Origin of the sequence: Mesorhizobium australafricanum, assembly GCF_033977265.1 — a bacterium.
GTDB classification, from domain to species: Bacteria; Pseudomonadota; Alphaproteobacteria; order Rhizobiales; family Rhizobiaceae; genus Mesorhizobium; species Mesorhizobium australafricanum.
In genome coordinates, this window is sequence record NZ_JAVIIT010000006.1 from 55,820 (window position 1) to 113,490 (window position 57,671).

Annotated in this window: 45 protein-coding genes and 1 pseudogene (1 of these 46 cut by a window edge); 20 read left to right on the forward strand and 26 right to left on the reverse strand. The window is 64.0% G+C overall.

What is annotated here, in order from left to right; all coding sequences use genetic code 11:
* The 5 genes in view from RFM98_RS13520 to RFM98_RS13540 are tightly spaced (at most 50 nt apart) and all read left to right on the forward strand, a layout consistent with a single transcriptional unit that may run on beyond the window.
* On the forward strand, positions 1–681 hold the 3' portion of the coding sequence (locus RFM98_RS13520) for a Gfo/Idh/MocA family protein (protein ID WP_320309344.1). It extends 408 nt beyond the left edge of the window; the window shows 681 of its 1,089 coding nt (coding positions 409–1,089); its start codon lies off the left edge, out of view; it ends in the stop codon at positions 679–681.
* Between the two features lie 50 nt (positions 682–731).
* Positions 732–1,646, forward strand: a complete 915-nt coding sequence (locus RFM98_RS13525; protein WP_320309345.1) for a sugar phosphate isomerase/epimerase family protein — start codon at positions 732–734, stop codon at positions 1,644–1,646.
* Positions 1,647–1,664: 18 nt separating this feature from the next.
* Positions 1,665–2,762, forward strand: coding sequence for a fatty acid desaturase family protein (locus RFM98_RS13530; RefSeq protein ID WP_320309346.1), 1,098 nt, complete (start codon positions 1,665–1,667; stop codon positions 2,760–2,762).
* Between the two features lie 28 nt (positions 2,763–2,790).
* Positions 2,791–3,105 carry a MocE family 2Fe-2S type ferredoxin gene (locus tag RFM98_RS13535; protein WP_320309347.1) on the forward strand — a complete coding sequence of 105 codons (315 nt, stop codon included), beginning with the start codon at positions 2,791–2,793 and terminating at the stop codon, positions 3,103–3,105.
* A gap of 34 nt (positions 3,106–3,139) precedes the next feature.
* A complete protein-coding gene (locus tag RFM98_RS13540; RefSeq protein ID WP_320309348.1) occupies positions 3,140–3,943 on the forward strand; it encodes a 3-methyl-2-oxobutanoate hydroxymethyltransferase in 804 nt (267 codons plus the stop codon).
* A gap of 18 nt (positions 3,944–3,961) precedes the next feature.
* On the opposite strand, the gene RFM98_RS13545 is transcribed toward RFM98_RS13540, so the two are convergent.
* Together RFM98_RS13545 and RFM98_RS13550 are read right to left on the reverse strand one after the other, a co-directional pair.
* On the reverse strand, positions 3,962–5,458 hold the full coding sequence (locus tag RFM98_RS13545) for an HAL/PAL/TAL family ammonia-lyase (RefSeq protein WP_320309349.1): 1,497 nt from the start codon (positions 5,456–5,458) through the stop codon (positions 3,962–3,964).
* The gene (locus RFM98_RS13550; RefSeq protein WP_320309350.1) at positions 5,455–6,456 is read right to left on the reverse strand and encodes an ornithine cyclodeaminase family protein; all 1,002 of its coding nucleotides are present in this window, start codon (positions 6,454–6,456) and stop codon (positions 5,455–5,457) included. Before RFM98_RS13550 ends, RFM98_RS13545 begins: the two co-directional genes overlap by 4 nt.
* A 659-nt stretch (positions 6,457–7,115) precedes the next feature.
* Here RFM98_RS13550 and RFM98_RS13555 point away from each other — a divergent pair.
* Together RFM98_RS13555 and RFM98_RS13560 are read left to right on the forward strand one after the other, a co-directional pair.
* Positions 7,116–7,523 carry a carboxymuconolactone decarboxylase family protein gene (locus RFM98_RS13555; protein ID WP_320309351.1) on the forward strand — a complete coding sequence of 136 codons (408 nt, stop codon included), beginning with the start codon at positions 7,116–7,118 and terminating at the stop codon, positions 7,521–7,523.
* Positions 7,524–7,550: 27 nt separating this feature from the next.
* Complete coding sequence (locus tag RFM98_RS13560) at positions 7,551–8,081, forward strand: GNAT family N-acetyltransferase (protein WP_320309352.1); 531 nt, start codon at positions 7,551–7,553, stop codon at positions 8,079–8,081.
* 4 nt (positions 8,082–8,085) lie between these two features.
* Here the strand turns inward: RFM98_RS13560 and RFM98_RS13565 are convergent, their stop codons facing one another.
* From RFM98_RS13565 to RFM98_RS13615, 11 genes are all read right to left on the reverse strand, one after another.
* Positions 8,086–8,973 (reverse strand): amidohydrolase family protein, encoded by an 888-nt coding sequence (locus tag RFM98_RS13565; RefSeq protein ID WP_320309596.1) that lies wholly within the window; start codon positions 8,971–8,973, stop codon positions 8,086–8,088.
* Positions 8,973–10,091, reverse strand: coding sequence for a vWA domain-containing protein (locus RFM98_RS13570; protein WP_502572760.1), 1,119 nt, complete (start codon positions 10,089–10,091; stop codon positions 8,973–8,975). Before RFM98_RS13570 ends, RFM98_RS13565 begins: the two co-directional genes overlap by 1 nt.
* 149 nt (positions 10,092–10,240) lie before the next feature.
* A complete protein-coding gene (locus RFM98_RS13575; protein ID WP_320309354.1) occupies positions 10,241–11,122 on the reverse strand; it encodes an AAA family ATPase in 882 nt (293 codons plus the stop codon).
* Positions 11,123–11,128: 6 nt separating this feature from the next.
* A complete protein-coding gene (locus RFM98_RS13580; RefSeq protein WP_320309355.1) occupies positions 11,129–12,133 on the reverse strand; it encodes a xanthine dehydrogenase family protein molybdopterin-binding subunit in 1,005 nt (334 codons plus the stop codon).
* Between the two features lies 1 nt (position 12,134).
* Positions 12,135–13,502: a xanthine dehydrogenase family protein molybdopterin-binding subunit gene (locus RFM98_RS13585; protein WP_320309356.1), complete on the reverse strand. Its 1,368-nt coding sequence runs from the start codon at positions 13,500–13,502 to the stop codon at positions 12,135–12,137.
* A gap of 11 nt (positions 13,503–13,513) precedes the next feature.
* The gene (locus RFM98_RS13590) at positions 13,514–13,996 is read right to left on the reverse strand and encodes a (2Fe-2S)-binding protein (RefSeq protein ID WP_320309357.1); all 483 of its coding nucleotides are present in this window, start codon (positions 13,994–13,996) and stop codon (positions 13,514–13,516) included.
* 60 nt (positions 13,997–14,056) lie between these two features.
* On the reverse strand, positions 14,057–14,851 hold the full coding sequence (locus tag RFM98_RS13595; RefSeq protein ID WP_320309358.1) for an FAD binding domain-containing protein: 795 nt from the start codon (positions 14,849–14,851) through the stop codon (positions 14,057–14,059).
* 12 nt (positions 14,852–14,863) lie between these two features.
* Positions 14,864–15,307, reverse strand: a complete 444-nt coding sequence (locus tag RFM98_RS13600) for an SRPBCC family protein (RefSeq protein WP_320309359.1) — start codon at positions 15,305–15,307, stop codon at positions 14,864–14,866.
* A 123-nt stretch (positions 15,308–15,430) separates the two neighbouring features.
* Positions 15,431–16,258, reverse strand: coding sequence for a helix-turn-helix domain-containing protein (locus RFM98_RS13605; protein ID WP_320309360.1), 828 nt, complete (start codon positions 16,256–16,258; stop codon positions 15,431–15,433).
* Positions 16,259–16,457: 199 nt separating this feature from the next.
* Entirely contained in the window at positions 16,458–17,456 is a 999-nt protein-coding gene (locus tag RFM98_RS13610) for an ABC transporter permease (protein WP_320217609.1), read from the reverse strand.
* A gap of 42 nt (positions 17,457–17,498) precedes the next feature.
* Complete coding sequence (locus tag RFM98_RS13615) at positions 17,499–18,242, reverse strand: ATP-binding cassette domain-containing protein (RefSeq protein ID WP_320309597.1); 744 nt, start codon at positions 18,240–18,242, stop codon at positions 17,499–17,501.
* A gap of 451 nt (positions 18,243–18,693) precedes the next feature.
* Here RFM98_RS13615 and RFM98_RS13620 point away from each other — a divergent pair, with 451 nt between their 5' ends.
* Positions 18,694–19,683: a sugar-binding protein gene (locus RFM98_RS13620; protein ID WP_320309361.1), complete on the forward strand. Its 990-nt coding sequence runs from the start codon at positions 18,694–18,696 to the stop codon at positions 19,681–19,683.
* Between the two features lie 102 nt (positions 19,684–19,785).
* On the opposite strand, the pseudogene RFM98_RS13625 reads toward RFM98_RS13620, so the two are convergent.
* A pseudogene (locus RFM98_RS13625) lies at positions 19,786–20,727 on the reverse strand (NAD(P)-dependent oxidoreductase); the annotation flags it as partial.
* A 146-nt stretch (positions 20,728–20,873) separates the two neighbouring features.
* Here RFM98_RS13625 and RFM98_RS13630 point away from each other — a divergent pair.
* Both RFM98_RS13630 and RFM98_RS13635 read left to right on the forward strand, forming a co-directional pair.
* Positions 20,874–21,770, forward strand: coding sequence for an NAD-dependent epimerase/dehydratase family protein (locus RFM98_RS13630; protein ID WP_320309362.1), 897 nt, complete (start codon positions 20,874–20,876; stop codon positions 21,768–21,770).
* A gap of 101 nt (positions 21,771–21,871) precedes the next feature.
* On the forward strand, positions 21,872–22,648 hold the full coding sequence (locus RFM98_RS13635; RefSeq protein WP_320217605.1) for a FadR/GntR family transcriptional regulator: 777 nt from the start codon (positions 21,872–21,874) through the stop codon (positions 22,646–22,648).
* Between the two features lie 34 nt (positions 22,649–22,682).
* Here the strand turns inward: RFM98_RS13635 and RFM98_RS13640 are convergent, their stop codons facing one another.
* A complete protein-coding gene (locus RFM98_RS13640; protein WP_320309363.1) occupies positions 22,683–22,970 on the reverse strand; it encodes a DUF3175 domain-containing protein in 288 nt (95 codons plus the stop codon).
* 152 nt (positions 22,971–23,122) lie between these two features.
* On the opposite strand from RFM98_RS13640, the gene RFM98_RS13645 reads away from it, so the two are divergent.
* The 6 genes from RFM98_RS13645 to RFM98_RS13670 all read left to right on the forward strand — a co-directional run bounded on the left by RFM98_RS13645 (position 23,123) and on the right by RFM98_RS13670 (position 30,046).
* Complete coding sequence (locus RFM98_RS13645) at positions 23,123–24,355, forward strand: MFS transporter (protein WP_320309364.1); 1,233 nt, start codon at positions 23,123–23,125, stop codon at positions 24,353–24,355.
* Between the two features lie 424 nt (positions 24,356–24,779).
* On the forward strand, positions 24,780–25,904 hold the full coding sequence (locus tag RFM98_RS13650) for a sugar ABC transporter substrate-binding protein (RefSeq protein WP_320309365.1): 1,125 nt from the start codon (positions 24,780–24,782) through the stop codon (positions 25,902–25,904).
* Positions 25,905–25,981: 77 nt separating this feature from the next.
* Complete coding sequence (locus RFM98_RS13655) at positions 25,982–27,529, forward strand: sugar ABC transporter ATP-binding protein (protein WP_320309366.1); 1,548 nt, start codon at positions 25,982–25,984, stop codon at positions 27,527–27,529.
* Positions 27,526–28,506, forward strand: a complete 981-nt coding sequence (locus RFM98_RS13660; RefSeq protein ID WP_320309367.1) for an ABC transporter permease — start codon at positions 27,526–27,528, stop codon at positions 28,504–28,506. The genes RFM98_RS13655 and RFM98_RS13660 overlap by 4 nt, the downstream gene beginning before the upstream one ends.
* Positions 28,503–29,489, forward strand: coding sequence for an ABC transporter permease (locus RFM98_RS13665; protein WP_320309368.1), 987 nt, complete (start codon positions 28,503–28,505; stop codon positions 29,487–29,489). Before RFM98_RS13660 ends, RFM98_RS13665 begins: the two co-directional genes overlap by 4 nt.
* Positions 29,490–29,533: 44 nt before the next feature.
* Positions 29,534–30,046: a gluconokinase gene (locus RFM98_RS13670; RefSeq protein ID WP_320309369.1), complete on the forward strand. Its 513-nt coding sequence runs from the start codon at positions 29,534–29,536 to the stop codon at positions 30,044–30,046.
* Positions 30,047–30,072: 26 nt separating this feature from the next.
* On the opposite strand, the gene RFM98_RS13675 is transcribed toward RFM98_RS13670, so the two are convergent.
* The 11 genes from RFM98_RS13675 to RFM98_RS13725 all read right to left on the reverse strand — a co-directional run bounded on the left by RFM98_RS13675 (position 30,073) and on the right by RFM98_RS13725 (position 46,224).
* Positions 30,073–31,218 (reverse strand): hypothetical protein, encoded by a 1,146-nt coding sequence (locus RFM98_RS13675; RefSeq protein ID WP_320309370.1) that lies wholly within the window; start codon positions 31,216–31,218, stop codon positions 30,073–30,075.
* Positions 31,219–31,487: 269 nt separating this feature from the next.
* Entirely contained in the window at positions 31,488–31,937 is a 450-nt protein-coding gene (locus RFM98_RS13680; RefSeq protein ID WP_027167615.1) for an RrF2 family transcriptional regulator, read from the reverse strand.
* 7 nt (positions 31,938–31,944) lie between these two features.
* Positions 31,945–32,199, reverse strand: a complete 255-nt coding sequence (locus RFM98_RS13685; protein WP_320309371.1) for a hypothetical protein — start codon at positions 32,197–32,199, stop codon at positions 31,945–31,947.
* Positions 32,186–33,172, reverse strand: coding sequence for a sulfate ABC transporter substrate-binding protein (locus tag RFM98_RS13690; protein WP_320309372.1), 987 nt, complete (start codon positions 33,170–33,172; stop codon positions 32,186–32,188). The genes RFM98_RS13685 and RFM98_RS13690 overlap by 14 nt, the downstream gene beginning before the upstream one ends.
* Before the next feature lie 206 nt (positions 33,173–33,378).
* Complete coding sequence (locus RFM98_RS13695; protein ID WP_320309373.1) at positions 33,379–34,419, reverse strand: sulfate/molybdate ABC transporter ATP-binding protein; 1,041 nt, start codon at positions 34,417–34,419, stop codon at positions 33,379–33,381.
* Between the two features lie 68 nt (positions 34,420–34,487).
* Positions 34,488–35,372 carry a sulfate ABC transporter permease subunit CysW gene (gene cysW, locus RFM98_RS13700; RefSeq protein WP_320217599.1) on the reverse strand — a complete coding sequence of 295 codons (885 nt, stop codon included), beginning with the start codon at positions 35,370–35,372 and terminating at the stop codon, positions 34,488–34,490.
* Positions 35,365–36,216: a sulfate ABC transporter permease subunit CysT gene (cysT, locus tag RFM98_RS13705; RefSeq protein WP_320309374.1), complete on the reverse strand. Its 852-nt coding sequence runs from the start codon at positions 36,214–36,216 to the stop codon at positions 35,365–35,367. Before cysT ends, cysW begins: the two co-directional genes overlap by 8 nt.
* Positions 36,217–36,277: 61 nt before the next feature.
* Positions 36,278–37,303: a sulfate ABC transporter substrate-binding protein gene (locus RFM98_RS13710; protein WP_320309375.1), complete on the reverse strand. Its 1,026-nt coding sequence runs from the start codon at positions 37,301–37,303 to the stop codon at positions 36,278–36,280.
* 302 nt (positions 37,304–37,605) lie between these two features.
* The gene (locus RFM98_RS13715) at positions 37,606–38,295 is read right to left on the reverse strand and encodes a M15 family metallopeptidase (RefSeq protein ID WP_430682301.1); all 690 of its coding nucleotides are present in this window, start codon (positions 38,293–38,295) and stop codon (positions 37,606–37,608) included.
* A 247-nt stretch (positions 38,296–38,542) separates the two neighbouring features.
* On the reverse strand, positions 38,543–40,645 hold the full coding sequence (gene pbpC / locus RFM98_RS13720) for a penicillin-binding protein 1C (RefSeq protein ID WP_502572759.1): 2,103 nt from the start codon (positions 40,643–40,645) through the stop codon (positions 38,543–38,545).
* 98 nt (positions 40,646–40,743) lie between these two features.
* Positions 40,744–46,224: an alpha-2-macroglobulin family protein gene (locus RFM98_RS13725; protein WP_320309377.1), complete on the reverse strand. Its 5,481-nt coding sequence runs from the start codon at positions 46,222–46,224 to the stop codon at positions 40,744–40,746.
* 277 nt (positions 46,225–46,501) lie between these two features.
* Between RFM98_RS13725 and RFM98_RS13730 the strand changes: the two genes are divergently transcribed.
* The 4 genes from RFM98_RS13730 to RFM98_RS13745 all read left to right on the forward strand — a co-directional run bounded on the left by RFM98_RS13730 (position 46,502) and on the right by RFM98_RS13745 (position 57,666).
* Positions 46,502–48,430 carry an autotransporter assembly complex protein TamA gene (locus RFM98_RS13730; RefSeq protein WP_320309378.1) on the forward strand — a complete coding sequence of 643 codons (1,929 nt, stop codon included), beginning with the start codon at positions 46,502–46,504 and terminating at the stop codon, positions 48,428–48,430.
* A gap of 2 nt (positions 48,431–48,432) precedes the next feature.
* Positions 48,433–54,483, forward strand: coding sequence for a translocation/assembly module TamB domain-containing protein (locus RFM98_RS13735; RefSeq protein ID WP_320309379.1), 6,051 nt, complete (start codon positions 48,433–48,435; stop codon positions 54,481–54,483).
* A 276-nt stretch (positions 54,484–54,759) separates the two neighbouring features.
* Positions 54,760–56,412, forward strand: a complete 1,653-nt coding sequence (locus tag RFM98_RS13740) for an ABC transporter substrate-binding protein (RefSeq protein WP_320309380.1) — start codon at positions 54,760–54,762, stop codon at positions 56,410–56,412.
* Positions 56,413–56,631: 219 nt separating this feature from the next.
* On the forward strand, positions 56,632–57,666 hold the full coding sequence (locus RFM98_RS13745) for an ABC transporter permease (RefSeq protein WP_320212534.1): 1,035 nt from the start codon (positions 56,632–56,634) through the stop codon (positions 57,664–57,666).
* The last annotated feature ends 5 nt before the right edge of the window (positions 57,667–57,671 follow it).

A 57,671-nucleotide genomic window follows, 5' to 3' on the forward strand; every position in this document is an offset into this window, starting at 1 on the left:
AACCAGAACATGCGCTATGACCAGTCGATGCGCGTCTTGAAGCAGATCATGGACAGCGGCGCGCTGGGCGAGATCGTGTTTGCCGAGATCGACATGCATGCGATCCCGCACTGGCAGACCTTCCTTGCCGGTTACGACCGGCTGACGCTCGCCAATATGAGCGTGCACCATCTCGACGTGCTGCGCTTCCTGTTCGGCGATCCGGACGACATCACCACGCTTGCGCGCAAGGACCCGCGCACCAGGTTCGAGCATTCCGACGGCATCACGGTGTCGACACTCCGCTTCCCTTCCGGCGTGTTTGCGGTGTCGCTGGAGGACGTCTGGTCCGGTCCGCGCCAAGAGGGCTATCAGGACGACCAGCACATCGCCTGGCGCGTCGATGGCACCATGGGCGTCGCCAAGGGCACGATTGGCTGGCCGAAGGGCGTCTCCTCGACGCTGACCTATGCCTCGGCCGAGACGACGGGCGGTGAATGGGTTAGTCCAAGCTGGGAGACGATGTGGTTCCCGCACGCCTTCATCGGCGTGATGGAACAGCTTCAGCATGCACTGAAGGCCGGTACGCCGCCGGCGCTCTCCGTTGCCGACAACGTCAAGACGATGGCGCTGGTCGAGGCCGGCTACCGGTCGATGGCCGAAGGCCGCACCGTCAAGCTTTCCGAAATCCGCATCGACTGAGGCGGTCAAAGGCAAGACAACAGAATCGCTTACCGGGAGGACTTCACCTCATGATGCAGGCAGGTATCTTCACAGGCTATTTCCCCTACGAGCTCGAGGAGGTCGCCAGGCGTATCCGCGCGCTCGGGTTCAACACGGTGCAGCTCGACCTGCATTTCAAGGATATCGATTTCTCGGCCGGTCAGATCACCAGGGACAAGGCAAGGAAGGTCCGCGACACGTTCCGAGACCACAACCTGCCGATCTGCTGCGTATCCGGCTACACGAACATCATCCACCCCGACAAGGTTGAGCGCGAAAAGCGGCTTGCCTATCTCAAGGAGATCATCCGCAACGCGCGCGAATTCGGCTCGCCCTATGTGATCTCGGAGACCGGTACCTACAACACCGAATCCGACTGGGTGCATCATCCGAAGAACAAGACCGAGGAAGGCTTCGCGGAGTGCCGCAAGGTGATCTCCGACCTCGCACAGACGGCATACGACCACGGCGCGGTGTTCTTGCTCGAGACCTATGTCAACAACGTCGTCGGTTCGGTCGAGGAGACGGTGAAGATGTTCGCCCAGGTCGACCATCCCGGCCTCGGCCTTCTGATGGATCCGACCAACTACTTCGAGGCGCACAATATCGACCGCATGGAGCAAGTGCTGAACCAGGTGTTCGACACGCTGACCGACAAGATCAAAATAGCCCATGCCAAGGACGTGAAGCGCTCGGGCTCGGACAAGGCCGAGAAGCATGCCGACATCGGCGACGTGGACGCGCATGAAGGGCTGACGTTCCGTGGCGTCGGGGAAATCGAGCTGCCGGCTCCGGGGCTCGGCTCGCTCAACTACGATCTCTATCTGAAGCGGCTCAGCGAGAAGCATCCGAACATCCCGGTGATCATCGAGCATCTGTCCGAAGACGACGTGCCGCGCGCCAAGAAATTCCTCGACGGAAAATTCCGCGCCAACGGGCTCTGACGCCCCGGGGAGGTGATGATGGCGACGACCGCCGGAACGAAGCGCGATTACAGCCTTGTCGGCGAAAGCACGCGCCGGGCGATCGAGACCGGGCTCGCCTCGGCCGAGTGGTATCACACGGACGTGGCGCGCAAGACCATGAAGGAGTTGATGCAGCGCTCGGACGGGCCGGCGATCCGCGATACCATCATCTGGATCGCCGCGATCCTGGGCTCTGCGGCCGGTATCGTCTGGTTCTGGGGCAGTTGGTGGGTCGTGCCGTTCCTGTTCGTCTATGGCGTGCTCTATGGCTCGTCGAGCGACTCGCGCTGGCACGAATGCGGCCACGGCACCGCCTTCCGCACGCGCTGGATGAACGATATCGTCTACCACATCGCCTCGTTCATGCTGATGCGCAATCCGGTGCAGTGGCGCTGGAGCCATGCGCGCCACCACACCGACACCATCATCGTCGGCCGCGATGCCGAGATCGCGGTGATGCGGCCGCCCGACCTTATCAAGGCGGCGCTGGCCTTCACCGGCATCCTCGATTTCCGCTATTCGCTGCCGACGCTGGTGCGCCAGGCTTTTGGAAAACTGTCGGACGACGAGAAGAGCTATATCCCGGAGATGGAGCAAAGGAAGGCGGTTGTCGCGGCGCGCTGGCACATGGTCGTGTATGCCGCGACGATCGCTGTCGCGATCGCGCTTAAGTCATGGATACCGCTGGTGCTGATCGGCCTGCCGCGCCTCTACGGCACCTGGCACATGGTGACGACCGGCTTGCTGCAGCATATCGGGCTGGCCGACAACGTCATCGACCACCGGCTCAACACGCGCACCGTCTACATGAACCCGGTCAGCCGGTTCATCTACTGGAACATGAACTACCATGTGGAGCATCACATGTTTCCGATGGTGCCCTATCACGCGCTGCCGAAGCTGCATGGACTGATCAAGCACGATTTGCCGGTGCCGAACCCGTCGATGTGGCACGCCTATCGCGAGGTGTGGCCGGTGCTGCTCAAGCAGCTGAAATACGAGGACTACTATCTCAAGCGCGAATTGCCGCCGACGGCCAAGCCCTATCGCGGCGAGTTCCACGATCTAGACATAACGGCTGCCGCCGCCGAATAGGCGTCGCGCGGCAATTTGGAGGCAGACGATGGCGGAGTGGGTCGAAGCGTGCGCGGTGGGCGACGTGGATGAGGAGGATGTGATCCGCTTCGACCATGGCGGCCGCACATTCGCGATCTACCGCTCGCCGGACAACGCGTTCTTCGCGACCGACGGTTTTTGCACGCATGAAAAGGCCCATCTCGCGGACGGGCTGGTGATGGACGACATCATCGAATGCCCCAAGCACAATGGCCGCTTCAACTACAAGACCGGCGAGGCCAAGGGCGCGCCGGTCTGCGTCAACCTCAAGACCTATCCGGTCCGGATCGAAGCTGGCAAGGTGATGATTGAGATCGGCTGAGCAGCCACTATCCACAACCAGGGAAAAGAGTTCGATGAGCCGAAAGAGACCGACCGTCGCCGATCTGCGCGCCATGAAGGGCAAGCGGCAATTGACCATGCTGCGCGTGCTGACGCTGGAAGAAGCCGAAGCCGCCGAACGGGCAGGGGTCGACATCGTCTCGGTGCCGCCGGAGCTGGTGCTCAATCCGCAATACCGCGACGCCGCGCCCAGCCTCTTCACCATGCCCGGCGAAAACTTCTTCGAGATCGGCACGGCCGACGATTTCGTCCGCTGGTCGTTCCGCCTCTACAAGGCCGGTGCCGACGCCGTCTATTGCAGCGCCGGCTATGCCACGATCAAGCGCATGGCCGACGATGCCATTCCCGTCATCGGCCATGTCGGGTTGATCCCCTCGCGCGCCACCTGGACAGGCGGTTTCAAGGCCGTCGGCAAGACCGCGGACACCGCCATGCAGGTGTTCGAGGCGGTCAAGCAGTTGGAGGCCGCCGGAGCCATCGGCGCCGAGATCGAAGTGGTTCCTGTGGAAGTGGCGAAGGCGATCTCCGAGCGCACGCCGCTGATCATGCTGTCGATGGGCGCGGGCACGGGCTGCGACGCGCAATATCTGTTCGCCGAGGATATTCTCGGCGCCAATCGCGGTCACATGCCGCGCCATTCGAAGGTCTACCGCAATTTCGCCGCCGAGTATGACCGGCTGCAGCAAGAGCGCATCGCGGCATTTTCCGAATATGTCGCCGACGTCAACAGTGGCGCCTATCCGGAAGACAGGCATATCGTGCACATGGATCCGGATCAGCTCACCCTCTTCATGAAGAAGGTGGACGCAAAGTCCTGAACCAAAAGTCCGAGAGCTTCAGCCTGCAGCCGGCGGACCTTGCCATGCTCCGCCGGCAAGGGCGGCATAAAGCGCTTCGGCGTCAGTACCGAGCGGCCTGTCTTCCTTGAGCATCGCCACATGCGCGCGTACGGCCGTGTGAACTGCGCCGGTCGCCGGCGCGAGCGTGGCCCCCTCGCGCAAGTCGACGGCCTGCGCCGCCGCCATCAGCTCGAACGCGATCAGCCGCCGCCACAGCACGATCATTTCCGCGCATTTGGCGACGGAGAGGGGCGTCTGTGCGGCGTGATCCTCGACGCCCTCGGATACAGGCAGGAAATCGAGCATCACCGGATTGGCCTTGTGACGGATGGCGGCCAGGATCGCCGTCACCGTTTTCTGCAGCGGGACGAAGCCCGCCGAGGCGCCACCGATCGGCGACAGGTATTTGGGCAGGCCATTGCGGCCGGAGCCAGTGAGCTGGATGAAGCGCGCGGCTGATGCTGCTGCGCATTGTGCGATTGCCAGGCCAAGCGTTTCGAAGGCGAGCGACAGCGATGCGGTGTGGAAATTGCCGGTCGACATGACCAGCGCATCCTCGGCAAGCACCAGCGGATTGTCGGCGGCGGCGTTCAGCTCGATCTCGGCGGCAAGCCGCGCATGGTCGATCGCCTGGATCAGCGCGCCGTTGATCGACGGCATGCAGCGGATCGACAGCGGATCCTGGATGGTGGTCGGCGCCGGCGCTTCATCGCGCGCCAGGAGGTCGCGCAGCGCCTTCGCCGCTAGCTGCTGGCATGCGCCCGGGCGCGCCAGATGCTGGCGCGGATCGAGGATCGTGCGGTTGGCGCCGATGCCTTCCATCGTCAGCGCGCCGGCCTGCTGCTGTTGTTCGAGCGCCGAGAGCGCATCGGCCAGCGCCAGCGCCGCGGAGCCGGTAGAAACTGCGGAGGCGTTGATCAGCGACAGCCCGTCCTTGGGCGAGAGATTGACCGGCGCGAGGCGCGCCATCATCAGCGCCTTGGCGGCAGGCATGCGACGGCCCTGGTATTCCGCTTCGCCTTCGCCGATCAGCACGCGCGCTATCGCCGTCATCAGCAGAAGATCACCGGCGCCGATCGAGCCCAGCGACGGCATCACCGGATGCACGCCGGCATTGAGCGCCTCGACTAGCGCCGTAAACACGCGCGGCGACAGGCCCGAGCCGCCGGAAGCGAGCATCGCAATGCGGGCAAACATCGCCGCCCGCACCGTCGGCACCGGCAGGGCCTCGCCGACGGCGGCGCTGCGGCCTTCGATCAATTGGCGCTGGAAGGCGCCGGCGTCGCCGTCGACCGCGGTGACGAGATTGGCGCCCAGCCCGGTGTTCAGCCCGTAGATCTGCTGGCCGCCGGCCGCGGCGGCATCGAGGATCTGGCGCGCCTTGGTCAGCTTTTCGATGACGGAAGGTGTGACCTCGACCTTGCAGGCGTTGCGCGCGGCGGCAACCACATCCTCGATGCTGACGCCGGCGCCGGTGAGAACGAGCGGGCTCATGCGAAGCGCAGCCTCTGGCCGATACCGCTTTCGCCGGCCTTGGCCAACATGGCCTTGCCAAGCGCGATATCGGAAAGCGAGAGGCCGCGATGCCAGAACAGGATCGTCTCGTCATCGCTTTCGCGCCCGGCTTTCAGGCCGGCGGCGATCTGGCCAAGCTCGGCATGGAGCGTCGCCTCGCTCAGCTTTCCGGCCTCGACATGGGCGCGCAGCGAGCCGAACTTGCCGCCTTTGCACTGGCCCCAGTCGTCGACGACGATCTTTTGCATGATGTCGGTGAGCGACAGCTCCACAGCGCTCATCGTGCCATAGGGCACCACCAGCGCGCCGGGCTTGATCCATTCGGTCTTGAGCAGAGGTTGCGGCTCGTCGAGGCGCGAGGCCTCGACGACGATATCGGCGCCGTCGACGCAGCTTCGCCAGTCGGCGACGGCGGTCACTGTCTTGCCGAGATCGGCCGACAATTTAGCGGCAAAGCCGTCGCGGCTCTCCGGCCGGCGCGAATGGACGCGGATCTCGTCGAAGTCGAAGATATGGTCGAGCAGCCGCACATTCCAATAGGCGGTGCCGCGCGCGCCGATATGGCCGAGCACTTTCGAATTCTTCTTCGCCAGGTGCTTGGCACCGATGGCAGTGACGGCGCCGGTGCGCATGTCGGTGATGACGGTGGCGTCGAGGATGGCGCGCGGCGTGCCGGTGCGCGGATCGAAAAGATTGAGGATGCCGAATTCCGACGGCAGGCCATGCTTGTAGTTGTCGACATAGTCGCCGACGATCTTGACGCCGGCGGCGTCGAGCGGCGCCACATAGCCACGCAGCACGTTGAAATGGCCGTGGAAGGACGGGTCGGGTTCAAGATGGACGCGTGGCTCGATCACCGTCAGGCCGTTACCTTGCGCGACGAGCCCGGCTTCGACGGCGCCGATGATCTCTGCATCGCTCATGGCCAGCGCTTCGATGTCGAGCGCATTGAGGTAGTCGATATAGATGGGCTTCATGCATTTTCCTCGGCCACCCCCACGCTCATCCATAACAGGCGATCGGCCGGCACGGAAGTTGGTCGGATAAGCTCTGGGCGGGACCGGCGTCAGGGCGAGGTGATGCATGATCCTGCCGGCCAATGCCGGGGTCGAGGTTTCAGGGCATTCGACGAGCGATTGATGTCGCTCCGGACGCATTTTGCGGACTCACGCACTGCTCGGCGAGAACGCCGCCGGCAAGTCGACGCTGACCAAGATCATCGCCGGTGTCGGCGACGGAGGAGAAGATCATGTATGCGGCGGTTCACTAGGGTGTTGGATGGTGCGCACTTCGACAATTGGCCGAATCGTCCGTCCTTCGTCATCCACGGGCGGAGCAAGGAGCGAAGCGACGCGCGCAGACCCGAGGATCCATTCCGTTACTTTCAGGCGCCGCTACGGTCCAGAATTCTGCTTCGCTGCGCCCTTCGCGCGAGGTCACGGCATGGATTCTAGGGTCTGCGCGCGTCGCTACGCTCCTTGCTCCGCCCTAGAATGACGATGCTGATGTGCTTCGGCCAACCTCCGCGGCAGTGTGTTGTTTCGAGCTAAAACTGAATCGGACAAACAGGTTAGCCGTCTATGCGCAACACTTGGTTCAACGAGCGGCACCATCAATTCACTGAAAGGAAAATGCCATGGCCACCACAAAGCTTCTCAGCGATGCCGAGGTCGAAAAAATCGCGGCGGTGAAGGCTGTGTTCGACGATATCCGCGCGACGCGCAAATCCGACTTCGTCAACAATTTCTGGCGCGGGCTGGCCAATGATCCGGTCTCGCTGAAGCGTGTGTGGGAACAACTGAAGGCGGTGATGATCGCCGACGGCGCCATCGATCCGCTGACCAAGGAAATGATCTATATCGCTGTATCGACCGCCAATGGCTGCTCCTACTGCGTCCACTCGCACACCGCGGCGGCGCGAGCCAAGGGTATGACCGACGCGCAGCATGGCGAGCTGGTGTCGATCATCGGCCTGGCCGGGCAGACCAACCATCTGGTGACTGCAATGCAGATTCCGGTCGATCCGCAGTTCGAGGTGAATTAAGGGCGACCCTTTCGGGGCAAGAGTCTCATGGATAAGACCACCAGATTTCCAATTTCGCTCTCCGGCTACGAGATCGAAGGGCTGCTCGGAAGCGATGCGCCACGACTGGTGCGGCTCTATCAGGCTTGCGCGGACTATGTCGCGCTGGAACGCGGCGAGGAGCCCAGCGCCGCCATTGCGCGGGAGGAGTTCGAAAGCTTCCCGCCAAACCGGACTGAGGCCGACAAGTTCGTGTTCGGATTGAAAGCTGTCGATGGCGAAATCGTTGGCTTGCTGGCCTGCGACCGCGGCTATCCGCAACCGGGCTGTTGGTGGATTGCCTTGCTGGTGATCGACAAGTCCCTTCGTGGACAAGGGGTTGGACGGGCTCTATGCCACGACTTTTTCAGGTGGCTGAAATTGCGGAATGTCGAACGCGTGGAACTTGGCGTGATCGAGGAAAACAAACAGGCGCTTCGCTTCTGGCGGGGCCTAGGTTTCGAACTGGTGCGGACGGCGGGGCCCGTCAGCTTCGGGGTCAAACAGCACATGGTCCAGGTTTTGGGGCGTGCCTTGTGAGCGACTAGACTGGCCTGTAGACGTGCTCTGCCGTGTTCCAGAAAACATCTGCCTCGGCCGCCACGCCGTGCTTCGCCACGGCATCGCGGTGCGCCTTGATCAGTTCGGCGTGGCTGGTCCAGAGCTTCTCGATCGGGAAGTTCGAGCCGAACATCAGATGGTCGGCCCCCAGAATGTCGATGGCATTGTCGATGATGTAGGCGATCAGCGCAGGGTCGTTGCGGTGGACGAAGGTTCCGAGGCCGGACAGCTTGGCGTAGAAGTTCGGCGCTGCTGAGAGCGTGCGCAATCCGGCCTTCCAGGCTTCAGTGGTTTCCGGCTCCGTGCCGGTCAGCATGCCGGCATGGGTGAGGATGAAATTGGTTTGCGGGTTCTCGCCGACCAGCGTCAGCCCATCCTTCATCTGCGCCGGAAAGAGCTGCAGATCGAAGGAGAGGTCGTAGTCCTTCAGCCTCGCCACGTTCTTCCGCACCTTGGGATCGATCACCTGGTCGGCCGAGGCGGCGACGCGGAAGGCGGGCGTCGCGTGCCAGTGGAGCTGCATGCGCACGCCGCGCAGCAGCGAATATTTTTTCAGTCGGTCAATCTGCGGGCGGACGTCGTCGACCGTCATGTCGGCATAGCCGACGATGGCGTGCGGCCAGCCGGTTTCCTCGGCGGTTTTCTGCAGAAAGGCGACCTCCTTCTCGAAATCCTCCTTGGCCCAGTTGGTCTGGACATAGACGGCCTTCTCGACGCCCGAGCCTTTCTGGTCTTCGAGGAATTCCGCGATCGGATAGTCGCGGCGGATAGGCTCGTAGGGGCCGAAAATGCGCGGCACCATCGGCCCGACCAGCCAGGGCTGGTCCTGCTGCCGCCAGATGTGGAAATGCGCGTCGATGGCTTTCTGCATCACGAAACCCTTTTCCAGATGGTCTCGGCCGCCGGAGCCGGGCGGGCGAGCGCCAGGATGAAATCGGCCAGGCCTTTGACCGACGAGCCGTCGACCAGATCGTCAAGCAGCGGCAGGATGGCGCGCAGCGCTGACGTCGCCGGGCGAAAGCGCGGATCGCCGGCCAGCGGCGTCGCCAGCGACAGCCGGAAGGCGCGGGTGCTGAACCGCCGCATCGCCATCTCCAATTCGGCATGACTGCCGCGCTCCAGGCCATCGGACAGGATTACGACGCAGGCGCCGCGCGCGAAGGCGGAGAAACGCGGCACCGACAGGAAGGCGAGCAATGTCGGACCCATGCGGGTGCCGCCGTCCCAATCGTCGACGAGTGCTGCGGCGCGGGCGAGCGCCTGCTCGCGATCGCGGATGCGCAGCGCCGAAGTGACGCGGGTGAGGCGCGTGCCGAAGGTGAAGACCTCCGCGCGGTCCGCGCCCTGCACCGCGGCGTGGGCCAGCTTGAGATAATCGGCGGTGTGCAATTTCATCGAGCCGGAGACATCGACGAGCAGAAGCAGTTTTCGCGATACGGCCTGCCGGCGGCGCAACAGCGGCGAGGGGATGTCGCCATCGGCGCTGACGATTTCGCTGAGCGAGCGTCGGAGGTCGAGCGTGCCGCGCGAGCGGGTGCGCGCCGTGCGGAAGGAGCGGCGGACGGGCAGGGCCGAAGCAAGGTTCCGGCGGAACTGGCCAAGACCATCGGTGTCGCGCTGGAAGTCGCGGCTGCTCAGCTGTTCGAGTGCCGAGGACTGCTCGCCACCCTTCTCCTGGCGAGCGACCTGGTTCTCTTCCTCGCGGGTGCCGCGATCGTCCTTGACGCGGGTTTCGTCGTCCTCCTCCCCCTCGATCGAAGGCTTGGCGTCGTCGTAGAAATAGGCGCGGAAATGCGCTTCGAATTCGCCGCGGCGGTCGGGTGGGGGCGCCAGGGTCGCAAGCGCTGCCTCGCGGATGTCATTCATCGAGCGCGGTCCGAGCAGGGTGACTGCTTGCATGAAGCTGGTCACTTGTTCCGGTGCGATGGCGAAGGCGTGGCGGCGTAATAGGCGGGCGAAGCCGAGGAAGGGTGCGGCGGAGGGGGGCAGGCTTTCCTCTCCCCGTTCACGGGGAGAGGATGCCGGCAGGCAGGTGAGGGGCGGCGCCGACTTCTTCCCAGTGTGGCGCTGCCCCTCATCCGCCCCTTCGGGGCACCTTCTCCCCGTGAACGGGGCGAAGGGATTGTCGAGGTCACGGCTCACCCCATCGCCTCCTCGACAATCTTGCCGAATTCAGGCGCAATGACAGACAAATCCTCCTCGTCCTTGATCAGCACGCCGATGGCGCGGCGGAAGGCTTGCGGCCACGGGCTGCCGCCTTTTTCGAGGATGGTCGCGGCGTTCGCCCATTCGACCGCCTCGGCGATGCCGGGCGGCTTGGCCAGGGGCCGCGCGCGGATCTGTTGCACCGCGCTCGCCACCGCGCACGCCGTTGCTTCGGCGACATCGCCGGCGCGCAGCATGATGATCTCGGCCTCGCGCTGGGCGTCGGGATAGCCGATCCAATGATAGACGCAGCGCCGGCGCAGCGCCTCGGCCAGCTCGCGGGTGCGGTTGGAGGTCAGGATGACGATCGGCTGCGTTGCGGCGCGGATCGTGCCGCGCTCCGGAATGCTGATCTGGAAGTCGGAAAGGAATTCCAAGAGCAGCGCTTCGAACTCGTGATCCGAACGATCGATCTCGTCGACCAGCAGCACGCGCTGCTCAGGCGCGCGCAGCACCTGCAGCAGCGGCCGGGCGATCAGGAAACGGTCGTCATAGATGTCGATCTCGTGCTCGCCGGCATGGCGGATGGCGAGCAGCTGGCGCTGGTAGTTCCACTCGTAGAGCGCATGCCCGGCATCGATGCCTTCATAGCATTGCAGGCGCACCAGCTCGCGGCCGAGCAGTTCGGCGACCGCCTTCGCGGCCTCGGTCTTGCCGACGCCCGGCGCGCCTTCGAGCAGCAGCGGCTTGCCCAGCCGGATCGCCAGGAAGATCGCGGTCGCGAGGCTGTCGTCGGCCAGATAGCGCGAAGCGGCAAGGCGCGCGGCCACTGCTTCTGGCGAAGCGGCGACCTCTGCTAATTCGGCGCGGATCATTTTCCCTCAACCCGCGGCCTGCGCCTTCAGCGCCCGCAGGATGCGCTCCGGCGTGATCGGCAGCGTGTCGATGCGTACCCCGACGGCGTCGAAGACGGCATTGGCGACGGCCGGGATCTGCGGGTTGGCGCACATCTCGCCAGGTCCCTTGGCGCCGAACGGTCCGTCGGCGGAGGGGCGCTCCAGCACGATGATCTCGGTCTCGGCAAGATCGCCCGGTCCCGGCATCAGATACTGGTTGAAGTCGGTGCCGCCATGCTCACGGTTCGGATAATAGGGCTCGGTCGTCTCGTAAAGCGCGTGGCTGATGCCCATCCAGGAGCCGCCGACCAATTGCTGCTCGACCATCTTCGGGTTGAGCGCGCGGCCGATCTCGAAGACGTTCTTCACGGCGAGCACCGTCACTTCGCCGGTCTCGTCGTCGACCTCGACCTCGGCCACGGTGCAGGCATGGGCGTAGCAGGTCGAGGGCTTCATCGCGCCTGTCTCTTTTTCGGGATAGGAACGTGGGACCAGGAACATGCCGCGGCCCGAGATCGAGCGGCCGCGCTTGAAATGCGCCGACAGCGCGACATCGAAGATCGAGATCGATTTCTGCGGCGCGCCTTTGACCGCTATGTTGCCCTGGCCATCGGTCTCAAGGTCGGAAGCATCCACTTCCAGTTCTTCGGCGGCCACCTCCAGCATCACCTGGCGGGCTTCCTTGGCCGCCTGGATGACGGCATTGCCGGCGCGGTGCGTGCCGCGCGAGGCGAAGGTGCCCATGCAATGCGGGCCGGTGTCGGTGTCGGCGGTGTCGATGATGACGCGGTCGGTCGGCACGCCGATCGTCTCGGCGCAAATCTGCGCCATGATCTGCTTCATGCCCTGGCCGAGATCGACGCTGGAGAGCGTGACCATGAAATTGCCGGTCGGCGTCGAATGCACCAGCGCCTGCGTCGGGTCGCCGCCGAGGTTCATGCCGGTCGGATAGTTGATCGCGGCGACGCCGCGTCCACGCCGGATCGCCATCTCAGGCTCCCTTCTTGTAGGAGGACATTGCCATGTATTTTTCCGCCACCGGCCAGTTGGCGGCGCGCGAGGCTTCCTGCATGCACTCGATCAGCGCTGCGCCCTCGGTCGGCTGGCGATGCGCCTTCATGTCGCCGTCGCGATAGGCATTGATGAAGCGGAATTCGAGCGGGTCCATGCCGATCAGCCGCGCCAGCTTGTCCATCTGCACTTCGAGCGCGAAGTCGCCGATGGTCACACCGAAGCCGCGCATGGCCGACGAAGGGGTGCGATTGGTGTAGACGCAATAGGTGTCGATCCAGACATTGGGGATGGTGTAGGGCCCGGGATAGTGCGCCGCGCCCTTCTGCGCGCCATAGGGCGAATGGCGCGAATAGGCGCCGGCATCGGTGTAGCCGGTTACCTTGCGCGCGACGATGCGGCCATCCTTCATGACGCCGTCCTTGATCACGACTTTTTCGGCGGCGCGCGGCGAGGAGATCTGCATCTCTTCCTCGCGGCTGTAGACGAAGGAGACCGGACGTCCAGTGAGCTTGGCGCCGAGGATGGCGATCGGCTCGACGATGACGTCGACCTTGCCGCCGAAACCGCCCCCGACGGTGCCGCCGACGAAATGCAATTTACTGCCCGGCATCTGCAGGATGATCGAGGTGTTGTCGAGGGTGAAGAACATCGCCTGCGTGTTGGTGTAGCAGGTGAAGCGGTCATTGCCCTCGGGCGCCACGACGCAGCCCGTGGTCTCGGTCGGCGCGTGCTCGATGGGCGAGGACTGGTAGGACTGTTCGAGGATGTGGTCGGCCTGGGCAAAGCCTGCCTCGACATCGCCGAAGCGCACCTTGCGGCACTCGCCGCTGTCGTAAAGGTAATAGTTGCGGCCATGATATTCGTTGACGAGCGGCGCGCCCGGCTTCAGCGCTTCCTCCATGTCGAAGACGGCCGGCAGCACCTCGTAATCGACCTTGACCTTGGCCGCCGCTTCCTGCGCCGCGCGCTCGGTCTCGGCCAGCACCGCCACCACGGCCTCGCCCTTCCAGCGCACCTTGCCGTCGGCGAGCACCGTTTCGTCCTCGGGACCGACCTGGATCAGGATCAGGATGGTGTAGACATTGTGCGGCACGTCCTTGGCAGTCAGCACGCGCACGACGCCCGGATGCTTTTCCGCTTCCGACGTGTCGATCGAGCGGATGCGGGCGTGATGATGCGGGCTGCGCAGCATCTTCAGATGAAGCATGCCGGGAAAATTGCGGTCGGCGAAATAGGCGGTCCTGCCTGTGACATGTCCGGGGGAATCGAGGCGCGGCCGTGGCTGGCCGATCTCGTGGTGGCCGTCCTTGCGGACATCGGCGAAATAATCCTTGCGCAGTTTCATGGCTCGTCCCCTCAGGCGGCGTTCTGCGAGTTGGCGCGCGCGGCGGTCAGCACGGCCTGGATGATCGGCTCATAGCCGGTGCAGCGGCAGATGTTGCCTGACAGCGCCTCGACGACGTCCTCGCGGCTCGGGTTCGGCGTGCGGTCGAGCAGCACTTTGGCGGCCATGATCATGCCAGGCGTGCAGAAACCGCATTGCGTGGCGAAGGCATCGAGGAAAGCGCGCTGCAGCGGATGCAGCACGCCGCCTTCGGCGAGGCCGGCGGTCGTTTTGATATCGGCGCCGTTGCAGGTTTCGGCGAGCGTCAGGCAGGAGAGCCTCAGTTCTCCATCGATGATGACGGAACAGGCGCCGCAGGTGCCCTGATGGCAGCCGCCCTTGGGCGAGGTGTCGCCGATCTTGTCGCGCAATGCGTTGAGCAGCGTCGCGCCGCTTTCGACGAACTCGGCTTTCTCGAAGCCGTTGAGCGTGAATTGAACCGGGACCTTCGCCATTCTTCCTCCCTTGCGCGCCTGCCCGGATCGGCCGGACAGACGCGCGTCCCCCGATGGATTTCAGTTCAGCAGCAACCGCCCGAGATGAACCGGCAGGACCTCGGCGCGATACCAGGCGCTGGCGATCGGATCGGTGATCGGCGCGATGCCCTCGCTCGCGGCGGCCAGCGCCGGCGCGATTTCATTGGGCGTGAGCTTGCAGCCGAGCAGCGCCTTCTCCGCCGCCTTGGCGCGCATCGGCCGATCGGCCATGCAACCGAGCGCGATCCGCGCCGAGGTCACCGTGCCGTCTGCCGTGCGCTGCAAGAGCGCGGCGATGCTCAGCACCGAGATACCCTTCGGTTTGACGCGCGACACTTTGAGGAAGCGGAAGCTCTCGGCCTTGGGTAACGAAAAACCGACGGCCGTGACGATGACGCGGCTGGTATCCCGACCATCCAGGAAGGTCTGGATCGGCATTTCGCCAGCTTCGGTGACGACGGTCGCGTCCAGCGCCAGCAACGCCACGGCGAAATCGCCGTAGGGGGCCGGGGCGAACAGGTTGCCGCCGACGGTCGCCATGTTGCGGATCGCAGGTCCGCCGACGGCGCGCGCGGCCGGTGCAAGCGCGTCAAGCTCGGGATGGCGGGCAATCGCTGCCATGGTGACGGAAGCGCCGAGCCGTACCTTGCCGCCGGAAACGGCGATCTGCGACAGGCCGGGATCGGTGACGCGGACGAGGCCGGAGACGGAAACATCGCCTTCATTGGCCGCGCGCACCACCAGTGTGCCGCCGCCGAGATAGCGCGTGCCGGCGGCCTGCAAGGCAGCGTTGGCATCTTTCACCGTCGAAAAAGTCTGCAGCGCAAGCGACATGGCGCGCTCCCGTCAGTTCTTGCCGGCGAAATGGTCCTTCAGGGCATTGAAGCCGCCCTGGAAGACATTGGCGCCCATGCCCTCGGCCAGCTTGTCGGCATCCTCGGGCGCGGCGTCGAAGCTCGCTGTCCATTCGGCATAGGTGCGGTTGCCGTCGGTGACGCGCCGTAATTGCAGCGTCGCCTTGTGATTGGTGAGCGGCTGCGGCGTTTCAAGGATCGAATAGCTGACGAGGAAGTTCTCATCCGAGAAGTCCAGCAGCTTTTCACGCAGCCTTGCGCCGCTGGCCAGTTGGAAGTTGCGCACGCAGCCGATCGAGGCGGCGTCCTTGCCGTCCTCGATATGACTTTCCACCATGCGCGGGTGCCAGCCCGGCAAGCCGTTGAAGTCGCGGATGCGCGCCCAGACCTGCTCGACCGGCGCGTCGATGACGCTGGAGATGGTGACTTTCGCCATAGACTGTTTTCCCTCGCAAAGATCAGGAGAAGGCTAGGGCGGCTGATGAGGCGGCGCTTATCAATGCGTCTTGGGCGCGTATCAACCAGTCGGAAAAAGCGACGGATCAGCCTGAAAAGGCGTTCATGCCATGGCCCGCGCCGCCTCGCGGTAGAGCGTCGGCGGCACGCCGACATGGTCGCGGAAGAAGCGCGAGAAATTGCCCTGGGTGGTGAAGCCGAGATTGCAGGCGACCGAGATCAGCGGTGCCTCGGACCACTGCAACTGCCGCACGGCTTCCTCCATGCGCAGCGTGTTCCAGTAGACGTTAGGCGTCAGGTTGGTCTGTTCCTTGAACAGGGCGAAGAAGTGCGGGCGGGACAGGCCGACCGAACGGGCGACATCGTCGAATGAGATGCGCTCGCAGACATTGGCCTTCATCAGCTGGATCGCCTTGCGGACGCGGAAGTCGAGCATCGTGTTGATGCGCGCACGCGCCGCCTGCGGCGCCGCGGCATCCGCGGCATCGAGCACTGAGTCGATGAAGCGCTCGATCTCGTAATTGGCGACGTCGTCGATGCTCTCATTGTCGGTAAGGTGATCGAGCAGGTTCGCCGCCGCCTGATGCAGCCATGGCTCCAGCGTGATCGCGGCTTGCGTGAACAATGGCGCCGAGGAGGGCAGGTCGCGGCGCCGGCGCGCCCAGTCGGGATCGATGTAGAAGGCGAGGAACAGGCCCGGCCTGCCGTCATGCGAGAGAGCGTGGCTGTGCGGCTGGAACGAATTGATGCCGGCGGCGGTGCCCGGCCCAAGCCTCACCGTCTCGCGGCCGATGGTCATTTCGCCGGCCGTGCCTTCCAGCCAGATGATGAGATGCGCCTCGCCATGGGCATGGGTGACGAAGTCGTTGGCGACATTGAGCACGGAGACATGTCCGAACCGGCCCCAATAGAGCCTGATCGCGTCCGTCATGGGTACAGTTCCTCCCGCAGGCGACGGGCCTCCCTTCGCCTGCCTGGGAATAGTGCGGCCGGCTTGCGGCTGCGTCAAGGCAGGCAGGCGCAGCCAAACATGTGTTCGACGCGCCCGGGCGGATTTTCAGACTGAGCGATAGGGGCGGCATTCCCCTTCTCCCACAAGGGGTCACAAGGGGAGAAGGGGACGCCGCGCTCTAGTCGCTGCGGCGGAAGTTGCGGACGCGGTCGAACAGCACCGCCAGGATGATCGCGCCGCCGATGAAAGTGCCCTGCCAGAAGGCGTTGATGCCAAGCAGGCCAAGGCTGTTGCGGATGACCTCGATGAGGGCGGCACCGACGATGGCGCCGAGCGCCGTGCCGACGCCGCCGGCGAGATTGGCGCCGCCGATGACGGTCGCGGCGATGACCTGCAGTTCCATGCCGGTGCCGAGATTGGTGGTGACGGCGCCGAGCCAGCCGGTCTGGATGATGCCGGCAAGCCCCGCCGACAGTGCCGAGATCATGTAGACGGCGACTTTGATCTGCTTGACCGGAACACCCGTCAGCGTCGCGGCGTGCTCATTGCCGCCGATGGCGAAGATGTGCCTGCCGAACTTCGTCCAGCGCAGGATGAAGCCGGTGATCAGCGCCAGGATGATCATGTAGAGCACCGGATTGGCGATGCCGAACAGCCAGGCGCCGCCGCCCAGCGCCAGAAGCTTTTGGTGATCCGGTCCGAACTGGAAGACCACGGTGTTGTTCGAGGCGACCATGGCGAGGCTGCGGGCGACCGAGAGCATGCCAAGCGTCACCACGAAGGGCGGGAAGCCCAGATAGGCGATGAGCACGCCGTTGAAGGCGCCGATGGCGAGCGCGGTGACGATCGTGGCCAGGATGCCGATTTCGATCGAATAGCCGGCATGCATGGTGACGGCGAGCACCATGGAGCACAGGCAAAGCACCGAACCGACCGACAGGTCGATGCCGCCGGTGATGATGACGAAGGTCATGCCGAGCGCGACGATGGCGACGAAGGTGACGTTGCGGGTGATGTTGAAGAGGTTCTTCGACGTGGCGAAGGAATCGGTGGCGAAAGACAGGAACAGGCAGGCGAGGATGACCGCGATCACCACCCAGAAAGTCTGGTTGGCAAAGAGCCGCGACAGCAAGGTGTGCTGCTTCTGCGCGATGGTCTGGTCAAGGGTGACTGCCATTATCGACCTTTCCTGAGAGGTGCGGCGCGGAATTCCGCGCGATCAAGCAACCTGTTCGATGGCGCCGGTGATCAGCCCGGTGACTTCCTCGGGTGAGCTCGAGGCGATCTTCTTGTCGGCCACCTTGCGGCCGCGGCGCATGACGATGACACGGTCGGCGACGTCGAACACGTCGGGCATGCGGTGGCTGATCAGCACCACCGCGATGCCCTGGTCACGCAGATGCCGGATCAGATTGAGCACTTCGGCGACCTGCCTGACCGAGATCGCCGCGGTCGGCTCGTCCATCAGCACGATCTTGGCCTGCGACAGCATGGTGCGGGCAATCGCCACCGCCTGGCGCTGGCCGCCCGACATCTGCTTGACGAGGTCACGAGGCCGGGTCTCGGATTTCAGCTCGGCAAAGAGCTGGCCGGCGCGCCTGTACATCGCGCCATAGTCGAGGATGCGGAACGGGCCGAGGCCGCGGCGCAGCTCGCGGCCGAGATAGACGTTTGCCGCCGCCGTCAGGTTGTTGCAGAGCGCAAGGTCCTGGTGGACGATCTCGATGCCATGCTGGCGCGCATCCGCCGGCTTGTGCAGGACAAGCTCCTTGCCGTCCAACCGCATGGTGCCGTGGCTCGGGTGGAAATTGCCGGCAATCATCTTCACCAGCGTCGACTTGCCGGCGCCGTTGTCGCCCATCAGACCGACGACTTCGCCGGCCTCCAGCGAAAGCGAGACGTCGTTGACCGCCTGGATGGCGCCGAAATGCTTCGAGATGTTGGCGAGTTCGAGAACCGACACCAGACTTAAGCCTCCCCATCTATCGCCGCGGCCGTCGCCGACCTGGCCGGCGCCGCTTGCGTCCCGTTCGTCCATTTCCTCCCGGACGAGCGTGATGCATGCATTTAGGCAAAAGCGGACAGGGGCGTCAATCAATTGTCAGACGATTAATTTCGAGTCTCGACGAAAAATCGGTTTTGTAGGACAAATAGGAATTGACGTTGGCGAAAAGCCGATATTAGCTAAGCCTTGGAGGAAGAATTGCTCCTCGACCGTCTATCCGGCGGAGGCGGGCAAAAGGTTTGATGATCAAGGATCCGACTGCACCGGTATTCGGGGCAGGCGGATCGGCAAATGCTTATCAGCTCGGCCCAGGACGCGAACATCATGGGATGCTCGTCCAGTTCTTGTGCATCCGGGCTGATCGGTATGGCGGGCACGCGGTGTCCGTCTGTTTCAAGGGAGGACTGATATGAGGAAAACACTTTTGCTTGCCGCCGTCGCCGCCATGGCGTTGGGCGCCGGGCCGGCTTTGGCCAAGAAACAGCTCGTCATCGTCGTGAAAGGTCTCGACAATCCGTTCTTCGAAGCCATCCATCAGGGCTGCGAGAAATGGAACAAGGAAAACGCCAGCTCGGAATATGAGTGCTTCTACACCGGCCCGGCGTCGACCTCGGACGAAGCCGGCGAGGCCCAGATCGTGCAGGACATGCTGAGCAAGCCCGACACTGTAGCGATGGCGATCTCGCCGTCGAACGCGCCGCTGATCGCGCAGACGATCAAGAGCGCCAATCCGTCGATCCCGATCATGACGGTCGACGCAGACTTGACCAAGGAAGACGCCGCCCTTCGCAAAACCTATCTCGGCACCGACAATTACCTGATGGGCAAGAAGATCGGCGAATACATCAAGAAGGCCAAGCCGAATGGCGGCACGATCTGCACCATCGAGGGCAATCCGGCCGCCGACAACATCCTGCGCCGCGCGCAAGGCATGCGCGACGCGCTGACGGGCAAGGAAGGCCTCGCGGCACTTGCCGGCGAAGGCGGCTGGACCGAAGCCGCAGGTTGCCCGGTGTTCACCAACGACGACGGTGCCAAGGGCGTCCAGGCGATGACCGACATCCTCGCCGCCAATCCGAAGCTCGACGCCTTCGGCATCATGGGCGGCTGGCCGCTGTTCGGCGCCCCGCAGCCCTATCGCGACCTGTTCAAGCCGATGGCCGACAAGATCGCCAAGAACGAGTTCGTCATCGGCGCCGCCGACACGATCGGCGACGAGGTGGCGATCGCCAAGGAAGGCCTGGTGACCGCGCTGGTCGGCCAGCGGCCGTTCGAAATGGGCTACAAGGCGCCTTCGGTGATGCTCGACCTCATCGGCAACAAGAAGGTCGACGATCCGGTCTTCACCGGCCTCGACGAATGCACCAAGGAAACGGCCGACACCTGCATCCAGAAGTAGGGCGCCGGCTGTGTCCGGAAGTGTCAAAAGGGGCGCCCACCGGGCGCCCCTATCTTTTCCGGCGCCTGCTCCCGCGATTGAACAGGGCAGGGCGCTTCCCGCCTAAATCTTCTGCTTAACGCCGTCCTTCGAAGGCATCAGGTCGACGCCGTTGAGCTTGCCGATATGGGTGGCGAGCATCGGCACATACTGTTCAGTGGGGCCGGTGGCGAAAGCGGTCGCAAAGGAATTCTTGGTCGCGTTGCCGAGCGGGTTGGCGATGCCGGCCGCGCCCGCCATCGATTCCAGATAGGTCAGGTCCTTGAAGGCATTGGCGATGGTGAACCTATGCGCGTCGCGGTCGCCCTCCAGCGTCCAGCGCATGAAGGTCTGGTAGAAGCCGCAATCCATGCGGCCGTTGCGGATGACGCTGTCGAAGCGCGGTGGCGAGATGCCGACCTTCTCGGCCAGGGCGAGAGCCTCCGAGTAGATCGCCGCATAGCCCAGCGAGATGAAGTTGTTGAGCAATTTCATGCGGTGGCCGTCGCCGGTGTCGCCGATATGGACGATGCGACCGGCCCAGGTCTCGATCACCGGCTTCAGCCTGGCGAACACCGCGTCCGGCGCGCCGACCATGGCGTCGAGCGTGCCTTCCCAGGCCTCCTTCGGCGTGCGGCTGAGGGGCGCATCGACATAGTCGACGCCGAGCGCCCTGAGTTCGGCGGCCAAGGCCACGGTCGAGACCGGATCGGAGGTCGAGCAGTCGACGACGACCGAGCCCTTCCTGAGACCCTCCTTCAGCCCGCCGGGGCCGCGGATGATCGCTTCCACCTCGCGCGAGCCGGTGACACAGATGAAGACGATGTCGGAGGCCGCCGCCACGTCCTTGGACGCGGCCACTTCCCTGGCGCCGCGGCTAGCCAAGTCCTCCGCCGGCTTGCGGTTCTTGCGGCCGAGGAAGGTCAGCGGATAACCCTTGTCGACGATGTTCTTGGCGATGCCGTGCCCCATCAGGCCGAGACCGATGAAACCGATGTTTTCGCGGGCAGCGGCGGTGCTCATGTCGTCTTTCTTCCCTGTCTTTCGTGGCGATGGTCGCCCGCGCCGCGGGCGATTGTCGAGACGGTTTTAGCGGTTCGCGGTGGCGGTCGATTGCGGAATACCATATTGTCCGACAATACACATAATTTCCGAGAATTGTGGAGAGCAAAATGACGAAGCGGATCATGTTCACCGGTGGCAGCGGCAAGGCAGGCCGGCATGTCGTTCAGTATCTGGTCGAACATGGCTGCCAGGTGCTCAACATCGACGCCAGGCCGCTCGACAATCCGAAGGTGCGCACCCTGATCACCGACATCACCGACAGCGGCCAGGTGTTCAACGCGCTGTCGAGCTATATGGGCCTGCACGAGTTCGACCCGTCGCTCAGGGCGCAGCCGGTCGATGCCGTGGTGCATTTCGCGGCGATCCCGCGCATCATGATCACGCCCGACAACGAGGTGTTCCGCATCAACGCGATGGGCACCTACAATGTGATCGAGGCGGCGGTGAAGCTCGGTATCCGCAAGGTCGTCATCGCCTCCTCGGAGACGACCTACGGCCTGGTCTTTGCCAACGAGCCGCGCAGTCCCACGCATTTTCCGCTCGACGAGGACTATGACGTCGACCCGATGGACTCTTACGCGCTATCGAAGATCGTCAACGAGAAGACCGCGCGCGCCTTCGCGCTGCGCAGCGGCTTCGACATCTATGCGCTGCGCATCGGCAACGTCATCGAGCCGCATGAATATTCGCTGTTCCCGAAATGGTTCGCCGACCCCGGTTTCCGCAAGCGCATCGCCTGGAGCTACATCGATGCGCGCGATCTCGGCCAGATCACCTTGCGCGCCATCGAGAAGGACGGCTTGGGCTATCAGGTGTTCAACGCAGCCAATGACGATACCTCATCCGACCTGCCGACGGCGGAGCTTTTGAACCGGTTTTATCCGGGCGTGCCGGTCAAGGCCGAGCTTGGCGAATATGAGACGCTGCTTTCGAACCGCAAGGCGCGCGACGTGCTCGGCTTCCGGCCGCAGCACAGCTGGCGCAAATACGTCAAAACGGCGTGAGGCGGCGCCAAATGCCGGTTGATCTGTGCACATCTTCGCGCGTTGCGGCAAAGCGGGCCTGCCGTGCTTGACAGCTTCTGAAAACGGGATTTTCTGGAACCATGCGGGACGCGAAGCCGAACAACGAAAAAAGGCCGACGAAAACGGCAGCGGCGGAGCGTCAGGCCGGCGTTCGCCGGGCCAACGCGCCACGCATCCCGGGCGCAAGCGTGCACACTTCGCTGGCCAGCGAAATCGGCCTTCGGATCGTGCGTGGCGATTATCCGCCGGGCACCATCCTGCCCAACGAAGCAAAATGGTCTGAGACCTTCGACGTCAGCCGCTCCGCGGTGCGCGAGGCGATCAAGATGCTGATGGCAAAGAGCCTTCTGGCGTCGCGGCCGAAGATCGGCAGCTGGGTCGAGCCGAAGGAACGCTGGAACCTTCTCGACCGCGACGTGCTGTCCTGGTACGCGACGTCGCCGGATCGCGAGGTTTTCCTGAGGACGGTCCAGGAATTCCGCCATATCATCGAGCCGGAGGCGACGGCCTTCGCGGCGATGCGGCGCACCGACGAGCAGATGGCCGAGATCAGCCAGGCCTGTCGGGAGATGGGCGAGGCCACCAATCTGCAGGAGCGCACCCGCGCCGACACGCGCTTCCACCTCGCCATCCTGAGGGCTTCGGGCAACGACCTGCTGGTGCCGCTCGGCGTGCTGATCGAATCCGCCTTCGACCACCTCTTCACCTACACGACGCGCGAACGGGACGATCTGCATCATGCCCAGAAGCTGCATGAGGCGATCGAGAGGAATATCCGCCTGAAAAGACCGGATGCGGCGCGTAATGCAGTGCGCAAACTGTTGGCGAATACGGACGAAGTGATCCAGTCGCGCTGAGGCCTGCCGGTATTCGGGCAAGGCTTGCTGCTTTCTAGTCCTGCTTCTCCCGGCCGAAGGCGACGCGCAGCTCGTCCTTCGCCTTTTCCAGCACTTTCTTGCGCGCGTCGGGCAGGTTCTTGCCGGCGCGGTTGATGTAGAAATTCAACATCGACATGGCGGATTGGAACGGCTCCGCCTTGCGGCGGTCGCTGTGCTCGGCCGAGCGCTTCAGCGATGCGGCGATCTTCTTGGCGTCGTCGGATTCGAAGACGTGATCCTCGAGATCCATCGCATCGCTGTGCTCGGTCACGTCGGCCGACCATTTCTTCTTGGCGGTCATGGCGAACTCCTTCCTTCAGGCAAGAACTCCATGAGGCGAGGTGGGTTCCCGGTTCTGGAGCCACTGAATTGTGCGTCGTGGCGCTGCTCGGCCCGGGAAATGGGCCGATAGTGCGCGCTCCGATCTCGAAGAAATCGCCGACAGGAAACGCCGTGACGACAGTTTCAGCAAACGCGGCACACAGCGCCGGCATCGACAGCTTCTATGCGTGGACGCGGCTTGGCATTTCCTTGCTGCTGGCGACGATCGGCGGTGTCGGCACCTGGGCGGTGGTCGTGGTCCTGCCCGCGGTGCAGGCCGAATTCGGCGTTGATCGCGCCGCAGCCTCCATGCCCTATACCGCGACCATGGTGGGCTTTGCCGCCGGCAACGCGCTGATCGGACGCGCCATCGATCGCTTTGGATACTGGATACCGGCACTCGCCGCTTCCTTGGCGCTTGGCGCAGGATTTCTGTTGGCGTCGCTCGCCAATTCGATCCTGGGCGTCACGCTTGCTCAAGGCTTGCTGATCGGTGTCGGCTGTTCGGCGATCTTCGGTCCGCTGATCGCCGACGTCTCGCACTGGTTCAATCGCCGCCGTGGCGTTGCGGTGACGGTGGCGGCGTCAGGCAATTACGTGGCCGGGGCGGTCTGGCCGACGGTCATGCCCTATATGATGCAAGGCCATGGCTGGCGCTTCACCTATGCGGTGATCGGGGTCATCTGCCTCGGCACCATGGTGCCGCTGGTCCTGCTGTTGCGACGGCGCGCGCCGCATGAGGGGATTTCCGGCACGCTTCGCGGCCGGCCGGTGCAGCCGATCTCGCTGTCGCCCTCGCAGTTGCAGATTCTGCTGGTGATTGCCGGCTTCGGCTGCTGCATGGCGATGTCGATGCCTCAGGTGCATATCGTCGCCTACTGCATGGACCTGGGCTACGGCGTCGCGCATGGCGCCGACATGCTGTCGATCATGCTGGCCGCCGGTGTCATCAGCCGGATCGGCTCCGGCTTCCTCGCTGACCGCATCGGGGCGGTGAAGACGCTGCTGATCGGCTCGGCGCTGCAGTGCCTGTCGCTGTTCTTCTATATCCCCTTCGACGGGCTTGCATCGCTCTATGTCGTCTCGCTGGTATTCGGCCTGTCGCAAGGCGGCATCGTGCCCTGCTATGCGATCATCGTGCGCGACTACATGCCGGCAAAGGAAGCCGGCCAGCGCGTCGGCATCGTCCTGATGGCGACGATCTTCGGCATGGCGGTCGGCGGCTGGATGTCGGGCTGGATCTACGACCTCACCGGTTCTTACGCCGCCGCCTTCCTGAACGGAATTGGCTGGAACCTCGTCAACCTCGCAGCCATCGCGCTGTTGATGTGGAAAGCCAACCGCCGCGCCGCAGCGATTGCCTGACGGATCGATCGGCCTGGCGCCGAAATCGGGTTGCTTGACAATGGTGGACGCATACGCGACCCAGTCGGCAAAGCTGGCTTGGTGGCGCGATGACACGGATGCCGACCCTGAAGCTGCAACCGCGCGTCGAAGGCGGTGGAACCGGGCTTTGACCAAGCCGCGCTCCCGCCGTGGCGGCGGCCGCCCGACCATCTGTAAAATCAACATCCGGCAAAGTCGGAAGTCTGTTTATTATACATAAGCAACAGCTGATGCTTGTTTATTATGTATAATATGATAGTTTTCTAAATTGCCAGGATGGTGAGGGGAAAGAGGAGGATCGGGGCGACGCAGGCCGTCCTGTGAGCGGTTTGGTTGGGCGGAGGATGCCGGCCGATAGCGCGAAGAATCATCACAAGCAGAACTGCAACTGGGAGGAATATCGATGATCAAGTCACTCGTTGGCGGCGTCATTGCCGCCACTGCATTCGTCATGCTGAGTTCGTCGGCGATCGCCGGACCCGAAGTGGTCAAGGGACCGGCAGCCGAGCCGGACTGCTTTGCGCCCTGGGCGGCCGATACGCAGTTTTTCAAGTATCCGAAGAAAGACGGTCCTTACCGCATCGCGCTTGCCAACGGCTACATCGCCAACACCTGGCGCATCCAGATGATCCAGACGGCCAAGGCCTATGCGGCGCAGCCCGATGTCGCCAAGAAGCTCAAGGAATTCAAGGTCGTGTCGACCGGCGAGGATGTGCCGGCGCAGATCTCCGCGATCAACAACTTCATCGATTCCGGCTTTGACGCGATCGTCGTCAACGCTCAGAATCCGACCGCTTTCGGGCCCGTCATCAAGCGCGCCAAGGAAGCCGGTGTCGTGCTCGTCGCCTTCGACAACATTCTCGACACCAAGGACGCCATCAACGTCAATGTCGACCAGAAAGGCCTGGGCGAGCTCTGGGGCAAGTGGCTGGTTTCGCATGTGCCGAACGGCGGCAAGGTGCTCGAGGTGCGCGGCGTTGCCGGTACCTCGGTCGATACCGACCGCCACAACGGCATCCACGAGGTGCTCGACGGGTCAGGCAAGAAGTGGCAGGTCACCGAGGTCGTCGGCAAATGGGACGACGGCGTGGCGCAGAAGGCCACGGCCGATGCGATCGCCACCAGCGGGCCTTTCGACGGCATCACCGGACAGGGCGGCGATACCGGCATCGTGCAGGCGATGATCGACGCCAAGCATCCATTCGTGCCGTTTGGCGGCGAGACGGAGAACGGCTTCCGCAAATTCTGTGCCGCGCATGCGGGCGACGGGCTGAAATGCTCGTCCGCCGGCACCGGCCCGGCCCAGGTTGCGGTCGCCATCAAGACAGCGATCGCCGCGCTCGAAGGCAATGTCGTGCCGCAGTCGGTCAAGCTGCCGTTGGCAATCGTGGAGGACCCGAACTTCAAGGCCGGCCAGGATTTCTTCCCCGACCAGTCGGACAATTTCTTCGTCGGCAATTCCTTCCCGACCTGCGGCATCAATTTCACCGCGCAGGAAATCATGGGCCAGACCAAGGAAAACAAGTAGTCTGACCGGCCGGTGCCGCGGAAATTCCCACGGCGCCGGCCACCTGATGCCAATCGCGAACTGGCCTGGGAGGGCTGATGGACGGCGCGGCTCCGCTCTTCCGCATGGAAGGCATATCCAAGCGTTATGGTGGCGTACGCGCGCTGGAAAAGGCCGAACTGACGATCACGGCCGGCAGCATCCACGCCGTCCTCGGCGAAAACGGCGCCGGCAAATCGACCTTGATCAAGATCATGGCCGGGGTCGTCGCGCCGGACGAAGGACGCATGACGCTGGGCGGGAGCGACGTCATCTTCGCTTCGCCGGCCGCCGCCAACAAAGCCGGCATTGTCTGCATCTTTCAGGAACTGTCACTGGTCCCGGAGCTCAGTGTCGCCGACAACATCGTCATTTCCGATCCGCCGAAGCGCTTCGGCATGATCGACCGCAAGGCGCAGCGACGCATCGCGGAAGCGGCCCTGGCCCGCGCGGGCGCTTCCGACATCCACCCGCTGGCCCTAGTCAAGGACCTGCCGCTGTCGCGCCGGCAGATGGTCGAGATCGCCAAGGCGCTGGCCAGGAAGCCACGCATCCTGATCCTCGACGAGGCGACGTCGGCGTTGACGGCGACAGATGTCGCCAAGATCTTCGGCGTGCTGAAACGGCTGCGCGAGGAGGGGCTGGCGCTGCTCTATATCTCGCACCGGATGAACGAGATCGCCGAATTGGCCGACCAATGCACGGTGTTTCGCAACGGCCGCAACGTAGCCAGCTATGCGGCGGGTTCAAAGAGCGATAACGAAGTTGTCGAGCTGATGATCGGGCGCGAGTACAGTCACATCTTTCCGCCGAAGCCGCCTCGCGCGGCAACAGGAGCGGTTCCGGTGCTGGAGGCGCGCAACCTCTCATGGGGCGACCGGCTGGACAAGGTCTCGCTATCGGTGGCCGCGGGTGAGGTGATCGGGCTCGGCGGCCTCGACGGGCAGGGCCAGCGCGAACTGCTGCTCGCCTTCTTCGGCGTGCTGCGCGGCCTTTCAGGTGAGATCCTGATCGACGGCAAGCCGGTTTCGATCGCCAGCCCGACCGCGGCCAGCCATGGCCGCATCGGCATGGCGCTGATCCCTGAGGATCGCAAGACCGAGGGGCTGATGCTGCCGATGACGGTGCGCGAAAACCTCTCCTTCGCGGCCCTCGACCGACTGGCAAGAGGCGGCATCATCGATCGCGCCGCCGAGCAGCGCCTGATCGACGATATGGTCGGGTTGCTGGCGATCAAGACGGCGGGGCTGGACATTCCCGTCGGCGCGCTCTCGGGCGGCAACCAGCAGAAGGTCGTCATCGCCAAATGGCTGATGCGGCAGCCACGCATCATCCTGCTCAACGACCCGACGCGCGGCATCGACGTCGGCACCAAGCAGGAGCTCTACCAACTGATGCGCAAACTGGCGGATGAGGGCGCCGCGATCCTGTTTTATTCGACCGACTATGACGAGCTGATCGGTTGTTGCGACCGCGTGCTCGTGCTCTATGACGGCGCGGTCAAACGCGAGCTCGTCGGCGCCGGGATCACCGAGCACGCGCTGATCGCCAGCGCTCTCAACATCCATGGCGAGGACCACCGCATCGAGCCAGGAGGGAAGGCGTGAAGGACTGGCGCTACTGGCTGGCCGAGCAACGCGGAACGCTTTTGGCCTTCGGCATTTTCGTGGTCATGTTCGCCATCTATGGCGCCAACCATCCGGCCGGCTTCACGGCCAATGTCGTGCAGACGGCGGCTAACAAGGGCGTGCTGCTTGCCTTCGTCGCCATGGCGCAGACATTGGTGGTGATCACCGCCGGCATCGACCTTTCCGTCGGCATGATTTTCACGCTGACCAACTGCATGGCTTCATGGCTGGTGGTCGGCACCGGCCTGGAGACGACGTTTGGCGTGATGGCGGTGCTCGGCACCGGGCTCGCCTGCGGGGCGGTCAATGGCGCCATCGTCATCTATGGCCGATTGCAGCCGATCGTCGCCACCATCGCCACGGGCGCCGTCTATTTCGGCCTTGCGCTGCTTTTGCGCCCGTTTCCCGGCGGTTCGGTCAATGAGGACCTTGCGGATTTCCTGACCGGGCGTTTCTTCGGCGTGGTGCCGGCAAGCCTGGTGGCGCTGTTCGTCGTGGTGCTTGTCGTTTGGGTGCCTTTCAGTCGCTCCGAACTCGGGCGCGCCGCCTATGCGGCGGGCTCATCGGAGACGGCGGCTTACATGTCGGGCGTGCCGATTCGCAGGGGCAAGTTTCTAGCATACACGCTTGCCGGCCTGCTTGCGGCCATCGGCGGCCTGTTCCTGACCTTCTTCACCTATACGGGCGAGGCGGCTTATGCGAGCGGCAATGCCTACACGCTGTTTTCGATCGCTGCCGTCGTGCTCGGCGGCGTTTCGCTGTTCGGCGGCAAGGGCAGTGCCGTCGGCGCCATCTTCGGCGCGCTTGCCTTCCGCACCATCGGCGACCTGCTGTTCGTCTTCGATTTCGATCCGCTCTGGCAGCCGCTGTTCCAGGGCGTTATCCTGTTGATCGCGGTCAGCCTCGGCGCCTTCGCGCTGTTTCGGGTGCGCAACCGGCTGGAGTGGTTCCTGTGAGCGAAACGACACTCGGCGGCATTGCCGGCCGCATGCCCAAGTTTCTGCGACGCGCCGATCCGGCTGTCGTCACCGCCTTTGCCTGTATCGTGCTGCTGCTTTTCCTCGGCAGCCTTTATTCGCGCAGCTTCCTGTCGCCGGAATATCTGTTGCAGCAGTTGAAGGTCGCGTCCTTCCTCGGCGTCATCGCAACCGGCATGATGCTGGTCATCCTGCTCGGCCAGATCGACCTGTCGGTGCCGTGGGCGGTGGCGGCAGGCGCCATGATGGCCTGCGCGGCCGCCGCCTATGGGCCGGCCGGCGTTGCTTTAGCCATCCCGTTCGGCGTGCTGTGCGGTGTGGGGATCGGCATCGTCAACGGCTTCGGCGTCGCCTATCTGCGCATCCCCTCGATGATCATAACCTTGGCCACCAATGCCGTCGCGCAAGGGCTGATGGTGGTCTACACGGGCGGCTTCTCGCCACAGGATTCGGCGACGGCGGCGATGCGCTACCTGGCAACCGGCTTCACCATTCCGGGCGTTCCCAATGCCGTCATCATCTGGGCGCTGATCGGCGCGGCGATGGTGTTCGTGCTGACCCGCACCAGCTTCGGCCGCGCCGTCTACGGCATCGGCAACCGCGAGCGCGCCGCCTACCTTTCCGGCGTCGACACGCGCCGCATCGTGATGATCGCCTTCGCCGTCTCCGGCGGGCTGTCGGCCTTTGGCGGCGTGCTTTTGGCTGGCTATGCATCCAAGGCCGCCCAATCGATGGGCGATGCCTATCTCCTGCCGTCGATCGCCGCCGTCGTGCTGGGCGGCACGTCGATCCTCGGCGGGCGCGGCTCCTACCTCGGCACGGTGGCCGGCGTGATCCTGATCACGCTCTTGCAATCCATCCTCTCGGTCATGCAGATGCCCGAGGCGGGACGGCAGATCATCTATGGTGTCGTCATCATCGCCATGCTTCTGCTCTACGGGCGCGCGCCGGCAAGCCGCTGACCGTGGATGAGGCGAGCGCAAGACCGCAGATCCCGGAGCTTCGCATGAGCGATCTTCGGACGGCGCCGGCCATCGTCGTGATGGGCGTTGCCGGTTGCGGCAAGACGGCCGTCGGCGAGGCGCTCGCCAAAGCCTTGGGCGCCGACTTTATCGAAGGCGACCGGCTGCATCCGCCTGAGAATGTGGCGCGCATGGCGCGTGGCGAGCCGCTGACGGACGCGCTGCGCGAGGGCTGGCTCGACGCCATAGGCGAGCGTATCGCGACATCCGTTGCCGGCGGGCGAAAATCGGTGGCGGCCTGCTCGGCGCTGAAGCGTAGCTACCGCGAGCGGCTCAGCCGCTTCTGCCCTGAGACAGTCTTCCTCTATCTGAAGATCGATCGCGAAACGGCCTGGCGCCGGGTTGCCGATCGCAAGGGCCATTTCATGCCCGCAAGCCTGGTCGACAGCCAGTTCGCCACGCTGGAGGAGCCTGCCGCGGACGAACGGGCGGTGACGGTGGACGGAACGCGAAGTGTTGCCGGGATCCTGAAAGAGATCATCGGCCAGGGTCAGTGAATCTCAACAGACCCCAAACTTGAAGCTCAGGCGCCGTCACTGCCGATAGCGGTTTCGGTTGGCCGCTCGGTCAGCCGCATGACGCTCGACCAGGCCATCATCTGCTCCGGACAGAGTTTGAGCGTTTCCAGCATATGGTCGCGCTTCGACAGGATGTATCCCGCCTGAACGGCGAGGTTCTTCGCCGTCGTGTCCTTGGTCCGCGATGCGGGCGCTTGCGGGCCTGCGCTCAGCTCGCTGACGATCGCGCGGTACTGGCGAAACGGGACCGTCTCGATGGTCGCCATGTGAAACAATGCCGCGCCGGCGCGCGCGGCAAAGTTTGCCGGCGCCGAGGCAAGATGCGTCCAGCCATGCTCGCCCATGGCGGCTTCGGTGAAGGCGGAGCCGGCGTAGACGGTGTTGGTCATCAGCACCACACCGTTTGCTCTCAGCACCTTCTGTATGCGCGTGGTGACCTGATAGGCGTCGGTGCGCTCAAAGACGATCCGGCTTTTCAGGAAGCGGTTCTCGACATTGACCAGCGGCGGGTTGATCACGCGAAAGCCGAACTTGCTCGGCGAGAAGCCGTGGAACTGCGCACTCACCTGATGGGCATCGACACCGGCCTCATGCAGCGCGCGCTTGCCCATGATCGTCTGCGCCGTGAACTGGTCGCACCATACGATAGCGCCGCGCCCTTCGCGAACGGCTTGTCGCAGACCTTCGAGGCCTTCCAGCCGGATCGCCGGCGACCAGCGCCAGCCGGCGACGAGATGCGCCGCAGGCATGAGCCGTCGGCGGTGAACGGCGGCAAGTTGGGCCTCGAACATGCTTCGCGTGTCGACGGCATCGCCGAGCACGGCCTTGACCGCGACGTCGTAGCGGGCGAACTCCTTGCGAAAGTGGCGCCTGCGCCTGAGCCTGGACACCCAGCCGCAGATGGGTCCCCACCAGGAGACCGGCAGCATCGCCGCGACGCCGAGATAGAAACAGGACAGCAGGCTCTCGCGCAGGTCCCGATTGGAGAAACCACGCAATTTGCCGGGGCGGACAACCTTGCGGCTGAAGAAGCGGACGGACTCATTGCGCTCCGGCACCGGTACGTCGGCAATGATCTCGGTTTGATAGATGTCGCTCGACGATGGTTGCCGGCTGGCCTTGCGGGAATTGCCAAGCCAAGGCAGCCTCATGCGTCAGAGCCCTGTTCCATCCTCCAGCCGCTTTACTGCGTCCACAGTGGACTGGCAACCGAGGGCGACAAGTCGGGGCATGGCGACTTCTCGTCTGACGCAATCGCGGACGGAAGGCTATGGCGAAGTCGCCGAGCCCCGCCGCTGCACGGCTTTTTGCTGCTTTTAAAGCGCGTCGCGCTGAACCGGATTCAGGCGACGCACTTTAAGTCTTTGTTGTGATGCATGTCGTTGTCCCAGAACCGCTGCACACTTCTGGGCGACATGCGTTAGATCTGCGAAGTGAGTTCTGCCGGGAAATCATCGTTGTCGGCATCGCGCATGGCGGCGAGGCTGCGATTGTCGAGCACCTCGGCGATCGCCTGGCGCACTTCCAGCATCATGTGGCGGACCTGGCACGTGGCCTCGTCGCAGTCCTCGCAGCGCTGGTATTGCGTGCGGCTGGCGCAAGGGATCGGCGCCAGCGGCCCGTCGAGCACGCGCACGACATGGCCGATCTTGATCTCGGAAGCGGGCCGGGCGAGGCGGTAACCGCCTTCCTTGCCCTTGCGGCTCTGGACGAAACCGGCATTGCGCAGCTCGCCCAGGATCGCATCCAGGAATTTCTTCGGGATGTTGTTGGCGACCGCGATGTCGTTGACGAATGCAAGCTGGCCAGCCGGCAGGCTGGAAAGATGCACGAGGGCCTTGAGGCCGTATTTGCCTTTTTTGGTCAGCATGCCCGATTCAGTTCATCAAACCCCAATGCGCCTGCATCTGGCGGTTGTTTGTGTGCAAATCATGACAGTTTGACCGCGGAACGCCTTCTGGCCCAACATTTTGCCGGTGCAGCTTAGGCACAAACGCGTTGATTCTTCGTAACGTTTTCACGTTGGGGGTTGGGATTTCCCCCGCGAACTCATGCAGCCCCGCTTGAAGAAAGCCGGCAAAGCCGGCTTCCTTGCTCTTCCTGATTGTGGAGCCTTTTTCAGCGACTGCCATAGGCCTGATCGAGCAGCCCGCCGGCGGCGAAATGCTCCTTCTGAACCTTGTCCCAACCGCCGAACACCTTTTCCACCGTCAGCAGGCGGACGTCCGGGAAGTCGGCCTTGTACTTGGCGGCGACCGTCGCGTCGCGAACCCGCAGGCCGTTCTCGGCGGCAATGTCCTGGCCGGCGGGCGTGTAGAGGAAGTCGAGATAGGACTTGGCGAGATCGCGGCTGCCGTGCTCGTCGGCAACCTTGTCGACGATCGCCACCGGGAACTCGGCCAGCAGGCTGACCGAAGGCGTAACCTGCTCGAACTTGTCGTCGCCATATTCCTTGCGGATGCCGCGCGTCTCGGACTCGAACGTGATCAGCACGTCGCCGATCTCCCGCTGGACGAAAGTGGTGGTGGCGGCGCGGCCGCCGGTGTCGAAGATCGGCACGTTGTTGAAGAGCTTGGTGATGAACTCCTTCACCTTGGCGTCGTCGCCCTTGAAGGCCTCCTTGGCATAGGCGGTGGCGGCGAGATAGGTGTAGCGCGCATTGCCCGATGTCTTCGGGTTCGGGAAGATCACTTGCACGTCGTCGCGCACCAGGTCGTTCCAGTCCTTGATGTGCTTAGGGTTGCCGGCGCGCACCAGGAAGGATGGCAGCGAATAGAAGGGCGAGGCATTGTCCGGAAAATCCTTCTGCCAGTCGGCCGAGACAAGGCCCTTGTTGACCAGGAAGTCGACGTCGGTGACCTGGTTGAAGGTGACGACATCGGCGCCAAGCCCTTCCGCGATGGCGCGCGCCTGCGCCGAAGTGCCGGCATGCGACTGATCGATGGTGACGCCGGGATGCCCGGCGATGAAGGCCTTGTTGATGTCGACGAACAGCTCGCGGCCGACGTCATAGGATGCATTCAAAAGCTTGTCGGCCGACCAGGCTTGGGAGGATGCGAGGACGAGACCGGCAACAGCCGCGATGCCGAGCAATAGACGCTTCATGAAAACAGGCTCCTTGGAAATGGGTCGAAGCTATGACGCGACCATAGTGAGGAAAGCCTGGCCCGACGAGGCACGCCCTCCGAGAGGAGAGCGAGGGTCCGGAAAATATCTCGCTGAAACAGCCTTTTGGTAGGATTTTCTTCCAGGCGGATTCATGGGTGGCATCGCCGGTGGCCACCGCAGACGGCGTCGAGCGTAAAGCTGTCTCAGGCCGACGGAAAAAGCTTCCAGCGCCCAGGCCTGAAGGCCACGCGGCTCTTCTGTGCCGCGGGATGGTCGATTGGCAGCTCGATCTCGACGCGTTGGCGCTCCCCGCCGACCTCGAGCTCGACTCGTCTGGTGCCGGCGACGCGGCGGCTCGCGGCAACCGTGCCGGCGATACAGCCGCTGCAGCCGTCGAGCAACTCGACATCGTGCGGACGGAAATAGAGCAGTGCCTCGCCGGAGGCAGCGTTCGGCGCCGGCAAGCCGATCGGCCGGTCGGCGAGCCAGATCTCGCCGTTGTCGACCTTGACCGGAAGCGAGCTCGATTCACCGATGAAGCTGTAGACGAAGGGTGAGTTCGGCGTGTCGTAAATCTCGTCGGCCGAGCCGACCTGTTCGATGCGGCCCTGGCTCATAACCACGACGCGGTCGGCGAGCTCCAGCGCCTCTTCCTGGTCATGCGTGACGAAGACGGTTGTGTGGCCGGTGCGGTCATGGATCTCGCGCAGCCAGCGGCGCAGCTCGCGGCGCACTTGCGCGTCGAGTGCGCCGAACGGTTCATCGAGCAAGAGCACCTTGGGCTCGATCGCCATGGCGCGGGCGAGCGCCACGCGCTGGCGCTGGCCGCCGGAGAGCTGCGCGGGATAACGCTTTTCGAGACCTGAAAGCTGGACGAGGTCGAGCAGTTCCGTCGCCCGGCGGCGGATTTCCTGCGCTGACGGCCGCGCCGCGCCATGCCGGACCTTCAGGCCGAAGCCGATATTGTCGGCCACCGTCATGTGGCGGAACAGCGCGTAGTGCTGGAAGACGAAGCCGACATTGCGCTCCTGGATCGACTTCTGCGAGGCATCCTCGTCGCCGAAGAAGATGGCGCCCTTGGTCGGCCGCTCCAGGCCGGCGATCAGGCGAAGCAGCGTCGTCTTGCCGGAGCCGGACGGCCCAAGCAGCGCGATGAGCTCGCCCGATTTGATGTCGAGCGACACGTCATGGAGCGCCGGAAACAGCTCAAACTCCTTGCGCACGTTGACGACGCGAACTTCCATGCAAATCCCTCAGTTCGTTGATGCCGTCGTTGTCCCAAAACCGCCAGGCTTTGGGCGACAGCTATTCCTCAGTGTCCGCGCGTCGCGGCGATCTCGGCGCCGTAGCGCATCTCGAGAAGTGTTTTCAAGACCAGCGTCACCAGCGCCAGGCCGGCAAGCAGCGAAGCGACCGCAAAGGCGCCGACGGCGTTGTACTCATTGTAGAGGATTTCGACATGCAGCGGCATGGTGTTGGTAAGGCCGCGAATGTGGCCCGAAACCACGGACACCGCGCCGAACTCGCCCATGGCGCGGGCGTTGCAGAGCAGTACGCCGTAGAGCAATCCCCATTTGACGTTGGGCAGCGTTACATACCAGAAGGCCTGCCAGCCACTGGCGCCGAGTGAAAGAGCGGCCTCCTCGTCGCCATTGCCTTGTTCCTGCATCAGCGGGATCAGCTCGCGCGCGACGAAGGGGAAAGTGACGAAGACGGTTGCCAGAACGATGCCGGGCACCGCGAACAGGATCTGGATGCCATGCGCCTTCAGCCATGCGCCCAGCAACCCCTGCGCGCCGAAGAGCAGCACATAGACCAGGCCCGAGATGACCGGAGAGACCGAGAAGGGCAGGTCGATCAGCGTGGTCAGGAACGCCTTGCCCTTGAACTCGAACTTGGCGATGGCCCATGCGGCGGACAGGCCGAAGACGAGATTGAGCGGCACCGAGATCGCCGCCACCAGCAGCGTCAGGCGGATCGCCGAGCGCGTGTCGGCATCGCTTAGCGACGCCAGGTAAGCGCCGACGCCCTTGGCGAAACCCTCCTTGAACACGATGATGAGCGGCAACAGCAGGAAGACGCCGAGAAAAACCAGCGTGGCGATCGTCAGCGTGATGCGGACGGGGCGGCTTTCGGTGACCGCGGCCGACCGGCTCTCGTGCAGCGGCTCATAGGATTTGATCTCGGGGTCAGCCATAGCGCTTGCGGCTCCATGTCTGCACGAGGTTGATGACGAGCAGCATCGCGAAGGAGAGCGCCAGCATGATCGCGGCAATCGCGGTTGCGGCGGGATAGTTGTACTCCTCCAGCCGGATGACGATCAAAAGCGGCGCGATCTCGGATTTGTAGGGCAGATTGCCGGCGATGAAGATAACCGAGCCATATTCGCCTACCCCGCGCGCGAAGGCGAGCGAGAAGCCGGTGATGATGGCGGGCGCCAGGCCCGGCAGGAGAACGCGGGTGATGATCTGGAAACGGCTGGCGCCGAGCGTGGCGGCGGCTTCCTCGACCTCCTTGTCGATCTCTTCCATAATCGGCTGGACGGTGCGCACGACGAAAGGCAGGCCGATGAAGACCAGCGCCACGACAATGCCGAGCGGCGTATAGGCGACCTTGATGCCGAGCGGCGCCAGAAGATGCCCGATCCAGCCGTTCGGGGCGTAAAGGGTGGTGAGCGCGATGCCGGCAACCGCAGTGGGCAGCGCGAAAGGCAAGTCGACCATGGCATCGACGACACGGCGGCCGGGGAAACGGTAGCGGACCAGCACCCAGGCGACGAGTGAGCCGAACACGACGTTGACCACGGCGGCGATGAAGGCCGTGCCAAAGCTGATCTGGAGAGCCCCGACAGTGCGCCGGTCGGTGGCTAAAGCCCAGAAATCGGTCCAGCCAAGCGCAGCCGAGCGCCAGATGAGCCCAGAAAGCGGGATGAGGATGATGAGCGTGAGGTAGGCAAGCGAGAAGCCGAGCGTCAGTCCGAAACCCGGAATGACACTCGGCTGTCTGAACCGCCACCCCGCCTGGGCGGGTGCTGTGGTCATGCTGTTCTGGATCGTCCCTTCTTACTCAACCAGATTGCAGTCGGCATTTTAAAGGCGGCCTTCACTGGGCCGGCTTGTAGATCTGGTCGAATATACCACCATCGCCGAAATGGTAAGGCTGTGCCTTCTTCCAGCCGCCGAATTGCGGGTCGTCGATGGTGACCAGCTTGATCTGCGGCAGCTTGGCGAGATCCTCGGCCGGGACCAGGTCGGGCTTGGCCGGGCGATAATGGTTCTTGGCGATGATGGTCTGGCCTTCCTTCGAATAGAGATAGGAAAGATAGGCTTCAGCCACCTTGCGCGTGCCCTTGGCGTCGACATTGGCGTCGACGACAGCCACCGGCGGCTCGGCCAGGATCGAGGTCGGCGGGTAGACGATGTCGAGATTGTCGGCACCGAATTCGTCGAGCGCCAGGTAGGCGTCATTTTCCCATGCGATGAGAACATCGCCCAGTCCCTTCTGCGCGAAGGTGACGGTCGAGCCTCGGGCGCCGCTGTCGAGCACCGGGGCGTTGGCATAGAGCTTGCCGACGAATTCCCTGGTCTTGGCCTCATCATTGCCGTCATGGGCGTTGGCATAGGCCCATGCGGCGAGATAGTTCCAGCGCGCGCCGCCGGAGGTTTTCGGATTCGGCGTGATCACCTGCACGCCGTCCTTCACCAGATCGTTCCAGTCGTGAATGCCCTTGGGATTGCCCTTGCGCACCAGGAAGATGATGGTCGAGGTGTAAGGTGCTGAATTGTTTTCGAATTTCGTGCGCCAATCGGGATTGATCTTCTTCGACTTGGAGACGATGGCGTTGATGTCGCCTTCGAGCGCCAGCGTCACCACGTCGGCGTCGAGGCCATCGATAACGGCGCGAGCCTGAGCGCCTGAGCCACCATGCGACTGCCGGATGGTGACCGTCTCGCCGGTCTCGGCTTTCCAGTGCGCGGCGAAGGCCTCGTCATAGGCCTTGTAGAGCTCACGAGTCGGGTCATAGGACACGTTTAGGATGGTCGTATCGGCAAACGCGAAACCAAGCGTGCCGAACTGGACGGATGTGGCGACCAGCGCGCCGAGCAGTTTCCTGAAATGAGGTGTCATTCCCGCCTCCGTTGAACTGCTGCGAACTCTACCGAGTTTATGGAATTTAGATGCATTGAATGTTGCCTTTTTCACCTCCTCGAAGCAATTTTTCGCCGAGCTTGGGCCGATTGAGGAAATAGTTTCCTCAATCGATGGCCGCGTGGCGGTTCATCCCCGGCCTAATTAGAAGCGGTCGGGGTCAGGACAAGTCCGGGGCGCCTAGAGCGGCTCAGCTTTTGATTGAAACGCCGAACCGCTCTACTCTTAGTCTCAACGCAATTCCGAACGGAAAACCGCAACGCACTTTTCCTGGAATTGCTCTAATTGGCGGTGACCGGAAAATCGAAGCGCTGTTTTGGAAAAGGCTCTTTTGCCAGGGTGAAGTGCCACCATTCGCGCGCATAGTTGCGGAAGCCCGCGGCACGCATGGCGGCAAGCAGCATCTTGCGGTTCGTGGCCGCTTCGGCGGGAAGAGGACGGTGCGACGTCTCGCTCATCGGGTCGAAGCAGTCGAAACCGGTGCCGAAATCGAGCGTGCCGCCGTCCGACGCGCCACAAGCCGGGCTTTTCTTGCTGGCCGCCGCAATGGCGAGGTCGACCGTCGAGCCGCGCGAATGGCTGGACAACTCGCCGACATAACCCTTGGCGATAAGATCGCCGCGCTCGACGGTCGGATACCATTGCGGATCCGGCGGGCCACCTTCTCTCGTCCATCTGCCCATGTCGGCAACCGCGCGGGCAGGGCGGTAGCAGTCGAAAACGACCAGCGTCAGGCCTTTGGCGGTCATTGCTTTCTGGACGCTGGACAGCGCCTTCGCCGCCTGCGCGGTCAGGATGCAGACCGGCGCGTCATAGCCATTGACCTTGCGGTGCAGGAAGTTTTCGATGCCGGCATAGCGGATATCCTGGCGGATGGCCGGATCGATATCGGCGAGCCTGACGAAGCCGCCGGGCAGGGGGTCAGCGCGGGCTGGGGAGGAGATAGCTAGTATCGCGAAGATCGCAGCCAACAAAGGCCAGCGCGAGGCACCCCCCTCTGCCCTGCCGGGCATCTCCCCCGCAAGGGGGGAGATTCGATTTCGCATCGGCTTTCGCCAACCGTCAAAGGTTGGGCGCGACACCGAAGCTGCTGATCTCCCCCCTTGCGGGGGAGATGGCCGGCAGGCCAGAGGGGGGTGCCTCGCGCCATGCATCAGGCGAGAGATCCCGCGAGCCGAAGCTTTAAGAACCGCAATCCCCTGAATCGCTTGCCGCATCTTATTCGACGAATACCTTCACGCTGGCCGCGCGGCCGGCGGCGTCGATCACGGTCAGCGTCGAATAGCCGGTGCCGTCGGGCTGCCAGGTCGCCGTGCGGCGGCGGTCGATGCCGGCGAGCGGCTTGCCGTTGGCGAGCCAGCGGAACGGCGCCCGGCCGCCCTGCAGTTTCAGCACCAGCGGCGTGGCATCGGCCGAATTGGTGCCGAGATCGACGCGGGCGCCATTGGGCGGGAAGATGATGGTCGGCGCCGGCTCGGTGGCGGTGGCCTGCACCAGCCCGTCTGAGCCGGCGCCGAAGCGGGCGAGCGTCACCGGCAATTCCTCGCGCCTGGGGTTGAAGACGCCCGGCGGCCGGCTGGGCAACGGCACGCTGGCAAGGCCGGAACGGACAAAGCCCTCGAACAGGATCGGTGCCGCCGATACATAGCCCGACAGACCGGGGACAGGGCTGGCGTCGGCGCGGCCGACCCATACGCCCAGAACGTAGCGGCCGTCGAAGCCGACCGACCAGGCATCGCGATAACCGTAGGAGGTGCCGGTCTTGTAGGCGATGCCGCGCTGCATGGCGCCTTCCGGCGGCTTCACGCCGGACAGGATGTCGTCGATCTGCCAGGCCGCCTGGTCGTCGAGGATGGTGGCGGTGGTGCGCTCGGCACTGGCGGGCTCGGTGCCGTCATGCAGCGTATGCATCTTCCCGCCATTGGCGAGCCCCGTATAGAGCTGCACCAGATCGCGCAATGTCACGCCGACGCCGCCAAGCCCGATTGCCAGGCCCGGAGCCTCGTTGACCGGCAGGATCGGGTTGACGCCGGCTTGGCGAAACCGCGCCGTCAGCCGTGCCGGACCGACGGCATCGAGCACCCGGATCGCCGGCACATTGAGCGACAATTGCAGCGCCTGGCGGATCGAGACGTCGCCCTGGTAACCCATGTCGAAATTTTTTGGACGATAGCCGCCGAAATCGGCCGGGCTGTCCTCGATGATCATCTCCTGCGCCACCAGCCCCTGCTCGAAGGCCAGTCCGTAGATGAAGGGTTTCAGCGTCGAGCCGGGAGAGCGCACCACCTTGGTCATGTCGATCCAGCCGGAACGGCTGGCGTCGAAGAAATTGGCGGAGCCGACCTCGCCGAGGATATCGCCGGTGCGCGCGTCGGCCATGATCATGGCGATGGAAAGTTTTGGTCCGAGCTTCCTGGCGGCATCCCTTGCGACCTGTTCCAGCCCCTGCTGCACGCTTTTGCGGATGGTGAGCTGCAGCGGCTTGCCGGGCACGGCCTTGGGCAGCATGGCATAGGAAGCGTGCGCGGCCAGCGCCGGCAGCTTGCGGCGCAGGCCGGAAACATCGTCCAGCGCGGCGCGCGCGGCTTCGCGTTCGCCGAGCAGGCCGGCCGAGACCATGCGGGCGAGCACGCGATCGCGTGCGCCATGGGCGATGTCCAGGTTGCGGTCGGGCCGACGCTTTTCCGGCAATTGCGGCAGGGCGACAAGGAGTGCGGCTTCCGAGACCGTGAGCCGCTTCGGCTCCTTGCCGAAATAAGCGAGCGATGCGGCACGAACGCCTTCGAGATTGCCGCCATAGGGCGCCAGCGTCAGATAGCGTTCAAGGATTTCGCGCTTGGACAGTCGCCGTTCGATCTGGATGGCGCGCAGCATCTGCTTGATCTTGGAGCCGAGGCTGCGGCTGTCGCGCGGCTCGATCAGCCGGGCAAGCTGCATCGACAAGGTCGAGCCGCCGGACACGATATGGCCGCTGGTGGCGAACTGGCCGGCGGCGCGGCAAAGCGCCAGAACGTCAACACCGCGGTGATCCCAGAAGCGCTTGTCCTCATAGGCGACCAGCATGTCGACGAACTGCCTGTCGACCTCGTCGAGGCGAGTTTCGAGCCGCCAGTAGCCGTCCGGCGTGGCGAAGGCGCGCAGCAGCTGGCCGTCGCGGTCCTGGACCTCCGTCGAGACCGTCAGCTTTGCCGGCAGTGGCGGGAAGGCGCGGTCGAGCTCCCATAGCGCGGCCCAAGACGCGCCCGCAACGCAAGCAAGCGAGATGCCTGCGATCGCGGTGCGCCTGAGAAATCTTTTGGAGAGCATGATGCTGCCCCTCATCCGCCTGCCCGTCCTCCGCAGCAGCTGCGGAGGGTGGACTGGCACCTTCTTCCCATCTAGCGACGGGGAGAAGGGAGATACGCGCGACCTCTTCATCGCTACTCGGCTTTCACCTCCATCACCCCGGTGGCGGTGCGGGCTGAGTATTGCGGCCGGTACATGTCCTCCACCGTCGCCGCCGGATGCGCGTAGGTGCCCGGCGTCACGGCGCGCACGACATAGGCCAGCATGATATTGCGGTCGCCGTCGCCTTCATTCGGGTTGAAGGCGGCGACGAAGCGGTCGTTGCGGAACTCCAGATGCGCGGCGTCGGTCTGCGCCAGCCAGGAGAAGTTCGACAATTGCGCGCTGGAAACCAGGCCCGGATTGTCGATCTCGAAGCCGGCCGGCAACAGATCGGTGATCAGGAGCCGCGACGGCCATTTGTTCTGCTCATAGACCTTGAGCACCACCACGTAACGCTCGTTCTGCTTCGCCTCGGTGACGTTGGCCTCGGTGCCGTCAAGCTTGTAATAGGTGCGCGAGATGGTGAAACCGTCGCCGCCGGCCGGCAGCGGCTCGACCGGCGCGGCCACCGCGGTCACCACGGCCTGCAACGGCGTCGCGCCGGTGTTGGCGATGGTAAGCGGGCTGTCGACGAGGTCGCTGCCGGCGACCTGGTTGGAGTAGCCGCCCGAATGCGGCGCGCCGTTGACGGAAAGCATGATGGAATCATTGCCTTCCCTCAGCGCCTTCGCGGCAAGCAGCATCCAGGATTCGTCCTGCGTGCTCGTCCGGCGGGCATCGGCGCGTGCCACTCCCACCAGCTTGATCAACTGCGGCATGATGCCGGGCACCGGCTTCGATTCCGCCGCGAGCGCCAGCATCGCCGCGCCATCACGCAGCCGCGAGCCGTAGTCCGAGCGGTAGTAGTCATAGTCGGTTTCTGACTGCGCCAGCCGCAGCGCCGTCTGGAAGGTGGCTTCCGAGCGCTGCGCGTCGCCATAGAGTGCGAGGCTCGCAGCCAATTGCGCGACCGCCATCGGGCTGGAGAAGGCTTCGAGCTGCGTGTCGGCATAGTAGCGCAGATCGCCGATCGAGGCTTTCTTGTTGCGGGCGAGCACATAGAGCGCATAGGCGATTTCGCTGCCGCGATCCTGGACGTCCTGGTCATAACCAAGCGAGTTCTGCAGGTTGTTCAGCGCCTGGTTCATGGCAAGCGCCGGGACATCGTATTTCTGCTCGCGCGCCCGGGTCAGGAACTCGCTGACATAAGCATCGAGCCATAGATCGCCGGAGCCCGGACCCCAAAGGCCGAAGCTGCCGCTTGACGACTGATAGGACAGTACCTTGTAGATCGCATCCTGGATGCGGCCGTGCAGGTCCGGGTCGTTCTCCATGCCGATGCTCTTGGCCATGTCGTTGACATAGAGCAGCGGCATGGCGCGGCTGGTTGTCTGCTCGGCGCAGCCATAGGGGTAGCGGTCGAGGCTCATCAGCAGCGACGGCACGTCGAGCGCGGATGACTGCGAAACGCCGACGCTGACCGAAGCGCCGTCGAGCACGCTTGCGGCGAGCAACTCCTTGTCGACGCGCAATGAGCCGCCATGCGGCTTCAGGTCGACAACCATGCGGTTGGTGACCGGGAGCTGCGCCGGGCGCACCGGCAGGTAGAGCGTCTGCTCGACCTCGGTGCCATCGGCATGCGCGAGCTTGACGGTGACCGAGGCGTCGCCGGCGGTCTTCGCGACCAGCGGGAAGGTGAGCGACTGCCGCTTGCCCTGGGCGAGAGTCAGCTTCTCGGGCAGGGGCTTGTCCCCGGTCGTCAAATCGCCGGTCGTGGTGACCGAGAGGGCATAGTCGCCGGCCGGGCCATCGGTATCGGCGATGTCGAGGCGCATGGTCGCCGCATCGCCCGGCGCCAGGAAGCGCGGCAGGCCGGCGGTGATCACCACCGGGTCGCGGACGATGACGTCGGTCTGAGCATGGCCGACGGCATCCTTGGTCCAGGCGACCGCCATGACGCGCACGGTGCCGTTGAACTGTGGGATGTCGAAGTCGACGCGCGCCTTGCCGTTGGCATCGAGCTCGACCGGGCCGGAGAAGAAGGCGACCAGCTTTTCGGTCGGCGGGCTGCCTTGCGCCTGCATGTTGGCGCCGTCGCCGCCGGTCCTTATCTTGCCGGTGGTGCCGAGCGAGCCGTCGATCAGGCGGCCATAGAGGTCGCGGATTTCCAGCCCCAGCATGCGCTGGCCGAAGAACCAGTCCTCAGGATCGGGCGCCTTGTAATTGGTGAGGTTGAGAATGCCTACATCGACGGCAGCCACCATCACATAGGCGTTGCTGCCGGCTTGAGCGCCATTGACGGCGATCGGGATCGACAATTGCTGGCGCGGCAGGGTCTTTTCCGGCGGCGTCAACGTGACCGCCAGCTTCTTCGAGCCCGGATCGACCGCCAGCCATTTGACGCCGATGGCGCGGGCCGGCATGCGCGATTCCTGCGCGTCGCTGGGTCGGAACAAGGTTGCCGTGACATAGGCGCCTGCGCCCCAGTCGTCGCCGACGGGGATGTCGACGGTGCTGCCGCCGGCCGGCACCGAAGCGGTGACGGTCTTCAACAGCTTTTCGGCGCCGATGGTGACCAGAAGTTCGCCGGAAAAATGCGGCGAGACCTTCAGCTTGGCGACTTCGCCGGCGGCGTAGGTATCCTTGTCGAGCGCGATCTCCAGCCCGTCGGGCGTCTCGGTGGTCGTGGAGGCGACATACCAGCCGGCATCGAACTCATAGCTGGTCGCCGGACCATCCGGATCGGCGGTCTCGACCTCGAGCCGATAGCGGCCCCAGTCGACGGGCAGCGATACGGTCGCCTCGCCATCAGCCTTCAGGTCGACCGCGCCATTGGCAACGGCCTTGGTGAGGCTCACCGCTTCATAGTTCCAGGAATTGTTGGAATGGTACCACTGATAATTGCGCTCGACCTTGACCAGCGACCACTGGGCGCCCTTCAGGTCTTCGCGCTTGCCGTTCGGGTCGACGGCGATGATGCTGAGTTTGGCGGTTCCGCCTTGCGGCACCTCATCGCCCTCGAAATCCGGGCGGATGCCGATGACATCATGTTGCGGGCGAACGCCGATGTCGAGCGAGTGCTCGACGGCGCGGCCGCCGGCCTCGCGCATGCGCACGGTGACCTTGGCATTGACCAGCTTGGTGGTCGACGGCAACTGGTCGATGGTGACCGGGAAGGTCGCCTTGCCGTCATCGCCGACCACGGGAAGGTTGGTGAAAGGCGTCACGGTCGGCTCGCTCGACTGCTCGTCGGCCAGGCCGAAGGTGAAATCCTTGAAGCTGTCCCAGCTGCTTGTGGTCGACAACGTCATCTCGCCTTCGAGCGCAAGGCCCGCGGCCGGCGCGCCGTAGAGGAAGCGGCCATCGACCGTGGCGTTGGCGGTCTCGCCCTGGGCGACCTCCTTCTTATCCGAGGTCAGATCGAATTCGATGCGATCGGGCACAAAATCTTCGACCAGGAACATCTGGCTGGCGACGGCCGCCTGCTTGGGATCGGTATAGATCGACACCGTCCAGGTGCCGCGCATGGCATTGGCCTCGAGCGGCAGGTCGACGGCGTGGCCGCCGGCTGACTCACCATTGCTGACGATGCGGCGGTTCTCGACGCCGTCGGGACGCGTGAAGATGAAAGTCAGCGGCAGGTTCTCGACCGCCTTGGCGGCGCCGTCGCGGGCAAGGGCGGCGACATGCACGTCCTCGCCGGCGCGGTAGATGCCGCGCTCCGTCCAGGCATAGACGTCGAGCGCGCCTGGCGAGGCACGTCCCTCAACGCCACGATCCGACAGATCGAAGCCGGCCTTGCCCATGTCGAGGAAGACGAAGTCGCTGTCGCCCTGCTTGGCCATCAGCACCGCCGGTACCATGCCGTTTTCGCCGCGGGTGAGGCCGGGATTGAAGACGGCGTGGCCCTCGGCGTCGGTGGTCGCCGTGCCGAGGATTTCGTTGTTCTTGGCAAGCAGCGTCAATTCGGCGCCCGAAATCGGCTTGGCCGAGCCCAGCGAACGGGCAAAGACGTTGAGGCCGTCCTGGCCGGTATAGGTGGAAAGGCCGATGTCGGAGACCACGAACCACTGCGTGGCGCGCGAACCATAGTCGTCGCTCTTGTCGTCGGTCGGCTGCGCGGTCAGCACATAGACGCCGGGCTTGCGCTGCGGGATCGCCTGATCAACCGGGAACGAAGTGGTCACCTCCTTGTTGAGATCATTGGCGATTTCGAGCGTGCCGGACCAGACGGGCGCGCCCATCTGGTCGGAAATGGTGGAAATGTCGTAGCCGTCGAGCTGACGCAGGAACTGATAGCCGGACAGAAGCTGTGCCAGCGAACGATCGCCGATGCGGTAGAGCGTCATCTTGGCGGCGTTCATGTTGACGGTGACGACCGGAATGCCGCGGCGCGCGCCGGCCGGCAGCACGAAGCTGTCCCCGGTGAAACGGGCGGAGGGGGCGCGGTCCTGGACGTAGATCGACAGCACGACGGGGGCGGCGATCGTCTCGCCGATCGCCGCCGGCAGGCCGACGCGGAATGTCACGTCATAATGCTGGCCGTGCTCCAGACCCTCGACGCAGATCTGCTTGTCCTTGGCCTCGACGGCTTTGGGCGCGGCGTTGTCGACCGTCACGAACTGCGAATAATCGACCCCGGTCTTGACCAGTTCCTCGGAAAACTGGGCGCAGATGCGCGGCGAAGAGGAATCGGCATCGACGGTGTGCTCGATGACGCGGAACCCCTTGCGCGCCTTGAGGTCGGCGTAATCGGCCTGGACGGCCGGCGAGTTTACCAGCGCCAGGCTCGCTTCATAGGCCTGCAGCGATGGGCGGAACAGGTCGCGCTTGTCGAGGCCGGCACCAAGCAGCGCCAGGGCCTCGGCGCGGGTCTTTGCGGTGCGCACCAGCCTGTAGGCGTTGAAGGCCGCTGAGGTGATGTTCGTCGGGAAAGTCGAAGGTTCGGCGGTGTTTGACGCCGGCTGCACGGCAAGCGTCTCGCGCGCCAGCGCCAGCCACAGCGCGCCGTCATCGGGCAGCACCGACACCGCGGCCTGATATTTCTGCATGGCAAGGCGATGGTCGCCGGTCAGTGCTGCCTGCTCAGCGGCGGCCTGCAGGGCGGAAAGCCCTTCCGTCGGCTTGTCATAGGCCGGATCGGTCAGCTTGTTGCGGAACTGCTGGGCCTGATCGACCATCCAGTTCGGGAAGAAGGCCAGCGCCGGCGGGGCGCCGATATCGGGGTCGCCATCGACATTCGCGACCTTGCCGGCGACTGCGCCGGTGAAGGATTTGAGCTGATTATAGTCGGATTTGAGAAAACACCATTTGGCCTTGGTGTTGTAGGTGAAGGCGCGGCAGGCGGCATCGCCGAGGCAGGTGGTCTTGCACTGGTCCAGGCTGACATTTTGCTCCGACCGGAGATCGAAACCGAAATAGTCGGCATTGTCGGTGGTTGCGATTCTCCGGGCTTCGGCCGCAAGTGCCACCCCGTTCAAGGCGAAAAAGATAAGGAGAAGGAAAGAGAGACCACGAGCCGCGCGCATTGCCACATCACCCTCCAGACATTGCCAGCGTCCAGGCATGATCAAGCTCAGACAGGCTTGTCAACGCCGGAGCGCCGCAGGTTTATCACCCGCGAACGGTTTCCATTCCGGCCAAAGGCCGGTATTTCGACAGAACCTCTGTGAGACGGATCACACTTTCTTGCGAAAATGCAAAAGGTGTGAATTCCAAGCCCGGTCTATTTCAGACAATTGGATTGTGGCCCCTTTACGAACGTTTCGGAACTTCATTCCAATTTTAGTTTTGTCGATTAGGTTGTCTTAAATGCAGGCGCATGAAAAGCAGATGTCAGGAGGGTACGCGCCAGGGCGCGGGCTTCCGCGCGCCCTGCTTTTCGCGCTCGTCTGCTCGACCATGCTGGCGGGCGAGGTACGGAAGGCTGCGGCTTTCGAGATTTTCGGCATCAAGCTTTGGGGCTCGTCCAAGGACGAGGATGCCGATATCGTCGATCCGCTGCGCTATTCCGTGACCATCGATGCCCCGGATGCCGACAAGGATCTGGTCAAGAAGCTTGAAAACGCCTCGGCGCTGAAAAATGACGAGGATCATCCGGTGTCCGGATCGCTCGGCCTGATGGCCAAAGCGCGCGGCGACCGCGAACAACTCGTCGCCGCGCTTTATGCCGATGCCCGCTACGAAGGCGTGGTGACTATTACGATCGATGGCAAGTCGATCGACGAGTTGCCGCCGGATGCCGAGTTCAAGGGTCCTCAGCCTATTCCTGTGGTCGTGAGCGTTGCAGCCGGAGCGAAATTCACGCTTGGCAACATCCGGCTGAAGGGTGATGCGGCCGGGTTGGCAAGCGCCGACTTCGGGCTGATCGCCGGCGGCGATGCCGGCTCAGGTGCCGTGCTCAAGGCCGAAGCTCTGATCGTGCGGGCGCTGAAGGACGAGGGCAGGCCGCTTGCCAAGGTTACAGACCGCGAGATCGTCGCCGAGCACGCCAGCACGACGCTGGACGTCACGCTGACGGTGGCGGCCGGCCCGGTCGCCGGCTATGGCGACACGACGGTCGAGGGCACCGAAAAGGTCGATCGCGACTTCACCCAATACATGACCGGGCTGAAGCGGGGTCAGCAATATTCGCCGCAGGAAATCGACGATGCGCGCGACCGGTTGCTCGGGCTCGAAGTCTTCAACAGCGTGACCATCAAGGAAGGCGACAGCCTCGACGCCAACGGCAACATCCCGATCGATGTCCAGGTCAGCGAGCGCAAGCCGCGCTATTTCGGCATCGGCGGCACGTTTTCGAACACGGAAGGCCTGGGGCTCGAAGGCTATTGGGGACACCGCAACCTGTTCGGCCAGGCCGAGAAGCTGCGTATCGACGGCTCCATCAGCGGCATCGGCAGCAACAGCATTTCCGCGCTCAACTACAATGCCGGCGTCATGTTCGAGAAGCCGGGCGTGCTCGGGCCGACGTCGAAATTCTTCACCGGCATCAAGACGGTGTTCGAACACCCCGATGCCTATGACCATTTCTCGGTCAAGGGCGACGTCGGCGTTTCCTATGACCTCGACAAGAAGCAGCGGGTCTCGGCCGAACTCGACCTCGATTATTCCAAGATCACCGACGCCTTCGGCAAGCATACCTATCTGATCGCCAGCGTGCCGCTGCAATATGTCTATGACAGCCGTGACAACAAGCTCAACCCGACCAGAGGGTTCCGCTTCCTCGCCTATGCCGAGCCGAGCTACGACATACTGAACGGCGCGGCCTTCCTGAAGCTGAAGGGCGAGGGCTACACCTACCAGTCGCTGGATACGGCAAGCAGGTTCGTGCTCGCCGAGCGCGCAACGCTCGGTTCGATCGTCGGCACTGGCCTGCAGAACGTGCCGGCCGACCGGCGCTTCTATTCCGGCGGCGGCGGCTCGGTGCGCGGCTATTCCTATCAGGGCATCGGCCCCAAGGACATCAACGGCCAGCCGATCGGCGGTCTTTCCTTCTTCGAAACCTCGGTAGAGATGCGCATCGGCGTCACCGATACGATCGGCATCGTGCCGTTCGTCGATGCCGGCACGGTCTCGACCAGATCCTTCCCCGATTTCTCGAATGTGAAGGTCGGCGCCGGCGTCGGCCTGCGCTACATCACGCCGTTCGGGCCGCTGCGCATCGACGCGGCCCTGCCGCTCAACCGCGATCCGGGCGATCCGCGTTTCGGCATCTATGCCGGCATCGGTCAGGCGTTCTGACGATGAAGATAGCCTGGCGCATCCTCCGCATCTGCCTCTACACGCTGCTCGTGCTGCTAGTGGTGGCGATCGGCGCGCTTGTCGTCTTGACCGGCACCGAAGGCGGCCGCCAAAACCTCGCCGGCCTGATTTCGAAGATGGCTTCGAACGAGGACCGCAAGGTGACGGTCAGCGGCATCGAAGGCATCTGGTCCGGCGCGCTCAGGCTCGACCATGTTGTGCTGGAAGACCGCGCCGGTCCGTGGATGGTGGTGCGCAAGGTGGCGCTCGACTGGTCGCCGATGGCGCTGCTCTCCTGGAATTTCAATGCCGACCGCTTTGCCGCCGAGCGCATCGAACTGGCGCGGCTGCCGCAGCCAGGCCAGCAGCCGGCGCAGGGTGGCTCGACGAGCCTGCCGGTGTCGATCGATGTCAGGGAGATCGACCTGCCCGAGATCGCGCTCGGACAGGAGCTTGCCGGCAGCGGCATCGCCGAACTTGCCGCCAAGGGCTCGCTCAAGGCCGATCCGTCGCCGCTGGCGATCGAGAGCGTGCTCAACGTCACCCGCCATGACGGCAAGCAGGGCAATGTCGACGCGAAGATCCATTTTGCGCCGGCCGACAACAAGCTCGACCTCGATCTCAAGGCGTCGGAGCCGGCCGGCGGCATCATCGCCAACCTGCTCAAGCTGCCGGATGCGCCGCCCGTCAACATCGTCGTTTCCGGCAGCGGGCCTTTAGCCAACTGGAGCGGCGTCGGCACCTTCATGGTCGACGGCCAGATCATCAGCCAGCTGACCGGTCGGCACCAACTCACCGACAAGGGCCACCGCATCGAGGCCAAGGGCGACGGCCAGTTCGAAGGTTTCCTGCCGGAGAAGATAAAGTCGCTGTTTGCCGGCAAGACGAACTTCGACCTCGCCGGAACGGCGACCACGTCTGGCGGGGTCGATATAGAGCGCGCCACCATAGAGAGCGACGCGGTGCACGGGACAGCAACCGGCAATGTCGACCCGAAGGGCGCCAGCGACCTCGCCGTCGAGCTCTCCGCCAAGGACAAGCCGGTCACCATTGATGTCGGTAACAGCGCTGTTTCCATCCTGGTTGCGGTCGAAAAGGCAACTGTGCGCGCCTTCGGCGACGGCAAGGCGCCGATGGTCGATATCGCTACGTCCCTCACCTCGGTGGCTGTCGGCGGCACCCAGCTCAACAATATTACAGGCGAGATCCATTCCGACGGCTTCGATATCGAAAACCGCAGCGGGCCGGTCAGCATCAAGCTCGGGGCCGCCGGCCTGAAGACCGACGTCGCCACGCTGGCGCCGCTGGTGACCGGCAAGCTCGCCGCCGATCTTTCCGGCACGATCAGCCGCGAGACGGTGGCCATCGAGAAAGGCACCTTGCGCAGCGATGCGCTCAATGCCGGGCTGACGGCAAATGTGGCGCTGGCCGATCTGTCGATGACGCTGAAGATGAACGCCGACGCCGTCTCGAAAGCATTGCCGCCGCAAATCAGCTCGCTGCTTGGCGAGCGGGTGAAGTTTTCGGCGACCGCGACCCGCGATCCACAGGGCGCGTTCGCCGCCAATTCGCTGGAACTCACCTCCGGCTCGCTCAGCGCCAGCGGCACGGCCAGCGCGCAAGGCTCGGACATTCAGGCGGATGTGAAAGGCACGCTGGGCGATGTCTCGTCGCTGTCGTCGCTCGCCGGCACACCGCTTGCCGGCGGAGTGAATTTCGCGCTGACGGCTAGCGGTCCGCGCTGGGCGCCGGATTTCTCCGTTTCGGCCGACAGTGCCAGTCTGACGGCGGCCGGCCGCACGGTGAAGGACATCAAACTTTCGGCCAAGGGCAAGGCCGACATCGCCAATCCGTCGGCCGAAATCTCGCTGACCGGCAGTGCCGAGGGGCAAGCGCTCGATATCGGGGCTTCGCTGGTCACGGCGGACGGCAAGCGCTCGATCAGGGGTCTCAGCCTGGCGCTCGGCGACAACAAGGTTTCGGGCGATCTCTCGCTCGACGACAAATTCCTGCCGCTCGGCACGCTGACGCTTGCCGTGCCCGATATCGGACCGCTCGCGGCGCTCGCAAATCAGACCGCGACCGGCGATATCAACGGCACGATCGCTTTCGCCAAGGAAGGCGAGGCGCCGACCGTCACCATCAATGCGGCCAGCACGTCGATCGCGCGTGGCGAGCTGGCGGCAAAAGCCATCACCGTCAACGCGCTGATCGCCAACTACCTGAAGGGGCCGGCGATCTCGGGCTCGATCAAGGCCGACAGCGTGACCTCCGGCAGCACGGTCATCAGCGGCATCGGCATCGATTTGAAGCGCGACGGCGACTGGACCAACTTTACCGGCGGCGCCACGGCGTCCGGCATTCCGGCTACCGCCACCGGGCGGGTGAAGATCGCCAACGGCACGACAAGCGTGGAAATCGCTTCCGGCGAGGCGACGGTGCGCGGCATCAAGGCGGCGATCGCCGAGCCTTCCAGCGTCTCCATCGCCAATGGCGTCACCACAATCGAGAAGCTCGCGCTCAATCTCGGCGGCGGCTCGGCGACCGTTTCCGGCAGCGCCGGTCAGACCCTCGACCTGACGGCCAACCTCGCCAACCTGCCGGTCGCGCTCGCCAATGATTTCATGCCAGGCCTTGACGGGGCCGGAACGGTGGAGGGCACGGCACATGTCACGGGTCCGTCGTCCAACCCCGACGTGCAGTTCAATGCGAAGGTGGCGGGCGCCGAAACCAGCCAGACCCGCCAGGCGGGGCTCGGACCGCTGGATCTGGATGCTGCCGGCAGCTATACGCTGGCGGGTGGCGTGGCCCTGGACCACGCCACGCTTTCGGGCAAAGGGATTTCAGGCAAGGCCGCCGGTACCCTAAACCCTAACGGCGCCAGCGATTTCTCCCTCGACCTTACATCATCCGGACCCAGCCTGCCGTTGACGGTCGGCAGCGCCGAGAGCCCGGTCAAGATCGCGGTCCAGTCCTTGTCGGCAAAGATGGCGGGCGAAAGCACGCAAGCACGGCTGGATGTCTCCGCGATTCTACCTTCCATCGCCGCCAGCCAGGCGACGGTGGACGGACTGACATTGATGCTGCATTCGGATGCCTTCGACCTCAAGGGGCGGGCAGGTCCGGTTTCCGGCACGGTGTCGGTGGACAGGATCGGCCTCGACAATCCCATGATCGCGCCGCTGATCGCCGGCAAGGTCACGGCCAAGGTCAATGGCCGCCTGACGACCGATTCCGTCGCCGTCAACAGCGGGTCCCTGAAGAGCGATGCGCTCAACAGCCAGGTCGTGGGCCGGATATCGCTGGGTGACGGCGCGGTCGACCTCAATCTGAAGGCCGATGTTGCCTCTTCCGCCTTGCCGGCGGCGGTGCGCGGCATGCTTGGCGAAACCGCGCAGTTGAGCGCCGCGCTGAAGCGCGATGCCAACGGCAACGTCAATGTCGACGGCCTGAAGCTGAATTCGGGCGCGCTCAGCGCCGACGGGCAGGCGAGCCTTGCCGACAGCAAGCTGGCCGCCGGGATCCGAGGTGCGTTGAGCGACGTTTCAGGGCTCTCGAAGGACGCCAAGGGTGCCATAGCCTTTGCCCTGAATGCGCAAGGCCCGGTCACCGCGCCCGACCTGTCGATGACAGTGAGCAGCGACCGGCTCTCGGTGGCGGCGCGCGAGATCACCGGGCTGAAGCTTACGGCCAGCGGCAAGGCCGATGCCGCCAATCCGGCGGCCAATGTCGAGCTCACCGGCAATGTCGCCGGCCAGAACCTGCAGGGCAGCGCGGTGCTCGCCACGACCGATGGCAGCCGCGCGATCAACGGGCTTTTGCTGTCGCTCGGCCCGAACAAGATTTCCGGCGATCTCGCCCTCGACGATGCCTTCGTGCCGGTCGGCACCGTTACGCTCGACCTGCCCGATATAGGGCCGCTCGCCGCGCTGGCGCTGGAAAAGGCCGAGGGCAATGTGCGCGGCACGATCGCTTTTACCAAGGCGGCCAACGGGCCGAATGTCGCGATCAAGGCGAACACCTCGGAGATCAAGCGCGGCGATCTCTCCGCCAGGAATGTCGCCATCGACGCGCAGATCGCCAACTATATGGCAGCACCGGTCATCGCCGGCACGGTGCGCGCCGAGAGCGTCACTTCGGGCGGCACCGCCATCACCGGCATCGATGTCGACCTCAAGCGGGACGGCGACTGGACCGGCTTCTCAGGCGGCGCCACCGTCAAGAACATTCCGGCCAAGGCGGCCGGCCGTGTGAAGGTCGCCAACGGCACGACGACCATCGAGCTCGCGTCGGGCCAGGCGACGGTGCAGGGCATCAAGGCCGCGGTCGCACAGGCCTCGACCGTGACCATCGCCAACGGCGTCACAACGCTCGACCGCCTGGTGCTCAACCTTGGCGGTGGCACGGCGACGGTGACAGGCAAGGTCGCGCAAGCGCTCGACATCAACGCCAATCTCGCCAGGGTGCCGATCTCGCTCGCCAACAGTTTTTCGCCGGGTCTCGACGCGGCGGGCTCGATCTCGGGCACGGTCAAGGTGACGGGCGCCCCGGCAAGCCCGTCGGTCGCCTTCAACATCGATGCCTCCGGCGTGCAGACCTCGCAGACGCGCGGTGCGGGGCTGGGCGGCATGAACGTATCCTCGTCGGGAAGCTTTGCCGGCAATAAGCTTGGTTTCGACGCCAACATCAGCGACGGCGCCGGCCTCGGCCTCAAGGGCGGCGGCTCGGTGACGACGGCGGGCACGCCGGCGCTGGTGCTCGACTTCAACGGCAAGGTGCCATTCTCCTTCCTTGCCTCGAAACTCGCCGCGCAAGGGCTTGGACTGACCGGAACGGCCAATGTCAACGTGCAGGTGCGCGGTCCGGCGTCGTCGCCGGTGATCGGTGGAACGGTCAACACCACCGGCGCGCGCCTGGTCGACGCGCGTTCCGGCCTGGCAGTCAACGACATCGCCGCGGACGTTTCGATCGGCGGCGGCGTCGCCAGGATAAACCGTCTGACCGGAACGCTGTCGACGCGCGGAAGCCTGTCGGCGAGCGGCACGGTCGGCATCAATCCGGCGCAAGGCTTCCCTGCCGATCTCTCGATCAAGCTCACCGATGGCCGCTATACCGACGGCCGGGTCGTAACCGCCAATCTCGGCGGCGACCTGACCATCAAGGGACCGCTGGTTTCGGCGCCGGTGGTTGCCGGCACGGTCAATCTGGGGAGGACGGTCATCACCGTCCCGGACAAGCTGCCGGCCTCGCTCTCGGCTTTGGACGTCAAGCACAAGAACGCGCCCAGCGCGGTGCGGGCGCAGGACAAAGCGCTGCGCCCGCCGACATCCGGCGGTGGCAACAGCGGCAGCGGCCTCGCCCTCGATGTGACGGTCAACGCGCCGAACCAGATCTTCATCCAGGGCAGGGGCGTCGATGCCGAGCTTGGCGGCTCGCTGAAGTTGACGGGGCCGGCCTCGGCACCGCAGGCGGTCGGCACTTTCAAGCTGCAGCGCGGACGGTTGACCATCCTTGCCAAGCGGCTGACCTTCACCGAGGGCACGGTCGGGTTCCAGGGTTCGCTGGTGCCCTACCTCAACATGACTGCGACCACGACGACCAGCAGCGCCACGGTGACGATCGTCGTGTCGGGCGAGGCGACCAATCCGAAGTTTACTTTCTCCTCCGTGCCGGCGCTGCCCCAGGACGAGGTGCTGGCACAGCTCATCTTCGGTCAATCCATGTCCAAGCTGTCGCCGCTGCAAATCGCGCAACTTGCGAGCGCGGCCGCGCAGCTGGCAGGCGTCGGCGGTTCGACCTCGCTGCTCGAGAGCCTGCAAAGCGCCATCGGCGTCGACGATCTCGACGTGACGACGGACGAGAAGGGCGGCACCGCGGTTTCAGCCGGCAAGTACCTTAACGACCGGACCTATGTGACGATCCAAAAGGGCGACAAGCCGGGCTCCGGCAAGGCGACGATCGACCTCAATGTCGGTCGCGGCGTGAAGCTGCGCGGCGAGGCCAATGACGCTGGCGAAGCAAAGGGCGGCGTGTTTTACGAGCGCGAATATTAAGGCTGCGCGGTCCTTCCCAGGCCTGCCGAATGGGCTGCTCGCCGCGGGCACAGGCCCCTTATCCTTATAAAATGTATTGATTTAATCGCCCGCAGCGATTTTTTGGGAAATCCGCGTCGCGCTAGCAAATTTGCGCCAAGACTGTCGCTATCGCGCGAACCGGGTTGCACTCAAAGATGCACATTCCCTAAACATGTTCCTACTCCACGCCGTCTTTGACAATGCGGTCTGGATGCGGAATGTTAAAAGGCGGAAAGCCAACAATGGGAGTTAGTCATGGCAATCTATAAAAGCAATGGTGATCGCGTTCCCGATCACATCCTGGCCTTGGCCGAAGAAGCCAAGTCAGGCCAGATGGACCGCCGCGAATTCCTGGCTCTGGCCAGCGTCTTCGGCGCCTCGACTGCAATGGCGTATGGCCTGCTCGGCCTCGCCGATCCGACCCCGGCCAGGGCCGAGGACGTGCAGGGCAAGAAGGGCGGCACGCTTAAGGTCGCTCAGTGGGTCAAGGATCCCAAGGATCCGCGCAAGGCCGACTGGTCGGAAATCGCCGACGCCGAGCGCCAGGCGCTCGAACCGCTGGTCAAGTACACCACCGAATACACCTTCCGCCCCTACCTGCTGGAAAGCTGGGACGTGAACGATGACGCGACCGAATACACGCTGCATGTGCGCAAGGGCGTGACCTGGTCGAACGGCGATGCCTTCACCGCCGACGACGTCATCTTCAACCTCAAGCGCTGGGGCGACAAGAAGGCCGAGGGCAACTCGATGCCCGGCCGCCTCGGCACGCTGGTCAAGGACGACAAGCTCGACGAGAGCGCCGTGACCAAAGTGGACGACATGACCGTCAAGCTGAAACTCGGCAAGCCGGACATCGCTCTGATCCCGAACATGTGCGACTATCCTGGCCTGATCGTCCACAAGAGCTTCGACGAGAAGGGCGGGGATTTCAAAGCCTGTCCGATCGGTACCGGCCCGTTCGAGCTTGTCTCCTACGACGTCGGTCAGAAAGTGGTCTACAAGCGCCGCGCCGACAACAAGTGGTGGGATGGCGAGGTGTTCCTCGACGGCGTCGAATTCATTGACTACGGCACCGACCCGGGAGCCATGGTGAGCGCCTTCGAGGCCGGTGAGGTGCACACCAACTTCGAAACCTCGGCCGACTATGTGTCGATCCTCGACGGTATGGACCTGGTGAAATCCGAGGTTGTGACGGCCGCTACCATCGTCTGCCGGACCAACGTCAACAACAAGCCCTATGACAACCAGAAGGTTCGTCAGGCGCTGCAGCTGGGCGTCGACAATGCTGTCGTCCTGCAGCTCGGTTACGGCAATGCCGGCACGGTCGCCGAGAACCATCATGTGGCACCGATCCATCCGGAATACTTCGAGCTGCCGAAGATCAAGCGGGACGCCGCCAAGGCTAAGGCCCTGATGGCGGAAGCCGGTCAGGCCGATTTCGAGCACGAGCTGATCACGGTCGACGAGGACTGGCACAAGAACACCGGCGACGCGATCGCCGCCCAGCTCCGCGACGCCGGCATCAAGGTAAAGCGCACCGTGCTTCCTGGCTCGACCTTCTGGAACGACTGGACGAAGTATCCGCTGTCGATGACCAACTGGAACATGCGGCCGCTCGGCGTGCAGGTTCTTGCGATTGGCTACCGCACCGGCGAAGCCTGGAACGAGACCGCATGGTCGAATCCGGACTGGGACAAAAAGCTCAATGCCGCGCTCGCTGTCGCCGACGCCGCCAAGCGCAAAGAGATGATGAAAGACATCGAGCAGACCCTGCAGGATGCCGGCATCATCATCCAGCCCTACTGGCGCAAGCTCTACAGCCACTCGGTCAAGGCGGTTCAGAACTATAAGATGCACCCGACCTACGAGCACGACTACGGCAAGGTCTGGCTCGACCAGGCCTGATCTGAGCGAACGGACAAAGGGGCGTTCCGCCCCTTTGTCCCCTTCCTGCATGACCTGGAACCGGAGAGCCGCTGCAGCAAAAAAGTTGCGGACTCATCGAGCGGGGTCATGCAATAAACAGGGTTGATCGCATTCGAAGGTCTGTTTGCCGGCTTGCTCCGCCTCGCGGCGGGATGGTTGCGTAAGCAGGCTCCCCCAACCCGTCGGCAGGGGCCCGCCATGCTTTCTTTCATATTGAGACGTCTCGGCACCATGGCGCTGACGATGCTGTGCCTGACGCTGATCGTCTTCTTCCTGATCAATCTCGGTCCCAATCTGAAGAAGCTGGCGATCAGCCAGACCGAAATGCACACGTCGGCCGACCAGCTCGAAAACTGGTTGGTCGGCCATGGCTACCGGCAGAATTTCTTCGTGCGTTACGGCCAGTGGCTGGGTGTCCTGCCTAAGCAACCGATCACCGATCCGGCAACCGGAAAGCCGGCGCAGCGCTTCTCTTTCTGCAATGACCCGGTCGTGCCGACCTTCTCGGGCATCCTGCAAGGCGATTTCGGCTGCTCGACCAAGTTCAAGACCACAGTCGCGTCGAAGCTCTTTCCAGCGCTGAGCGCCACGGGCATCTTGATGCTCTGCGTCCTGCTGGTCATGGTGCCGATCTCGCTGCTGGTCGGGATACTTGCCGGCATGCGCGAGGGCTCGCGCACCGACCGCACGCTGTCAGTCGCTTCTATCGCCTCGACGGCGACGCCTGAATACGTGTCGGGCGTCATCTTCACCGTCATCTTCGCCTCATGGCTCGGCTGGCTGAACGGCTCCGCGGCCTCGGCAAGCCAGGGCATCACCTTCTACAATTTCACGCTGCCGGTGATGACGCTGGCCATCTACGGCATCGGCTACATCGCGCGCATGACGCGCGCCTCGATGGTCGAGGTGATGACGCAGCAATATATCCGTACCGCGCGCCTCAAGGGCCTCTCCTTCGGCGGCGTGGTCGTCAAGCATGCGTTGCGCAACGCGCTGATTGCGCCATTCACCGTCATCATGCTGCAGTTCCCGTGGCTGCTCACCGGCGTCGTCATCGTCGAGGTGATGTTCCGCTACCAGGGTTTTGGCTACACGCTCGTCGAGGCCGCCGGCAACAACGACATCGATCTTCTGCTCGGCTGCTCGCTGGTCTCGGTGTTCATCGTGCTGATCACCCAGCTCATCTCGGATGTCGGCTACGCGTTTCTCAATCCGCGTATCAGGGTTCAGTAGGGGGC

Bases quoted from the DNA above. Each gene is read 5' to 3' on its own strand.
- RFM98_RS13525 (WP_320309345.1), top strand. From the start codon at position 732: ATGATGCAGGCAGGTATCTTCACAGGCTATTTCCCCTACGAGCTCGAG.
- RFM98_RS13530 (WP_320309346.1), top strand. From the start codon at position 1,665: ATGGCGACGACCGCCGGAACGAAGCGCGATTACAGCCTTGTCGGCGAA.
- RFM98_RS13535 (WP_320309347.1), top strand. From the start codon at position 2,791: ATGGCGGAGTGGGTCGAAGCGTGCGCGGTGGGCGACGTGGATGAGGAG.
- RFM98_RS13540 (WP_320309348.1), top strand. From the start codon at position 3,140: ATGAGCCGAAAGAGACCGACCGTCGCCGATCTGCGCGCCATGAAGGGC.
- RFM98_RS13545 (WP_320309349.1), bottom strand. From the start codon at position 5,458: ATGAGCCCGCTCGTTCTCACCGGCGCCGGCGTCAGCATCGAGGATGTG.
- RFM98_RS13550 (WP_320309350.1), bottom strand. From the start codon at position 6,456: ATGAAGCCCATCTATATCGACTACCTCAATGCGCTCGACATCGAAGCG.
- RFM98_RS13555 (WP_320309351.1), top strand. From the start codon at position 7,116: ATGGCCACCACAAAGCTTCTCAGCGATGCCGAGGTCGAAAAAATCGCG.
- RFM98_RS13560 (WP_320309352.1), top strand. From the start codon at position 7,551: ATGGATAAGACCACCAGATTTCCAATTTCGCTCTCCGGCTACGAGATC.
- RFM98_RS13565 (WP_320309596.1), bottom strand. From the start codon at position 8,973: ATGCAGAAAGCCATCGACGCGCATTTCCACATCTGGCGGCAGCAGGAC.
- RFM98_RS13575 (WP_320309354.1), bottom strand. From the start codon at position 11,122: ATGATCCGCGCCGAATTAGCAGAGGTCGCCGCTTCGCCAGAAGCAGTG.
- RFM98_RS13580 (WP_320309355.1), bottom strand. From the start codon at position 12,133: ATGGCGATCCGGCGTGGACGCGGCGTCGCCGCGATCAACTATCCGACC.
- RFM98_RS13585 (WP_320309356.1), bottom strand. From the start codon at position 13,502: ATGAAACTGCGCAAGGATTATTTCGCCGATGTCCGCAAGGACGGCCAC.
- RFM98_RS13590 (WP_320309357.1), bottom strand. From the start codon at position 13,996: ATGGCGAAGGTCCCGGTTCAATTCACGCTCAACGGCTTCGAGAAAGCC.
- RFM98_RS13595 (WP_320309358.1), bottom strand. From the start codon at position 14,851: ATGTCGCTTGCGCTGCAGACTTTTTCGACGGTGAAAGATGCCAACGCT.
- RFM98_RS13600 (WP_320309359.1), bottom strand. From the start codon at position 15,307: ATGGCGAAAGTCACCATCTCCAGCGTCATCGACGCGCCGGTCGAGCAG.
- RFM98_RS13605 (WP_320309360.1), bottom strand. From the start codon at position 16,258: ATGACGGACGCGATCAGGCTCTATTGGGGCCGGTTCGGACATGTCTCC.
- RFM98_RS13610 (WP_320217609.1), bottom strand. From the start codon at position 17,456: ATGGCAGTCACCCTTGACCAGACCATCGCGCAGAAGCAGCACACCTTG.
- RFM98_RS13620 (WP_320309361.1), top strand. From the start codon at position 18,694: ATGAGGAAAACACTTTTGCTTGCCGCCGTCGCCGCCATGGCGTTGGGC.
- RFM98_RS13630 (WP_320309362.1), top strand. From the start codon at position 20,874: ATGACGAAGCGGATCATGTTCACCGGTGGCAGCGGCAAGGCAGGCCGG.
- RFM98_RS13635 (WP_320217605.1), top strand. From the start codon at position 21,872: ATGCGGGACGCGAAGCCGAACAACGAAAAAAGGCCGACGAAAACGGCA.
- RFM98_RS13640 (WP_320309363.1), bottom strand. From the start codon at position 22,970: ATGACCGCCAAGAAGAAATGGTCGGCCGACGTGACCGAGCACAGCGAT.
- RFM98_RS13650 (WP_320309365.1), top strand. From the start codon at position 24,780: ATGATCAAGTCACTCGTTGGCGGCGTCATTGCCGCCACTGCATTCGTC.
- RFM98_RS13655 (WP_320309366.1), top strand. From the start codon at position 25,982: ATGGACGGCGCGGCTCCGCTCTTCCGCATGGAAGGCATATCCAAGCGT.
- RFM98_RS13670 (WP_320309369.1), top strand. From the start codon at position 29,534: ATGAGCGATCTTCGGACGGCGCCGGCCATCGTCGTGATGGGCGTTGCC.
- RFM98_RS13675 (WP_320309370.1), bottom strand. From the start codon at position 31,218: ATGAGGCTGCCTTGGCTTGGCAATTCCCGCAAGGCCAGCCGGCAACCA.
- RFM98_RS13680 (WP_027167615.1), bottom strand. From the start codon at position 31,937: ATGCTGACCAAAAAAGGCAAATACGGCCTCAAGGCCCTCGTGCATCTT.
- RFM98_RS13685 (WP_320309371.1), bottom strand. From the start codon at position 32,199: ATGGCAGTCGCTGAAAAAGGCTCCACAATCAGGAAGAGCAAGGAAGCC.
- RFM98_RS13690 (WP_320309372.1), bottom strand. From the start codon at position 33,172: ATGAAGCGTCTATTGCTCGGCATCGCGGCTGTTGCCGGTCTCGTCCTC.
- RFM98_RS13695 (WP_320309373.1), bottom strand. From the start codon at position 34,419: ATGGAAGTTCGCGTCGTCAACGTGCGCAAGGAGTTTGAGCTGTTTCCG.
- cysW (WP_320217599.1), bottom strand. From the start codon at position 35,372: ATGGCTGACCCCGAGATCAAATCCTATGAGCCGCTGCACGAGAGCCGG.
- cysT (WP_320309374.1), bottom strand. From the start codon at position 36,216: ATGACCACAGCACCCGCCCAGGCGGGGTGGCGGTTCAGACAGCCGAGT.
- RFM98_RS13710 (WP_320309375.1), bottom strand. From the start codon at position 37,303: ATGACACCTCATTTCAGGAAACTGCTCGGCGCGCTGGTCGCCACATCC.
- pbpC (WP_502572759.1), bottom strand. From the start codon at position 40,645: ATGAGGGGCAGCATCATGCTCTCCAAAAGATTTCTCAGGCGCACCGCG.
- RFM98_RS13730 (WP_320309378.1), top strand. From the start codon at position 46,502: ATGCAGGCGCATGAAAAGCAGATGTCAGGAGGGTACGCGCCAGGGCGC.
- RFM98_RS13735 (WP_320309379.1), top strand. From the start codon at position 48,433: ATGAAGATAGCCTGGCGCATCCTCCGCATCTGCCTCTACACGCTGCTC.
- RFM98_RS13740 (WP_320309380.1), top strand. From the start codon at position 54,760: ATGGCAATCTATAAAAGCAATGGTGATCGCGTTCCCGATCACATCCTG.
- RFM98_RS13745 (WP_320212534.1), top strand. From the start codon at position 56,632: ATGCTTTCTTTCATATTGAGACGTCTCGGCACCATGGCGCTGACGATG.